The organism is Bifidobacterium angulatum DSM 20098 = JCM 7096, assembly GCF_001025155.1.
Classification (GTDB): Bacteria; Actinomycetota; Actinomycetes; order Actinomycetales; family Bifidobacteriaceae; genus Bifidobacterium; species Bifidobacterium angulatum.
The window spans coordinates 1,785,360-1,843,030 of sequence record NZ_AP012322.1 but is presented as its reverse complement, the minus strand read 5'-3'; the positions used below and the strand labels follow the sequence as shown (position 1 = coordinate 1,843,030).

The following is a 57,671-nucleotide window of genomic DNA, read 5'->3' as shown; positions in this document are numbered from 1 at the left end:
CTCGTCGGCCAGGTTCTTCAGTGTGGTTTCGTCCATTTTCGAGATTCCCGGCTGGCCGGTGTCGGGGTCGGTGACCCACTGTTGTGCGTTGGAATTCTTGGATTCAGCGGAACCGGATTCAGAGGATTCGGAGGATTCGGAGGATTTGTCGGATTCGGATGAGTCGGATGATGCGCCATCCTTGATCAGTGGGATCCTGCCGCCTGCTGTGGAGCCTACGCCCACCACGATCGCGTCGTTGATGTAGTGGCGCAGCGTGGAGAAGGTGCGCCTGGATTGCGCCGAGGTCTGCTCGCCGTCCGTGATCAGGTACAGTACGATCGCGTCGTCGGGGTGCGTGGTGCGTATGTCGTTGAGCGTGGTGATGAGCTGGTCGAGCGGCGCGTCCAGCGAGGATCCGGACGATACGCCGGTCGCTTCGGGGGCGAGCGTGGTCGCCCAATTGCGGATCGCCGCCGCGTCTGGCGTGAGCGGAACGTCGAGCGTGCCGGATGCGCCGAAGCGTACTGCGGCGAAGCTGGAATCCGCATATGCCTTCGTCACGTCGTCCACGGCCTGCTTGGCCGCATTCAGGCGCGTGGTCAGCTCGTCCGAACCGTATGTTGCGTCCTTGACGGCCATCGAACCGGTCACGTCCACGGCCATCACCACGTCCGTGTTGTTCACCGCACGGCTGGTGGTCGATACCGTCATGCTCGGCCCCAGCGCCATCGCGCCCACCGTCAGGCAGATCAGCATGCGGCGTACGCATGAGAGCATCGTCTCGTCGCCCGCGTCGCCGAACGTGTGGCGTACGACCTCCACAATCGCCAGCGCCAGCATCACCAGCGCGATGGTGCCGCCGACCGGCCAGCCCAGCAGGGGAGAGAAGGTGAATGTGCTCATCGCTTCAACCTCCAGACGAGCAGCAGCCATATGGTAACGATTACAGCCAATGCCAGCACCCACCATGCCGGATCGTCCACCATCGACGCCTTGGACGAGGCTTGGCTTTCCTTGTTGCGGCGCGTGTTGATGTCGCGCACGAGCTCGTTGACGCTGGTGCCGTTCGACTGGGTGAGGAACGTGCCGTGATGCGCTTCGATGAGCTTGCGCATATCCGTGGTGGTGCTTTCCTTCTCGCTCGCTTCAGGCCCGGAGAACAGACCATCCACGGTGATATTCGCCTTCGACGTCAGGCTGAGCGCCTGATTGAGGGTGTACACGGGCGTGCCGGAGACCACATTGTCGGTGGCGAGCACGATGGATGCCGCGCGGCTGCGTTCGGTGCTGCCTGCCGTGGAAGCCGAACCGTAGGTGAAGCCCGGCAGCATGGCCGCGCAGGAGACCACGCCGTCGCCGATCAGCGAGGTGGCGTCCTTGCGGTTCTGCGTGCCTTCAAGCCAGTCGGAGATGCGCTGGTAGTCCTCGTCGCTCATCTTGTCGATGTCGTCCTGCGACTGCACGCCGCTGAGCGCCTTGCTGGCAAGCTCCAACTGGTGGCTGACCAGCTCGTAGTCATCCGTCAGGGGGAACACGGTGCGCGACGTGGAGTTGAAGATGCTCATGCCGATGCGCTCGCCTTGGAAATGTGAGACGAGATCGCGGTACGTGTCGATGACCTCGCGGTCGTACGGCAGGGTGGAGCCGGAAACGTCGAGGCAGAGCACGATATCGCGGCTGCTGGCACGTTCCTCACCCTGATCGACGGTCGCCGGGCGGGCGATCAGCGCGAAGGTGAGAAGAAGCGCCGCTGCCATCAGCGCCGCGGCAGCACGGTTCAGCAGACGCCATTGGCGTAGCAGCTGCGAAGCGCGTTCGGTGGCCAGATCGTCGTCCATCGAGAACACGCGAACAATGTTCTCGGCACTGTGTTTGCGGGCGAACGCGATGGACAGGACGATAATCGCCAGCGCGACCATCGCCCCGACCAGCGCTGCCCAAGGGCTTTGCCAGGAAAGCTGCATCAGCGTCCCCACCTTTCCACCAGGGTTGAAGCCCAGCCGGCGGCATCGTCGACGCTCACCTCACGAGCGTGCGTGTCCACTGCGGAATCCGCGAATTCCGGCGGGTACAGCGCCGCGATGGTCATGCGCAGCGTATCCAACCCGGTGCGGGTCGAAGGATTGCGGGGCTCACGGCGAATATCGGTAAGCGTATGCGCGTGCAGGTCGCGGCCGGTGTGCGCGGATGCGATGCCACGGCAGATCGCCGCCAGTTCAATGAACGCGGTTTCGCGGTCGATCTGCTCGGCATGGTAGCGGCGTACCACGTCGTCGATGCGCCTGTGCCATGAGGTTTTGACGGTATCGTCCAGATGGGCGCCGCGCGGCTGCGGCTTGTCGCGATTGCGGCGTGGGCGCGACAACAGGACCGCGCCTGCGACAAGCGCTATGGCGAGCACTGCGGCGAGCGCCGCGGCAACAATCAGCGGCGTGGCGATGTCAAGCTGGCCGACCGGCTGCAAATCGTTGGTGTCCACGGCCAGAACGCTTATCGGGGAATGCGGTGCGAGTGCGGAGGCGATCATATGGATGCTCATCGGCTGTCGCCTCCCAGTCCTGTCGCAGGCGCAACCAGATTGCGGGTATCCTTCGCCAGCGCACGCGACACCAATCGTATGAAATCGTTGAACACGGCTTCGCTGGAACCGGCGTGAATCATATGACCCCCCATGTGCGAAAGCTCGCGTTCCAGGGCCGCGGCCATGTATTCGCGGTGCGTGTTCACCTCCGCTGCGGCACGCTTGTCCCGCAGGAAGGCCGGCAGTCGGCGCCCCGACAGCGCGTCGGTGACGGTTGCGCCTGCAGCGGCGGCGAACGGGTTCGCCGTGGCCACGTCGATCAGCGTCAGCGGGTGGGTGCGCGTAATGCGGTGGATCTCCTGAAGATGCTCCTTGGTCAGTGCATGCTCGTCGGTTGCCAGCACGATCAGCGCGTTGCGATCCTTGATGCGCCGTGCATACGTGAGCAGGGCGTCGATATTGCGCGTATGCTCCCACTTGCGTTCCAGCGCACTGTCCAGCGTGCGTTCGAACTGGCAGAAATCACCGTTGAACGGCACGCGCGTAATGCTTGCGGCGTCGCCGAACACCAGTGAGATCTCGTCGGAACGGCGTAGCGACAGCGCGGCGAACATACGCAGCGCATTCGCGGCGATCTGGTATGCCATTTCGCCCGACTCGCATGAGGCCGTCATTTCACGGCCCACGTCAAGCAGCAGCCATACGCGTGACGTGACCAGCCGTTCGCGCCGGATCACCATAGGCCGCCCTTGGCGCGCGCTCGTCTTCCATTCGATCAGTCGCGCCTCGTCGCCCGCCTCGTAGGCACGGACCTCCATCAGCTCGTCCGAGCCGCCCGGCCGCCGTGACGAATGTTCGCCTTCGATAACGCCCAATGCCTTGGCCACAGTCGGCAGATTCAGACGATTGCCCATGGCCTCGATCTTGGCTCTGATCGGGTCGTGCGAAACGGCTGGCAGCGGCTGGGCTTCAGCCATGCCGGCATTCATCGCGCGGATCACGGAACAGGAACCGCCTGCACGATGCGGTCGATCACCTGATCGGCGGTCACGCCGTCGGCCAGCGCTTCGAACGTCAGCACCAGGCGGTGGCGCAGCACGTCGGCCACCACGGACTTCACATCCTCCGGAATCACATATTCGCGGCCCTTGAGCAGCGCGTTCGCCTGGCCGATACGCACCAGCGCGATCGACGCTCTCGGCGAAGCGCCCAAACGCACCAGGGAACCCAAGCCCTGCACCGGGTGCGAGCCTGCGCCGCGTGATGTCGCCGCAATATCGACCGCATACTGCATGATCGCGTCCGACACGTACACGCGCTTGGCGGCCGCACGCAAAAACTCCACGTCACGGATCGACAGGCGGTCGCCCTGCAACTGCAGCGGGTCGAGCATGTCGGAGCCACGGCGGGTGATCAGCGCCAGCATGCGCTTCTCCTCATCGGCGGTGGGGTAGTTCATGATCGCCTTCATCATGAAACGGTCCATCTGCGCCTCGGGCAGCGCGAACGTGCCTTCCTCCTCGATGGGGTTCTGCGTGGCGACCACCATGAACGGCTTGGGCAGGGCGATGCGCTCGCCGCCGATGGTGCTGGCGCCTTCGGCCATGGCTTCAAGCATGGCGGATTGGGTTTTGGCGTTGGAACGGTTGATTTCGTCCAGCAGCACGAAGTTGGCGTGGATCGGGCCGACCTGCGTGGTGAATTTCTGCGTGGCGAAGTCGAAGACCTGCGTGCCCACGATATCGGACGGCATGAGGTCGGGCGTGCATTGGATGCGTTTGAATGTGCCGGACACCGAGGTTGCCAGGGTCTGCGCGGCGGTGGTTTTGGCCAGGCCGGGCACGGATTCGATCAGAATGTGGCCGCCGGCCACCATGGTAAGAATAAGGGATTCGCGCAGATGCTCCTGACCGATCAGGGTCTGCGAGAAGCGTGCGCGGATGCGATCCGCCAGGGCTTTCGCCTGCTTGACGTCGTCTGCGGCCAATGTTGGTGCTGCGGCAGGCGTGGGCATGGTCCGTGCCGGGGCAGGCTGTGCGGGCATCTGCGGTTTCGGAGGGAAAATAGCCATGCGCCCCATGGTAGCCAAGCGCGGTGACGCTTGGCTGTGCGGCGAAAGACGCATGCTGGCTCATGCCGGGCGGTGCATGCCCAAGGCGAGGTATGCCGACGTATGAGGCGTGTGATGGCGTATGGCGTTACGGCAGTTGCCAGTCGATCGGTTCGGCACCCATGCGGGTCAGCGCCTCGTTCGCACGCGAGAACGGCTTCGACCCGAAGAACCCGCGCGATGCGGACAGCGGCGAAGGGTGCGGCGATTTGATGATGAACGCGTTGGTCAGCAGCGGCTCCAGGCTTTGCGCGTTGCGACCCCACAGGATGGCGACCAGCGGCTTGGGATTGCCGTGTTCGTCCACGCGGGCGTTCAACGCGCGGATGGCCGCCTCGGTCACTTCCTCCCAGCCCTTGCCCTGGTGGCTGTTCGGCCGGCCCACGCCCACGGTCAGGCATCTGTTCAGCAGCAGCACGCCACGCCTGGTCCACGGGGTCAGGTCGCCGTTGCTGGGCATCGGCACGCCAAGATCGTCGGTCAGCTCCTTATAGATATTGACCAGGCTGCGCGGCAGCGGGTTCACGTCGGGCGCCACGCAGAAGCTCAGGCCGACCGGGTGGCCGGGTGTGGGGTAGGGGTCCTGGCCTACGATCAGCACGCGGATCGAATCGAAGGGGATGGTGAAGGCGCGCAGAATATTGCGGCTTGCCGGCAGCCAGGGGTGCCCTTCGCGGGTCTCTTCGCGCAGGAACTGGCCTATGCGGTGCACCTGCGGTTCCACGTCGGCCAGGGCGTTCGCCCAGCCGGCCTCCACTAAATCACGCAACGGTTTGATCTCGCTCATACCGCTTACTGTACCTGCACGTGTGCTTGCCCGCCCTCGCATGCTTGCGCCCGCCCCTGCCTGGCTTGGCGGCTCGTGGTGTTCGTCGCAATGTTTTCGTGCGCATACGTCTGCATACGTGCATATACAGTGCATGCTGTGACGCGGCCTGCATGCGTGGGTGGCGGTGCCGTTACACTCGGGGTTGAATTGTGAAACGGAAGGAAAGACGGTTATGACGAGCACAGGTGGAAACGGCATCGAGTCTTACGCGATGGACGAGTTCGACAATCCGCCGAAGGGCCCCGCCGGTGTGCATCGCGGCAGGCGTTCGGCCGCCGCACGCTATACGCCGTTCGTTGTTGTTGTGGTAGTGGCGGCGTTGTGCGGTTTCCTGGCTTGGGGCGTGCTTTCCGGCGAGTTCAACAAGGTGCATTGGCCGTGGTCGCCGGCATCCTCGCAGACCTCCAGCAAGACCTCCACCACCACCGCCAAGAAGAAGGCCGCCGAAAAGAAGGCCGCGGCGAAGAAGGCCGCCGAAAAGAAGCAGCAGGAGGAGGCGGCCAAGAAACAGCAAGAGGAGGAGGCCGCCAAGAAACAGCAGGAAGAGGAGGCCGCCAAGCAGCAGCAGGAGCAGGCCGCCCAGGTGGACCGTTCCCTGTCGGTGCGTGTGATCAACGGCACCGGTATCAGCGGCTATGCCGCCACCAAGCAGAGCGTGCTGAACCAGGCCGGGTATGCGAACGTGGCCGCGGCGAACCCGTCCGGCACGCTGCCTGACGCCACCGTCGTGTGGTATCAGAACGATGCGGACAAGGCCACGGCCGAGGATGTCGCGAACGCGTTGGGCATTTCCAACGTGCAGCAGACCTCCGGTCTTGGCGCTTCGATCGTGGTTATTCTGCTGAACTGACGGAGGCGCATATGCGCTGTGATGGGGCTCGTGGCCGGATTTTCGGCTGCGGGCCCCAATGCGTAGTCGGACTGTAGTCAGGCTGTAGTCGGATTGCAGTCGGGGGGCGGAAGCGGCCGAAGGCTGGCTGGAAGCGGGCCGTGAACATGGCGATGCGATGCCACACGCCGCAATCCCGTGTCTCGCCTAGAGCGCAATCGCGGATTCATGTTGGCACTCTCGCACCTTGAGTGCTAATCTCGCAGTTAGCACTCAAGGTGCGAGAGTGATAACAGGCAGCTGACGGCCGGGTCACGAATCGTGCCATGCAGTGGAAAACTGGAATATTGAGCCATTTGGAGGACAAACACACCATGGCAAAGATCATTGCGTATGACGAGGAAGCTCGTCAGGGAATGCTGCAGGGCCTCGATAAGCTGGCCAACACCGTTAAGGTGACGCTGGGTCCGAAGGGCCGCAACGTCGTGCTCGACAAGACCTACGGCGCTCCGACCATCACCAACGATGGTGTTTCCATCGCCAAGGAAATCGATCTGGATGATCCGTACGAGCGCATCGGCGCCGAGCTGGTCAAGGAAGTCGCCAAGAAGACCGATGACGTTGCAGGCGACGGCACCACCACCGCAACCGTGCTGGCTCAGTCCCTCGTGCACGAAGGCCTGAAGAACGTGGTCGCCGGCTCCAACCCGATTGCGCTGCGCCGCGGCATTGAAAAGGCCGCCGACGCCATCGTCAAGGAACTCGTCGCAGCCGCCAAGGACGTCGAGACCAAGGATCAGATCGCTGCCACCGCAACGATTTCCGCCGCCGATCCCGAGGTTGGCGAGAAGATCGCCGAAGCCCTGGACAAGGTTGGCCAGGACGGCGTCGTGACCGTTGAGGACAACAACCGCTTCGGCCTGGATCTGGACTTCACCGAGGGCATGCGCTTCGACAAGGGCTACATCGCCCCGTACTTCGTCACCAACGCCGAAGATCAGACCGCAGTGCTCGAAGACCCGTACATCCTGCTGACCTCCAGCAAGCTGTCCTCCCAGCAGGACGTGGTCCACATCGCCGAAATGGTGATGAAGACCGGCAAGCCGCTGCTGATCATCGCCGAAGACGTTGACGGCGAAGCGCTGCCGACCCTGATCCTGAACAACATCCGTGGCACCTTCAAGTCCTGCGCCGTCAAGGCCCCGGGCTTTGGCGACCGCCGCAAGGCCATGCTGCAGGATATGGCCATCCTGACCGGCGCTCAGGTCGTGTCCGAGGAGCTGGGCCTCAAGCTCGACTCCGTCGACATGTCCGTGCTGGGCTCCGCCAAGAAGGTCATCGTCTCCAAGGACGAGACCACCATCGTGTCCGGCGCTGGCACCTCCGAGGATGTCGCCGCCCGCGTGGCTCAGATCCGCGCCGAGATCGAGAACACCGATTCCGATTACGACCGCGAGAAGCTGCAGGAACGCCTGGCCAAGCTGGCCGGTGGCGTTGCCGTGATCAAGGTTGGCGCTGCCACCGAGGTCGAGGCCAAGGAACGCAAGCACCGCATCGAAGACGCCGTGCGCAACGCCAAGGCCGCCATTGAGGAAGGCCTGCTGCCTGGTGGCGGTGTGGCTCTGGTTCAGGCTGCCGCCAAGGCCGAGAAGGATGAGGCTGTGACCTCCCTGACCGGCGAAGAGGCAACCGGTGCCGCCATCGTGTTCCGCGCCATCGAAGCTCCGATCAAGCAGATCGCTGAGAACTCCGGTGTGTCCGGCGATGTCGTGTTCAGCAAGGTCCGTGAGCTGCCTGACGGCCAGGGCTTCAACGCCGCAACCGACGAGTACGAAGACCTGATGGCCGCTGGCGTGACCGACCCGGTGAAGGTGACCCGTTCCGCCCTGCAGAACGCCGCCTCCATTGCCGGCCTGTTCCTCACCACCGAAGCCGTTGTGGCCAACAAGCCGGAACCGCCGGCAGCCGCTCCGGCTCAGGGCGCCGACATGGGCTACTGATCCAACCGTTAGGGCATAACACCCAGCATATGGATCGAGGTCAGGCCGCCTGAAGCGGAACTGACATGCTCATAAGCTAACGATGAGCTTACGATTCGGGGCTTCTCCAGTGCATTGCGCACGGAGAAGCCCCGTTTTTTGTTGCCTGTTTTGCCCGCCGTCGCGATTACTGCGGGATTTGTGACGATCCTGCTCCGCATGAGACCCTCACCGTGTCGGACCTGGCGGCGCCTCTGATGCCAGTGCTCGCCAACGTTTGCCCGCCGTCGTGATTACTGCGGGGTTTGTTACGATCGCTGTGACTGGCGTAACGTTTTTTGTCACACCAGTCACAGCAATTGGTATTTCCGCCGCAGAATTTGTCACTAAGCCCGCAGCATTGTGCCCGTATGTCGCGGTTGTCGCAGTTATTACTGCGCGAACAGGCGCGAGGCGGCGGTTTCCGCCTCGGCATACACCGTGGAGGCCTGCGTCAGCGCTCGTTGGATCGATTCGAGCGATGCCTCCATCTGCTGTTGCGCGGTACGCCATTGCGCCGCGACCGCGCTGAATTGCGTCGCCGCCGATCCCCGCCACACGCCTTGCAGGGTGTTGAGATTGGAATACATGCCGGCCACCGCCTGCCTGATCTGGCTCACCGAGGCCTGCACGGCCGCGCTGGAGGATTGGATCTGTTCGGAATCCACTTGGTACTGAGGCATCATTGTCTCCTTATATGTCAATGATATTGGTTTTGTCTGTTCTGGCCTAATCTGGCTTGCATTGTGGAGTTATGGCCGAGTCGGTCGACGTTTAGCCGAACCGGTCGGTATGGTGGAGTGTATGACATTCGAAGCGTTGAATGACGAACAATCAGGTGCTGTGGTCGGAACCTCCCGTATCGGCGTGTCTCAGGCGGCAAAATGGCTTATCTGCTTGGTTATAGCGCTCATGTGCGCATTGTGGATAACGCCGTGCGCCTTCGCCGAGGGCGAGGGGACGCTTACGGAGAACATCACCGACCCGCAGAATCTGCTTGGTTCGAATGTTTCCGCGGTCACCGACAAGATCAAGGAGACCAAGCAGCAGTCCGGCGTCACGGTCCGTCTGCTGTATGTGGAGAGCTTCGGTACCGAGGTGAACCCTACGAAATGGGCGAGCGGCGTGCTTGAATCGTTGAGCCCGAAGCCGAACACGGTGCTGCTGGCGGTGGCTTCCGGCGACGGCAAACTGGTGGTGGTCGCCTCCGGGAATTCGGAGGATTGGCTGCGCAATTCGAAGACCATGGATGCGTTGAGCGAGGCCGCCACCGACAAGCTGGCGAAAAGCGGCGCGCAGGATTGGTCCGGTGCGGCGATTGCCATGATGGATCAGATCATGCTGTTGAAGAAAACCTCCACGTCGGGGTCGCTGTCGAAGATCGCCGTGATCGTGCTGATGTGCGTGGTGGTGGTGCTGATCGTGGGCACGATTGTGTTTGTTGTGCTGCGCAACCGTCGCAGGCGCAAGGAGGCCGAGCTGGATGCGGCGCGTGCCGCGGCGGGCAAGCGCACCAGGGCGAACCGTAGGGGGCATGCGGTGGGTCATGCCGCTGAATCGGCGAGCCGTTCCCGTGGCAGGCGTGGCGAGGAGCATGGCCGGGGCAGGCGCGGCAAGCGGAGTGATGAGAGTGTGGAATCTGCCGACGTGGCTAAGTCTGTGGCTAAGTCTGACGCCGATAAGGACGGTATCGAGGCGGCAAACGTAACGGAGGGTGCGGCGGAGCCTGCAATGGTTTCGGCTGATGCGCCTGCAGACGATTCCGCCAAATTCATGCCGGTAAGCAATCAAGTCGAACAGTCTGAGATGGCTGGGCCAACCGAGTTGACCGGGCCGGCTGAGTCGACTGAGCCGGTTGAGCCGACCGGGCAACCGGTTGCGCAGCGTATGGAATTCCCCGAGGCGACGCCTGAAGCCGGTGCCGCTGAGCGCACTGAGACTCAGCCTGTGGAGACTCCGGCAGGCGACGAGAGCGAGCCGAAGAAGCATTCCGGCTTCCACCTGTTCGGTAAGGGCGGCAAAGGTGACAAGGGCGGCGCGAAGGGCGCTTCCGCCGAGCCGCTGTTCCACGCGGGTGACTCGTTTATGCCGGGTGACGGTTCCGTCGATCAATCCGTATCCGACGACATCGAGTCCATGTTCGCCCGCCCGTTCATTCCGGGAACGCAACGGCCGAGCGACGAGAACAGCGAGAACGACGAGAATAAGGACTAGATCGAGGATTAAGCCGGGAATCAAGTAACTCACAGCAGCAGAAAGCCCTGTGCCACCGCGCAAACGCGGCCCGGCACAGGGCTTTTGATATTGGTCGAAGATCGGTATTGGCCGTGTACGGCTATTGGTTGGGATGTCACAGGTTTGTCCGCCCCGCGGATTCGCCCACGCGTCGTTGCGTGCGGGCAATTGCATCAGATACATGAAAATTCAGAAGACATTCAGGAAACCTACAGACTTGCGGGTCATGCTGGAGGCTATGAGCAAGCCTACTGAAGCATCTATTGTCGTCGTCGACGACGAACCGTCCATCCGCGAACTGCTGGTTGCGTCCCTCCATTTCGCCAATTTCGAAGTCTCTACCGCAGCCTCCGGCTCGGAAGCCATCGAAGTCATCGAAAAGGTCCAGCCCGATCTCATCGTGCTCGACGTCATGCTCCCGGACATTGACGGATTCACCGTCACCCGGCGCATCCGCCAGGAGGGTATCAACGCTCCGGTCCTGTTCCTCACCGCCCGCGACGATACGCAAGACAAGGTGATGGGCCTGACCGTCGGCGGCGATGATTACGTCACCAAGCCATTCAGCCTCGAAGAGGTCGTGGCGCGCATTCGTGCCATTCTGCGCCGCACGCGCGAACAGACCGAAGAGGATCCGATCATTCGCGTGGGCGATCTGGAGATCAACGAGGATTCGCACGACGTAACCCGTTCCGGCCAGACCATCGACCTGAGCCCCACGGAATACAAGCTGCTGCGCTACCTGATGGACAATGCCGGCCGTGTGCTGAGCAAGGCGCAGATCCTCGACCATGTGTGGCAGTACGACTGGGGCGGAGACGCCGCGATCGTGGAAAGCTACATCTCGTACTTGCGCAAGAAGGTCGACGGAATTGAGGTGACTGACGAGAACGGCGACAAGCACAAGGTGACCCCGCTGATTGAAACCAAGCGTGGCATCGGCTACATGATTCGAGAGCCGCGCTCATGACACCCCCTCGGCATGAACCGTTCGAGCGGGATCCAAACGATCCAAGCAGGCTGAACGATGCGAACGAATCGCATGGTGTGAATGAGCAGTATGGCGTGAACGAGCCGCATGATTCGCAGGCCTCCTGCGAAAGCGCGGATACCGAGAACCCGAGTGCTCCCATTGACGGTGGCGCTTCGGATGGTGACGCCACCAATGCGGCATCTACGCCAGCCCAGTCAGCCCAGTCAACTCAGCCAGCCCAGCCGGCCCAGCCGGCCCACAAAAACCGGTTCGCCTGGTTCCGCAATCGCGGTCAGGCCAAAGCCAACCAGGCCAAAGCCACGGCTGCAGCCGGCGCGGAAGCCTTCAAAACCAAGCATCGCACACTCGCCAAACTCTTCTTCTACAAATTCGACCGCTTCTCGCTGAGCACTAAACTAGTGGCCTGCACGCTGGTCGTACTCATCGTCGGCACCGTCGGCATCTCCACGGCCATCCGCCAGCTGGTCAGCAGCTACCTGCTGCAGAAAACCGACAACCAGCTCATCTCGCAACGGTCGCTGATCCTCAGCAACACCACCATGCTGCGCGGCTCGAACAGCCAATCCAGCGGCATGGGCAACAACTACTTCCTGCAAGTGCGCTACGTGGAAAACGGCGAATTCACCGGCAAGGTAAGCACACCACTCGTGCCGTCCGTCGCAGGCCTGTCCGGCAACTCCATCGTGTCCATGCCCAAACTGCCGGCCAACAGCCAGATCACCGACGACATGTTCGGCAAACCGTTCACCACCAGTGCGATGCTGCGCACAGTGACGAACGATGCGAACGGCGGATTCGACCTGAACGGCGTGGACGTCGTGCCGAACGAGGGCGGCAACGCTTCCGGCAGCGGCGATACGGGCGGTGACACGAACAATAAAGCCGAACGATTCGCGGCTGGCGGCAACGTGCTGCAGGCGGCCCGATCGCCGTGGCGCGTAGCCGCATTCAAATGGGTCGAACCTGACGGGAAAAACAACGAAACCGTCAAAGGCGTGGTGTTCATCGGCCTGTCGCTATCCGACCAGATCGACATCATCAACACCCTCACCCAATACTGCGTCACCGTAGGCATCGCCATCGTACTGCTCGGCGGCTCGCTTTCCGCACTCATCATCCGCCGCACGCTACGCCCGCTCAAACGCATCGAAAAAACCGCCGCCCAGATCGCGGTAGGCGACCTCAGCCAGCGCGTGCCCCCCGCACCCGAAAACACGGAAGTCGGTTCACTGTCCACCTCGCTCAACACCATGCTCGCGCGCATCGAACGCAGCTTCCATGAGCAGGAACAGACCACCGAGAAAATGAAACGCTTCGTCTCCGACGCGAGCCACGAGCTGCGCACACCACTCGCCGCAATCCACGGGTATGCGGAGCTATACACCATGCAACGCGATCTGCCAGGCGCCCTGGAACGCGCCGACGAATCCATCGCGCACATCGAACGCTCCAGCCAGCGCATGACCGTACTGGTCGAAGACCTGCTCTCGCTCGCCCGCCTGGACGAAGGCCGCGGCATCGACATGACACAACAGGTATCGCTCACCTCGCTCGTGGCCGACGCAACCGACGACCTGCACGCGCTCGACCCGGAACGCGAAGTCACGCGCGGCACCATAACGCTCAAACCCGCAGATGGCGAACACCCGTGCGACTTCGCAATCGAAGAAGGGCAGATGCAGCCGATCAGCCTGATCGGCGACGCCTCACGCCTACGCCAAGTGGTAACGAACATCATCGGCAACGTGCACCGCTACACGCCATCCGATTCGCCGGTACGCGTATCGATGGGCACCATGCTCGCCTCCATCGACCAGCACACATTGGCCACACTGCCACCTACCGACGCATCGCTACGGCAGTTCCTGGACGCCGCCGAAGTGGGGCAAAGCATGTCCACCGGCACCGCGTATGCCGTCATGCGCTTCGAAGACCACGGGCCGGGAGCTCCTGAGGAAACGCGCTCGCAGCTGTTTGAACGGTTCTATACAGCGGATCCTTCGCGTGCGCGAGCCAAGGGCGGAACCGGTTTGGGTCTTGCCATCGCGTTGTCGGTGGTGCGGGCGCATCAGGGGTTCATCTGTGCCACGGAGACGCCCGGCGGCGGCCTGACCTTCACCATCGTGCTGCCGTTGGCGCATATTGACGACGGTGTTGGCGGTTCGGGTTCGGCTGGCGCGGCGGCTGGCGCTGGCGTTGGTGCGGCTGGTTCTGCTGGCATTAAGTGACCCGCGTATCCAACCAATGACCTCCCTGGCGTGGCTGTTTCCGGTTCCCGTCCGTATCTGGCCACGCTGGGAGCGGCCCTGGCGTGGCCAGATCGGGGTGGGCGCTGTGAGCGGCTGTGGGCGAAGCCATCTGGTATCCATACGGGACTTGCGCTAAAATAAATCGGTTAATGTTTTTTACGACTAAGAAAGCGAGAGTGCGCAATGCCCACCGGTCGAGTTCGTTGGTTTGACGCCGCTAAGGGGTACGGCTTCATCGCCAGTGAGAAAGGCGAGGATGTGTTCCTGCCTGCGGCCGCTTTGCCCGCTGGAACCACCACGTTGCGTAAGAATGCCAAGGTGGAATATGCCGTGATCGCAGGCCGTAGGGGCCCGCAGGCCATGGATGTGAAGCTGATCGCGTCTGGGCCGTCGATGGTCAAGGCCAACCGCCCGAAGCCGGACGACATGGCCGCGATTTGCGAAGACCTTATCAAGATGTTGGATTCTGCAGGCAATACGCTGCGTCGCCACCATTACCCGGCTCCTGCCGAGAGCCGTAAGCTGGCGACGTTGCTGCGTGCAGTGGCCGACAATTTCGACGTACAGGACTGATTGAGGACTGATATATGACCGAAGCTGCAGAAGCTCTTGATCCGCAGATGCCGCATGAGCCGTTTGAGCAGGCGGAACTGCCGGGGCAGCCGGATCCGCGCGATATCGCCCGTGCGGTGGCCATGGATGTGGCCGATGAACCCGAGCAGGTGGGCGATGTTGTCAATGCCATCGAGCTTGGCGACAACGTGACGGATTTCCGCTTGGCTGCGGATGTGCGCGGATACGAGGGATGGCAGTGGTCGGTCACGTTGTATCACGATGCTGAGGTGGGCACGTGGACGGTGAATGAGTCGTCGCTGGTGCCCACGGATGATGCTTTGGTGCCGCCCGCTTGGGTGCCGTGGAAGGATAGGTTGGAGCCTACTGATTTGGCGCCGACTGATTCCATTGGTACCGATCCTGACGATCCGCGTCTTGAGGGCGGGTTCCGTAAGACCGAGCCGGTTGCCGGTGCGACTGCGGGCGAAGACGGTACGTCGGCTGAAACGGCTGAGCAGGCTGAGAAGTCGACTGAAACGGCTGAGCAGGCCGAATCAGCCGAGCCGGTTGCCGAAAAGACGCAGGATTCCGCTGAGAATGCCGAGTCTGCCGATTCCTCCGAGTCTGCCGAATCCACGGAAGCTACGGAATCTACGGAAACCGCTGAAACTCAGGAAACTGCTGTAACTGAGGCGACTGAGGAAACCGCTGAAGCCGCCAAGGCCGAAGCGCAGGCCCAGCAGACCGACGAGATCGTTGAGGAATTCGCGCTGTCCCGCCGCCACGTGCTATCCCCGAAGGGTCGTGCCCAGGTGGCGAAGCGTTGGTATGAGGGCCCGCGCGGCCCGAAGGCGCTGTCCACCAAAACCGCGGACGGCAACCTGTGCTCCACCTGCGGGTTCTTCGTGCCGTTGAAGGGTGAACTGAATCTCATGTTCGGCGTGTGCGCGAATAAGTGGAGCCCGGATGATGGCCGTGTGGTGTCGGTCGATCACGGGTGCGGCGAGCATTCCGAGATCGAGCCGCCGGAGCCGAGCCACTTGTGGGTGCAGTCGAAGCCCGCATATGACGATTTCCATATTGATGTGATTGCGCAGAAGCCGCGTGATGAGCGTGGTGCGGTCGAGGCCATCGAGCAGTTGGATGACGATTCGCAGGATTCGGATGAGGCTACGGAAGAGGATATTCTGGCCAACACCGAGCCGGACACCGGTGATGATGAGCCGAACGAGACCCAGCCTGCCGGCGTGGAGGCTTCCGCCGAGTTGGAGGCTGTGATTGCCGTTGGCGAAGGCGATGGCGATTCGGGCGAGAATGAGGGCGAGGAGTCTGCGGAGGCTGAGGAGTCCGCAGAGACCGCTGAATCTGCTGAGGGTGCTGAGGGCGAGGTATCTGCTGAGCCTACTGGGCCCGTTGAGACTGAAGAAACTGCTGAGACCGGAGAGCCGTGCGACGCCGAGGAATCGGTGAAGCCGGAAGAGCCGGAAGAGTCTGTGGCGTCTGCCGAATCGGGCGAGTCCGGGGATGCCGGCGAATCCGAGGAATCTGCTGAGGCCGCGGAGGCCGTTGACCAATCGACTGAGTCTGCTGAACCGGCTGAAGCGGCTGAAGATGCCGAACCGGCTGAAGCTGCTGAGCCCGCTGAACCAGCCGAAGCTGCTGAGCCTGACGAGCCGGGCGAATCTGACAAGCTGAATAAGTAAATACTGCGAACAAGTAATACTGCGCGTAACGGTGGTTTGTCTCTGCCTACTGGCGTGCGGGGATTGGCGTTGTTTGTGGCATGTGACGTAGTGGGTCGCACTGAATCGTGATGATTCGGTGCGACCTTTTGTATAGGCATAGGCAGGTTGCTGGGCAGGCGTTGCATGAGTGGCGGGCAGGCGTTGCATAGGTATGCGGCTATGCGGCGCGGCTGTAGAGCGTAGATGGTGTGGCCGGGTGTGGGCTGGGGGAGTGTGCTGCAACACGGGGGAGTGCGAACCTGTTGCGGGAGGTGAAGGGTGGTGTGTGACGGGGGGATTGGTGGGGGATGGAGGATAGGTGATGACAACGCTCTCATTTGGTGGTAAAAAAAGTCGCTATAAAAATAGGTGAAACGTCAATAGTTGTTGGATGTGAGTGATGAATATATAGACAAATAGGTGAAATATATCTATTATTTTTCCGGCAAACCCAAGAAAAATAACACTGCTAAACAGCTTTATAAGGCGGTAAAAACCGCGAATTTCCAACGAAAACACATTGTTATGCCGTTGTGTGGCGGGGGTGGGTGCAAGCAATAAACCAGGATGCAGGGTAAACCCGCTCAACTTGCCGGTTGGCCAATTTGCGCAATGCAAACGAACGCTATAATCTTGTATTTAGGTTTGTGAATAACTGAATTTATCGTTCCTCAATGACGTGAAAAGTTCACCGGCGAAGGGGTAAGAACGGGGGGGCGATGATATTCAGTACATAGAGCTATTTGAGGAGCATGAAACGATGAGGCATCAGGTGGAACGGCTGAAGCACGTAGCGCTGAAGCATGGGGTAAAACCGGCCCGTGTGCTCACCGCAACCCTCGTCGCCGTCGGCATGATGGCCACGGCCGCCATCTCCTTCGTCCTGCCCACCACCAGCGCCAACGCAGATGATAGCTATGGTGACGGTAAGGTCTTTGTTCCGTCTTCCATCACCATGGGTGACAGTGGTGCCAGCACGAATGATATCGATACCGGCCTCGCCACGTTCGTCGGGCGTGATTTCTATGTGGGCAAGCCGAAGAGCGGCGATACCCAGTCGTTGAACGAGAATTCCATCGATGGCTCTTGGGCTGCCGAAATGGAAGGCCAGACGTTCATTCGTGGCCGTTATATGCAGCGTGCCCAGAAGGGCTTCTTCACTATCGGTACCGTGGCGTTCGGTGCACAGTACCTTCCTTCGAACGACAGCACCATCATCGCCGTGGAAGGCACGCATTCCGCCTTCGATAGCAATGTGCAGAGCATTGTCCAGGCGTGGAACTCTACTGCCAACGGTATTACGCAGCAGCAGGGTGCCGGCGTTCAACAGACGGATCGCGGTAATAAAGGCAAGACTGATTTCGGCACCAAGCTTGCAGGCCCCATGACGAAGCTGTGGGGTACCTCGTCCTCTGATGGCACCATCAAGAAGCAGTCGATCTACAAGTACGGCTTCAATGGTGTGAAAGATTTGGCGGCATCTTGGGGCCAGGCCGATTTCTCCGACGTCAAGGATGGCCAGGGCAATGCCATCGACAAGTATGGCACCAAAGTATCCACGGATTCCGAAACTCTAAAGAGAATGCCTGCCAATGGCACCGTGACATTTGCGGATGCTCCTGCGCAGAACAATTACGAACGCCGCAAGTACGATTACGACAAGTACGATGCGTTCGCGAAGAACGAATCTGAAAAGAATGCTGGAAAGCCGATATGGAAAAATAATACGTACGGCGAAACCTCATTCTCCACCTATAAGGTGAACATGAATTTCCAGTCGGGTGATGAGCGCCTTGCCGTCTTCAATGGCGACGGAACATCCAGCATGCAGATCTTCGAGATCAATGCCAGCGCTCTCACCAGCGACAAGGGTCTTGACTTCTGGTTCCGCAATATCCCCGACAATGCTTCCGTGCTGGTGAACGTTGTGGACGATACCACCGGAGCAAAGACCCCGATTACCATGCGTACCGGTTGGCGTTTCTGGTGGGGCGGCTCAAATGCGAGCGATCCCATCTCCGCAGGTGCCACCGAAATTTCGAACGGTTATGTGACCGGCGATACGAACAGTGCGCTGTACTCCAAGGTCGCGCAGAAAATCATGTGGAACTTCGCGGACTCCTCCTCCGTTACCGTCAAGGGCGGTAAGGCTTCGAACGTGACGGTTTCACGACTGCATGCGGATAAAGCGGACTGGTGGTACGCACAAACGAAGAGCATCTCCAACTCTTCCGTGGACGATGATCCCTCCGCCGATTTGCTTGGCAGCATCATGGTACCGAACGGTAGCTTCGAATCCCATGTGACCACCAATGGCCGTGTGTACGTGGGCGAAGACTTCTGCATGTACAACCCGACTCAGGCGAAGCATAACGGTTCCTCCATCAACTCCGCATCCATCATCGATATGGATCAGGAACGCCACAACTTCCCGTGGGGCGGTCAGTTCAACGCCCAGGGCGTGCGTATCCAGTGGAATAAGGTTGACGAGAGCGGAAACGCTCTTGCTGGCACCACGTGGGCGGTATACGGCTCCAAGAGCGACGCCATGAACAATAAGAACGTGCTGCTGACCGTTACTGATAATGGTGCCGGCGACGCTGATCCGAGGGCCGGTACCATTCAGCCGATGGTCGATCTCACGGCGAATGCCACCTACTATCTGAAGGAAACCGCGTCGGTCAGCGGTTATACGCTCAACACGAACATCTACCGCATTCTGGCAGGCGATGCCGGTAAGACGTACAGCACCATCGACAAGGTATATGACGCGAATTCGGACATTACCACCGACACCGGCAAGAATTTGCTGAGCAATGGTGCGGTTGTCAACAAGGCTACCGGTTCGTCCCTTGAGTGGTCGAAGGTCGATGCCGACGATACTAATACAAGGCTTGCCGGGTCCACGTGGAACCTGACCAAGTACACCGATGAGAACCGTACGAATGCTGAATCCGGCTGGCCGAAGAGCATTCATGACACCACGGTCGCGGTGACAGGTGTCAGCATTGTCGGTTCGGATGGCACGGTATATGCCAATGGTCAGGATGTGGGCGACAAGGCGGTCAACAACGTATTCACGCTGTCCGCCACCGTCACTCCGAGTGGGGCTCCGTCCGGCGTAGTGTGGACCTCGTCGAACGATTACTACGCCACCGTTGACGCCGGTAGCGGTATTGTGACGCCGAAGTCCAATAGTGGTGATGAGTCCGTCACCATCATGGCATGCTCGACATCGAATACCCAGGTCTGCTCGTCCGTGAAGTTCAAGGTGACCGGTGCCACCGCAGCCAAGGTGACGGTTTCCCCCAGTGCGGCGACGGTGGTTGAAGGTAAGACCACGCAGCTTACTGCGACTGTCAACCCCCAGCAGGATGTGACTTGGTCGTCCAATAATGAGCTGGTCGCCAAGGTTGATCAGAGTGGTCTTGTGAAGGGCGTGGGCGCCGGTACTGCCACCATTACGGCGAGCACCGCGGATGGCGCGTCTGCTTCCGCTGAAATTACCGTGACATCGGCGCAGAAGTACCTCACCCTGTACTTTGATTCGAGTTATCAGGGGACTTGGAGCGCGAGTAATGTGCAGGTTTACTACCGCACGAAGAGCAACGCATGGGTTGCTCAGAGCATGATTCAGATGAGCGGTTCCTGCGGCCAGTATGCGTATGCGCAGATTCCTATGGATAACATCAACGTGAGCAGTCAGTTCGGCTTCCGGCATCTGGACGGTAGTGAGTGGTATGGTCCGGGCAATGCGAATGTGCCGAAGAGTGATGGCAACTTCAAGTTCACCAGTGAAGCCATACTCCCCGAGAACGTGACCATTTCCGCCGGCCCGAACTACAGCGACACCGCGCCGAACGGTTGCGCCGTGTCCGCCAGCACGCGGTCGGCCAAGTCCTCCAAGGCGGTTCGCAAGGCTGCGAAGGTTGCCACGCAGGCGAGTGGAACCAGTCGTGCGGCCAACGCCGCTCAGGATGAGCTGAAGGATGAAGACACCGATCCGGGTGCGTTCCGCATCAGCAATCTTGCGGACGGCTACTACGTTCTGAAAGAAACCGGCGAGCCGAACGGCTTTGATATCGGCGGCGAGTACACGATCACCATCAAGAACGGTCAGGCTACGTGGGATCCCGCCAAGACCGGCAACAAGCTGCCGAACAATCGCAAGACCGGCATGGTCACGTGGAACAAGGTCGATAAGACTGATGGCACCAAGCTGCTGGGCGGTTCCGAATGGAAGCTGACCCGGACGAAGAGCTTCTCCTGGGCGAACGGCAAGGCATCGTACAAGGAAAATAACCAGGAACTCGCAACCATCGAGGATTGCGTGAATGGCGAAAATGGTGTCTCTGACTGCTCCACCCAGTCCGGCCAGTACGTTGACCTGAATGGTGAGAAGGGCAAGTTCAAGCTTCAGGGCTTGGCATGGGGCGAGTATCAGCTTGTCGAAACCAAGGCTCCTGACGGATTCAACCTCGACAGCACGCCGCACACGTTCCGCATTGGCCCCGCCGAAGGCTCCGATGTGACCGGCAAATGGTACACGTCCAGCAGTTTCAAGACGGATAGCACCGGCGTATACAACGCGAATACGGCGTTCACCGTTAATGGTGGATCCATTACCAACACCCCTGGTGTCGTCCTGCCTGGCACGGGCGGCGAAGGATTGAACAAGATGTACGCTGCGGGATTCCTCGCAGTGGCGATTGCCGTGGCCGGTCTGGCCTTGAGCCTCAGGAGGCGGCAATGATGGAAACGTCTAGGAGAAGGGGGACTGGTCCGTAACGTAGCGAACTTGCTGCCCTCTAGGCAATAACTGAATATAAACAACCCAAGTTTTAACAAAACAAGAAAGAAAGGGAGAACAATGAACAAGGTTCTCAAAGGCCTCGTAGCTGTGGCAGCCACCGCAGCCATGGCCATCGCCGGAGTCGCCGGCGCATCCACTGCCATGGCGGAGGATACTACTTCTAGTGGATTTAGCATTACTATTAACAAGACTGAGACCGGCCACACCTATGAGGCTTACCAGGTGTTCACGGGCCGTCTCGACGAGACCACCCTGAGCGATATCGAATGGGGCGAGGACGTTGACGGTGTAGCACTGTCTGCCGCAAAGTATGGCAACAAGGGCGCCAAGGACATCGCCAAGGAACTGAAGAATGCTACAGATGCAGAGGCATTTGCCAACAACGTTGCCGGTGGCAATGGTGCGAAGAGCTACCTGAAGACCGCGACTCATAGCGTTAAGGGCGAAACCGGCCAGAGCAAGGCCATCACTGGTCTGTCCGCAGGCTACTACCTGCTGAAGGACACCATCGACTCCACCGCTGCACAGCCGGCTGCCTACACCAAGTTCATCCTGAAGGTCGTGGGCAACGTTGACGTTACCCCGAAAACCGACACCCCTTCCGTTGAGAAGAAGGTTCAGGAAAACTCCAACAAGTACGTTACTAACGGTGGCTATGGCGCCGGATACAACGATGTGGCCGATTACAACATTGGCGATGCCGTACCGTTCAAGCTGATCGGTACCGTGCCGAACATGGATCGCTACGACACCTACAAGTACACCTTCAACGATACTGCTTCCAACGGTCTGACCCTGCCTTCCAAGAATGGCGTCAAGGTCTACGTCGCTGATGATAAGGCTGGAACCAACAAGGCTGACATCACCTCTTCCGCTGCTATCACTGTTGAAGATCAGAATCTTACTGTTGCTTTCACTGATCTGAAGACCGTTAAGGGTGTGATTGCCGGTAAGTACATCATCGTCGAATACTCCGCAACTCTGAACGGCAACGCCGTAATCGGTCTGCCCGGTAACGAGAACGCTGTCAAGCTGATCTTCTCCAACAACCCGAACCAGTCCGGCCAGGGTGGCAGCAATCCGCAGGGCGAAACCCCCGAAGACAAGGTCATCGTCTTTACCTACCAGCTGAACGGCACCAAGGTTGACGCAACTGACAAGAACAAGACCTTGAAGGATGCCGAGTTCAAGCTGCAGCGTCAGTCTGATAACAAGTGGGCTCAGATCACGGACGGTAAGGTTACCGCTTGGGGTGATGAAGGTAATGCTACCGTTGTGAAGTCTGATGACAACGGTAACTTCTCCGTCGCCGGTCTCGATGACGGCACGTACAATGTCAAGGAAACCAAGGCTCCTGCAGGTTACGATCTGCCGGCCGATCCGTTCGTGGTCACTCTGACTGCACGGACCAAGAACAATCAAGAATGGGATGGCACTCCTGCCAATGCTCTGATTAATCCCACTAACGGCCAGTTCAACGAGACCTTCGTGAACAATGCTGGCTCCAGCCTGCCGTCCACCGGTGGCATGGGCACCACGATCCTGTATGCTGCTGGCGCTGCAATCGTTCTGGTTGCCGCCTTCGGCATCGCCTTCGCTGTCCGTCGTCGCAACGCTCGCTGAGCGTAGCCACGGCCAGCCAAGAAAATAGACGTGGGTCAAGCGCGATGCTTCAATAGTGGTCGTTCAATGGGTGAAGATTTGGGCCTGCTATTGCGGCATCCGCTTGATTCCACCCCACGGCAAAAGCCAAAATAACTTAATACGCACATGACCCGGATCCGGCTACGCACCGGATCCGGCCGTCAGTGCCCAACCGCACCCAACTACACACAACACACGTTGTACCCGCCTATCAAGGCATCACAGCGCACGTTGTGCCCAACCACGTCGCCCAACACAACATATGTTGAGCCGTGTGCCCTGAACTTGTCCTTATGTTACGAATGGCCAGCAAACGCGCCGAACACGGTTGCCAGCTGTCCGCATCCTAAGGACCCTGACCAGGAAAACTAGGGAACTTCCGACGAGGGGAAAGAAATGACAAGCCACAACGAGAGGGCAGAGATGAACAACAGAACGGCAAAGCACCGCATCATCATGGCGTTGTGCTGCATGTTCGCACTCATGCTCGCAACCATCGGCTTGAGCGCGCCCGCCGCCACCGCCGCCACCGCCGCGGAAGGCAGCCTCACCGTCACCTACCAATACCAGGAAGCCGCGCTCAACAACGCCGACATCAACCTGTACCGCCTGGCCGACTGGTCTGCCAAAGGCGGCTACACGCCCACCGACGACTTCGCCAACCACACCGCATACCCGGTGGATTGGGATATCCTCAATGCCGACCAGCAAACCCTGCGCGACTTCGCCAACACCATGGCCGGGTACATCGCAGTAAACAAGCCCGCCGCGGAAAACACGCTCAAAACCGATAGCGCCGGTGTTGCCACCTTCAACCAACTGAAGGACGGCCTCTACCTCGCGGTCGTCGCCCCCTACCAGGGCAACGTGCTCACCTGCCAGACCGCCGCCATGCTCGTCGCCCTGCCGAACGTACACAAGCCCGCCGCCGAACAGCGCACCCTCAGCATCGAACCGAAAGCGGACTGCGCGGTCCCGCCCACCACCACCATCAGCGTGAACAAGGTGTGGAAAGACAAGGATCAGTCCAAGCGCCCCGAAAGCGTGACGATGAACCTGCTGCAAGACGGCAAGATCTACGATTCCATCATGCTCAACACGGCCAACGGCTGGAAATACACGTGGAAGGGCTTGCAAGCCAAGCACGAGTACACCGTGGTCGAAGCGAACGTGCCGGGCAACTACACCGCGCTCGTCGACCGTGAAAACAACGATTACACGGTAACCAACACCACCAAGACCGGATCGGCGAAAACCGGTGCGAGCGTTGCCATCATCGCCGTGATCGTAGTCGTACTGGCCGCTGCAGGCATTGCAATCACCGTCGTGGTACGCAAGAAGAACACCACGAAAAACGCCGCAACACAAACCTCCCCGGACGATAGCGAGTGATGTTCGACTCGAATGAGAAACATACCGGCAAACGCCGTAAAGAACGCCAGATAACGGATAGCGACGCCGAAAGCGTTGCATCCGAAGGCGCCGCGAACCCCGAAACCGACGCAACAGCCCCCGAAACCGACGCGCAGCAATCGGAAACGATGACCCGCGTCGACCGTCGCAAAAAACGCAACAAAGACAACCTCGGCCTGAACCTCCTCATCGGGTTCCTGGTCGTGGTGATGATCGGCGGCCTTGGCCTCATCGCCTACCCATCCGTGGCCGACTGGTGGAATCGTATGCACCAGTCCTACGCGGTGGCCGGTTATGTGGCCAAAACCAACGACATGAGTAAAGCGGAGAAGAAAAAACTCCTCGACGCCGCACACGCCTACAACCTCAAACTCGCCGCCACCAGCGACCGCTGGCACATGACCGACGAACAGAAGCATGAATACAACGAGACGCTCGACGTGACCGGCACCGGCATCATGGGCTACGTGACCATACCGCGCATCAAAGTGAAACTGCCGATCTACCACGGCACCGATGAAGGCGTGCTGCAGGTTGCCACCGGGCACTTGGCGGGCACCTCACTGCCGGTCGGCGGGCCGACCACGCACGCGGTGATCTCCGGCCATACTGGCCTGCCGTCCGCGCGACTATTCACTGGCTTGGATGAGCTGGCAAAAGGCGACACTTTCGCGTTCCATGTGCTCGACGACACGTACACGTACCAGGTCGATCAGATCAAAGTGGTCCTGCCGGACAACCTGAGCGCATTGAACATCCGCACTTCGACGGACTTCGCCACGCTCATAACCTGCACGCCATACGGCGTGAACTCGCATCGACTGCTCGTGCGCGGGCATCGTATTCCGAACCCGACCACGCCGGACAACACGCAATACGATGATCCGACCACCATGGTGTTCACCACGATCATCGTGGCATTGCTGGTGCTCGCGGCCCTGATCGCGCTCGGCACCTGGTTCGTGCGCAGCCGCAGCGCCCGCGAATCCACCGGATCGCACAACTCCGGGCGCGCCTACCGCAAGTCGCGCCCCAAGCATCGTAGTCCTACGCATCGGGGTCCCAAGCATCGTAGTCCCACGCATCGCAGCAAACGCTAGGTGAGTGGAGCGTCCAAGGGGTCGAGGTGGCCTGTCTGAACTGTTTGGATTGTTTGGACTGTCTGGATTGTCTGAACTGTTTGGATTGTTTTGAACTGTCTGGATTGTCTGAACTGTCTGGATTGTCTGAACTGTTTGGATTGTCTGAACTGTTTGGATTGTTTGGACTGTTTGGATTGTTTGGACTGTTTGGATTGTTTGGACTGTTTGGATTGTTTGGACTGTTTGGATTGTCTGGATTGTCTGGACTGTTTGGACTGGGTGGATTGTCTGGACTGTTTGGACTGTTTGGACTGGTGGCTTAGGCGGTTTAGATGGTTTAGGCGGCTTGGAACCGGTTGATCCTGCCTGATCATCGGATTATTCGGTCTCGCTTTGGCCCCTTGCTTAGTTTTCTGCGGGGTTAGTGACAACTACTGCGGGTTGATGCCAACTTCCGTGACGAATGTGACGGAAATTGTCATTTTTATCACGGAAGTTGTCACTAACCCTGCAGTAATTCAATCCGTCCGCCGCTAACCACCCCAATCGGCTGTGAAAGTCCACATTCGTGGTTGACTGGTTTGCTGTTCTGTGATGGCTGGCTGTGAAAGTCCCCATTTGGGGTTGGCAGCTTCCGTAGGTGGTTGGCCGCTTCCGTAGGTGGTTTGGCTGTGAGAGCCCCCATTCGGAGGTGCCGGGAATGGCGGTTTTCCGGGGTTTGCCGTGACGGTTGTGCCGTGGTGCGCGGCTGGGGCAGCACTGTGACTAGTGTTGCAACAACGCGAGGTGATCGTGATAGCAACTGTGATCGGGGTGACGGATTCCGTCACTCCCGTCACAGTCATTGTCATCTAGTCACAGTTTCCGTAATCTCGTCACGGTTGTTGTGATTCCGTCACGGTGTTTGTGATCCCGTCACAGTGTTTGTAATTCCGTCACAGTTGTCGCCGCTTGGCCGCAGTCATTGTCATTCCAGTCACAGTTGCTGTCACTTGGTCACAGTTATCGCCCGCAGCTCCAAGCATCACAGCCGTTCGTTTCCGCTTATTCCGCTTATTCCGCTTATTCCGTCCCCCTATTCCGTACCCTCACCGCGTGTCGACCACAACCCCCGATTCGAGTGGATAATCGCAGCCCAATCCCTCTACGGTAAATCCATGACCATGCGCCTGCACATCAAGCAACAAGTACGCCAAGCCCACCAAGCGCGCCAGTGCTACACACCTCGCTCAAATACCGAACGCGTCACCGTACGCCGAATGGCAGAGAGCTGCGAACTTGTTACCCCTCATCGCGGCATGTATGCGGAACCCGAATATTGGAGCATGCTCAACCACATCAGCAAAGTGCAACACATCGGTAGCACGCTATGCCGCGAAAAGCCTGGAACTATCATCGCTGGCATATCGGCAGCCGCGGTCTGGGGACTCGACCATTCCGCGTATCTTCATAAGAGCGGCGTCATCACCATCGCAAAGCCATACGGCAATCCCAATCGAGCCACGCATTCGCAGCTGCACCGTATCTACCTTCCGGCACGGCACATGAACCACGTCACCATGCACAACAACACGCAGGTCACCGATCCCACGCGCACGCTTTTCGACTGCGGGCGAACGGAAGCGTTCCATGACGCATTCCCCGTATTCGAATCGGCGATTCGGCAAAATTCTGTTGACAGTACTGCGTTTCTGGAGTATTGCAGTCAAGCCTACGTTGGGCGCAACCGGCATTTGCCGGCATTCGTCATGAGCAAGGCGCGAGGATTGAGCGAAAACGGTGGCGAGTCGTTTGCGCTGGCCGTCATCTTTGAGCTTGGTTTCCCTTGGCCGGAGCAGCAAGTGGAATTCACGTGCATAGGGCCGGATGGCGCACGGAAGGTGAGACGCGTGGATTTTGCGTGGTATTTGCCGGACGGGCGGATTGTGGTCGGTGAACTGGACGGTCAGCAAAAGTACGTGGATCCCAGCATGACGGGCGGGCGTTCGATTGCCGCGATTGTTGAGGACGAACGTGAGCGATCGCAGATGTTGTATCGATGCGGTGTCAGCGCCGTTGTTCGTTTTGCTTTCGATGACGTGGTACGGCGCGCGCCGTTGGAACGGAAGCTACGCGAGGCCGGGGTTCCCTGCGGTGCGCCGCCTGTATTGCCGCAGCCACATGGACGCCGATGACAACAAGGTGGCAGGTGGCATGTGGGGCAGGCGGGGCAAGTGGGCAGATGATGTGTGGGGGGGCGGATGCAGGCGGGGCGAACAGGTGCGTATGAGCACCGACGGAAATGCACCTGGACTCGCCGTACCGCATCGTGCCGTCAATTCGCGTTTTGTTCGCGCCGATTCAGTAATCCGACGCGGTGAATCCAGCTATGGGTGCTATACGGCAACCCGGCGAATACGTGGCGAATACGTGGCGAATAAGCGATGTGGTGGTTGCGGCAACGACTGTGACTGGTGTTGCGACAACGCGAGGTGATCGTGACAGCAACTGTGACCGAGGTGACGGATCCCGTCACTCCAGTCACAGTCATTGTCATCTAGTCACAGTTGTCGCCGTTTAGCCGCAGTTTCCGTGATCCCGTCATGGTTTGTGGTGTGACGGTTTGTGGTGTGACGGTTTGTGGTGTGACGGTTGTGACCTGGTTTACCGTGACGGTTGTGACCTGGTTTACCGTGACGGTTGTGACCTGGTTTACCGTGACGGTTGTGCCGTGGTGCGCGGCTGGGGGCAACACTGTGACTGGTGTTGCAACAACGCGAGGTGATCGTGACAACAACTGTGACTGCGGTGACGGATTCCGTCACTCCAGTCACAGTCATTGTCATCTGGTCGCAGTTTCCGTAATTCTGTCACAGTTGTCGCCGCTGAGCCGCAGTTTCCGTAATCCTGTCACGGTTGCTGTAATCCCGTCACAGTTGCTGCCGGCAGCCGGCGCTCAGTGCACCACGGTGATCGGGCACTCGGCGAAATTGATGATCTGACGGCTCACCGACCCCAGGAAATGCGCGTCCATACCGGTCAGGCCACGCGACCCAACCACCACATGGCTCGCATAACGCGACGCCGCGATCAAACCCTTCGACGCCGGAATGTGGAACGCATTCGTCACCACATCCACATCGTCCGGAATATCAGCCTTCGCGATCAGCTCGTTCAACACCTGCTCCGCGAACGCCTGGCCTTCCTCAGTGCTCGGCACCGTGGTCTCATGGCCCGGAACCGCACCCAGGTCACGCAGCTGCCAGCAGAACATCACATGCAACGGCAGCTCATGAACACGCGCATGCCGCACCGCGAAATCCAGCGCCCGCAGCGACGTAGACGACCCATCCACGCCAACCACCACCGGGCGTTGCGCGGGCTTGGCGGGCGAAGCACCCTGCGTGTAATGCACCGTCACATTCGACGGGGTAAGCGAATTCGCAATCTCGTCGGCAACGGTCTCATCCTCACTGCCCGCAATACGCACCACCGTAACCGGTACTTGCGCCGTTTCCGCCAGCGATGCGGACAGCGAACCCATGAACCAGCGGGCCACACGCCCCAACGAACGCCTGCCCACCACAATCTGCTGCGCGTCCTTGCCGATCTGCAACAGTGCGGACGTGCCCGAAGCGCGCACGGAAGTCATCTTCAAGCGTTCCGGATCAAAATCGATGCCGTCGCTGGCCTGCTCGACCCAGGAGCGCAGTTCGTCCGCGATCTCATGGCGTACGTGCGCCCAGGATTCGTCGCTATCCGGCTCGTCGGAATTCGTGTCCCACGAGTGCGTCCAGCCGAACACGGCATTGATGCTCTGCCCGGTAAGCGAAGCCTCGCGCATGGCCCACTTCAATGCGGCGAACGATTCATCGGAACCATCCACGCCGACCACAATGTCGGCCAGGGGAGTGGTTGCATTGGTTGCAGTTGCAGTAGTTTCGTCCACCATGGGTTGCCTCCTTCAGCGGCATGGTTCTCAGCGCCATCACCGGCGCACCTGCTTCAAGCATACTGTGTAAACCGCGTATGGTGTTGAGCGCAACAGGTTTGTGGCAGTTTGCGACGGGAACACGGCAGGAATGCGACGGGAATGCGATAGTTGGCGGCATCATACGCCCGCAAAACCGCCCTTGAACCCCCAATCGCACGATTTCACTGAATTTCATCGAATTTCGCCTACGTTCTGAGCGGAAAGTGAGGAATATCACCGTAAACGTCACTGTGAATCGGTAAAGTGGGGCGCAGTGTAACTTGAGGAAGGACAAGCATGTTCGAACGGTTTACAGACCGTGCACGGCGCGTGATTGTGTTGGCGCAGGAAGAGGCACGGTCCCTTCAGCACAACTACATCGGCACCGAACACCTGTTGCTCGGCCTGATTCGCGAAGGTGAAGGCGTGGCCGCCAAGGCGCTCGCTTCCAAGGGCGTGGAGCTTGAGGCCACCCGCAAGCAGGTCATCGAAATGATCGGCAAGGGCAACGCCTCGTCCAACGGCCACATTCCGTTCACTTCGCACGCCAAGCAAGTGTTGGAACTCAGCCTGCGTGAAGCCCTGCAGCTCGGCCACAGCTACATCGGCACGGAGCATATTCTGCTCGGCCTGATTCGCGAAGGTGAAGGCGTCGGCACGCAGGTGCTCATCAAGATGGAAGTGAATCTGGGCGAACTGCGTTCGGCCACCATCGACATGATTCGTGGCAATGCGGGCGGCGACGAAAAGGGCGAACTGGCGAACGCCGGTGGCGTGGCAGACAAGACCAACAAGTCCGGTTCCGCCATTCTCGACCAGTTCGGTCGTAACCTTACCGCCGAAGCCGCCGCAGGCAAGCTGGACCCGGTGATCGGCCGCACGCAGGAGATCGAGCGTGTGATGGTCGTGCTGAGCCGCCGCACCAAGAACAATCCGGTGCTGATCGGCGAGCCGGGCGTGGGCAAGACCGCTGTGGTCGAAGGCCTGGCGGAGAAGATCAACGCGGGCGACGTGCCGGAAACCCTGAAAGGCAAGCAGGTGTATTCGCTTGACCTGGGTTCCATGGTGGCTGGTTCGCGTTACCGTGGCGACTTTGAGGAACGCCTGAAGAAGGTGCTCAAGGAGATCAAGACGCGCGGCGACATCGTGCTGTTCATCGACGAGATCCACACGATTGTGGGCGCGGGTTCCGCCGATGGCGCGCTGGGCGCGTCCGACATGCTTAAGCCGATGCTGGCTCGTGGCGAACTTCAGACCATTGGCGCCACCACCACCGACGAATACCGCAAGTACATCGAAAAGGATGCCGCGCTGGAACGTCGTTTCCAGCCGATCCAGGTGCACGAGCCGACCATCGCCGAAACTATTGAGATTCTGAAGGGCCTGCGCGAACGTTACGAGAACCACCATCGCGTGACCATCACTGATAGCGCCATCCAGGCTGCCGCGGAACTTTCGTCCCGCTACATTCAGGATCGCCGCCTGCCCGATAAGGCCATCGACCTGATCGACGAGGCCGGTGCACGCCTGCGTATCAAGCGTCTGACCATGCCGCCGGAGCTTAAGGAGCTTGAAGCCAAGGTGGCCAAGCTGAGCGCCGAAAAGGAACAGGCCGTTAAGGACCAGGACTTCGAGAAGGCCGCCGACATGCGCGACGACCTGGAAAAGCTGCAAACTGAGCTTAAAGACAGGCAGAAGGCTTGGCATGAGGGCGAAACCGACGCCAAGATGGTTGTGGACGAAGACGTGATCGCCGAAGTGGTGTCTTCCACCACGGGCATTCCGGTCGTCAAGCTCACGCAGGCGGAATCCAAGAAGCTGCTCAACATGGAAGCCGAACTGCACAAGCGCATCATCGGCCAGGACGAGGCGGTGTCCGCACTGGCCCGTTCGATCCGCCGTACGCGCGTCGGCCTGAAAGACCCGAAGCGCCCGGCTGGTTCGTTCATCTTCGCCGGCCCGACCGGTGTGGGTAAGACCGAGCTTGCCAAGACGCTCGCCGAATTCCTGTTCGACGATGAAGACGCGCTGATCCGCGTGGACATGTCCGAATTCTCCGAAAAGTACGCGGCATCCCGCCTGTTCGGTGCGCCCCCGGGGTACATCGGCTACGAGGAGGGCGGCGAGCTTACCGAAAAGGTGCGCCGCAAGCCGTTCTCCGTGGTGCTGTTCGACGAGATCGAAAAGGCTCACCCCGACATCTTCAACTCGCTGCTGCAGGTGCTGGACGACGGCCACCTGACCGACGGTCAGGGTCGCAAGGTGGACTTCAAGAACACCATCATCATTCTGACCACCAACCTGGGTACGCGCGACATTGCCAAGGCCGCGAACACCGGCTTCAACTTGGGTACGAACACCGAGTCGAGCTACCAGCGCATGAAGGAGCAGGTCTCCTCCGAACTCAAGCAGCAGTTCCGCCCGGAGTTCCTGAACCGTTTGGACGACATCATCGTGTTCAAGCAGCTCACCAAGCCGGAAGTGCGCCAGATCGTCGATCTTGACGTGAAGAAGCTGGACGATCGCCTGTTCGACCGCCACATGTCGCTCGACCTGACCGACGAGGCCAAGGACCTGCTGGCACAGAAGGGCTTCGACCCGCTGCTGGGCGCTCGCCCGCTGCGCCGCGTGATTCAGCGCGACATCGAGGATGCGATCTCCGAGAAGATCCTGATGGGCGAGCTGACTGACGGCGAGCATGTGAAGGTGGATGCCGAGGGCGAAGGCCCGCTGGGCGAGTTCACGTTCGAAGGCGTGCCGTTCACGGATGCGGAGAAGACCGGTACTGAGACTGGTGACGGTGCGGCTGCGGGTGACGCTGCTGATGGTGCTGCTGCGGTTGTTCCGGCTGAGCCTACTGCTCCGGCTGAGCCTGCCGAATCCGCTCATGGCGAAACCGCCGATGGCGCCGAAGGCGAGAACGCGGGGCAGTCGGAAGCCTGACCGAACTGTGCAGCCTAAGCCAGCCGTTCTGAACCGGTCTGAGTCGGATTGTTCCAGACTGGAGGTTTCGGACCGGCTTAAGCTGTTCCAAGCCGGTCCTGACTGGTCCAAACTGGTTCTGGCTGGATGTTTCGGACTCAGCTGGATTGGTCTGAACCGGTTTGAGTCGGATTGTTCCAGACTGGAGGTTTCGGACGGACGTAAGCTGTTCCAAACCGGTTCTGACTGGTCCAGACTGGTTCTGGCTGGATGTTTCGGACGCGCAATTTGCTGGCTGCGGCTGACCGCTGTTGATACAAGGGGCTGAACATCATCATGTTCGGCCCCTTGTGCTGCCCGCATGTTGCCCGGGCGGCGGGAATAGCGGCATTATGGCGATAACTGTGACTGGATGACAACAACTGTGACTGGATCACGATAACTGTGACTGGGGTGACGGATTCTGTCACCGTAGTCACAGCTGTTGTCATGATTACCTCGTGTTGTTGTTTTTCTGGTCACAGTTGTTGCTGCTTGTGCTGCTACTTGGCCGCAGCTATTGGCGCTGAAGCACAGGTGCTGCCATGTGAAGGTGTTCGGTGAGCGAAACTTGGCAGGAGACGCGACACGTAATACGGTAGAACCGGGCAGCGTGGAGCCGGCGGCATGCGGGCAGACGATACGATGCCGGTAACACGAGAAGGGTAAGACCGTAGCGTAGAAGAACACGGACGAACGGTAGGTGAATGGTAATGACGGCGTACATGGAACACAAGAATCTGGCGAATGAGACGATCGATGCGGCGCGTGCCGGCGAGATCGCAGGCAATGTGCATGCCGTGCTCGACCGTGTGGCGGCTGCGGAGCAGGCGGCGGGCCGCAAGGAAGGCTCGGTGCGTTTGCTGGCCGCGACCAAAACCCGCGATGTGGGCGAGATCATGGCCGCGATCGATGCCGGTATTCGCATGATCGGCGAGAACCGCCCGCAGGAAGTGCAGGTCAAGGCTCCCGGCTTGCTGCGCTTGGCCGCCGAACGTGGTTTCGCACTCGGTGTGGGCGGCGATGCCACTGCTGATGCATCCAACGCAGCCGCATCCAACACAGCGGCCGCCACGAACGGCATGATTCCGTTCCACCTGATCGGCCAGCTGCAATCCAACAAAATCGGCAAGATTCTGCCGTTTGTAGACACCATCGAATCGGTGGATTCCATCGAACTGGCAGAGAAGATCGCCCGCCGGGCCGTGATGCGCGGCATTACCGTGGGCGTGCTGCTGGAGGTCAACGAGTCGGGCGAAGCGTCGAAGTCCGGCTGCCCGGCCAGCCACGCCATCGATCTTGCGCAGCGCATCGGCAACATGGGCGGTCTGCAGTTGCAGGGCCTGATGACCATCGGCGCGCATGTGAGCGACGAGACCACCATTCGTGCCGGTTTCGCGCATCTGCGCAAAACCCGCGATCAGATCCTTGCATCCGGCGCTCCCGGCACCGAGCATTGCACCGAACTGTCCATGGGCATGACCGGCGACATGGAACTCGCCATCGCCGAAGGTGCGACCATTGTGCGCGTGGGTACCGGTATTTTTGGCGAGAGAGCGTTCATCTGAGCTTGGCCGGTGGCGCATATCACGCCTTCCGTCTTAAATCGCAAACCGCAATACGCAAGACGAATGCAGTCGGTGCAGGCAAGGAGATGAAGCATGAGCGACGGCGCTGGGCATGACGCTGCGGTCCGTGTGCACGTTACGGTAAGCGGCATGGTGCAAGGCGTCGGGTACCGATATTTCACCGTGACCGAGGCGCGCAAGCTCGGCCTTGCTGGCTGGGTGCGCAACCTGATGAACGGTGATGTGGAGTTGGAGGCGCAAGGGGCGCGAAGTGACGTGGCCATGCTGATCTCACGGCTGAAGCTCGGGCCGGCATGGAGCGATGTGCATCGGGTCGCGGTTGACGAGACGCCGTTGCGCGGCGACGACAACGGTTTCCGTGTGCGCGGCTATTAGGCTGACCTGCGCCAATGCCGCACAGCGCGTCAGCGCCATACAACCGCTATACGATGCAAGCGAATATACGATTTGCCAAGATTCCGCGGTTCTGCCGCCATGCATGGCGTTAGACTAGTGCGTATGAGAATCGCACGTTTTTCCCGGAATAATACGCCCGGATACGCTTTCGTACAGAAGGACGACAAGGATGGCGAAGACTACCTGGTAGTGCTCAACGGCCACCCGATCCTGGGCAATCAAGTCACCCCGACCGGTGAACGGTTCAAAATCGAATCCGAAGGCGTCCGCCTGCTGTCCCCGGTCATCCCATCCAAGATCTACGGCCTTGCCAAAAACTATGAGGCTCACGCCGAATTCATGCACGAGGCCGGCCATTCCGACATCAAGCACGCGCCCGAAGACATGATCATCTTCACCAAGCCGTCCACGTCGGTGATCGGCCCGGACGACCCGATCATCATCCCCGCCTGCTCCAACGACATGAACTACGAGCCTGAACTGGCCGTGGTGATGGGCCGCGTGGCCAAGAACGTTTCCGTGGAAGACGCCATGGACTACGTGCTCGGCTTCACCTGCGTGAACGACGTGACGTTGCGCGACGTGCAGGGCACCGACCCCACGTGGACGCGAGCCAAGGGCTTCGACACCTCCTGCCCGCTCGGCCCGTGGCTGGTGACGCGCGACGACATCGACTGGACTAATGCGAAGATCTCGTTCAAGCTCAATGGTCGCACCGTGCGTGCCGCAGGCGGTACCACCGCGAACCTGATCCATAGCATTCCGGAGCAGATTGCCGCGATCTCGTCGTTCTCCACACTGCTGCCGGGCGACGTGATCATGACCGGCACGCCGAACGCGTCCGGCACGCTGAAGCCGAGCGATGAGGCGATGGTGATTGTGGAAGGCATCGGCGCATTGCGCAATGTGGTGCTGAAAGCCCGCTGAACGGCGATACGCTGTGAAGAGCCGTGATCGAAGCGTGTTGTGCCGCTTCGGTCACGGCTTTTGCTCTATGCGGTGATATTGGGTGCTGTGGATGGTTTCGCTGTGGCGGTTTCACTGTGGCGACGGCACGACGAAACGCCAAAACGAAAGTTGAGTCAATATCACTCAAGTTTTGGGAATAGAATAGACGATAGCTCTGTTGAACGTGTCAGAACATGACACGTGAGCCTTCCGTGCGGCGGCATTCAAGAAGCCGGCGTACGGAAGGCCAAGAGACTTGGAGGTTACCGCAATGGACCAGAACAAACTCACCAATATGTCGCGCGAAGCCATCACCGACGCCGTGCAGAGCGCATCCGCCGCAGGCAACGCGCAAATCGACGTGCTGCACCTACTCAACGCCCTGCTCACCCAGGAACAAGGCGTGGTTCGTGGACTCATCGAAGCCGCAGGCGGCGACGCCAAAGCCATCGGCACCGCCGTACGCAACGCGCTGACCAACCTGCCCTCCGCCAGCGGATCCACCACCGCACAGCCGCAGCCCAGCCGCCAGTTCGAAGCCGCATTGGTGCAGTCCGAAAAGGAAATGCAGCAGATGGGCGACGAATACATCTCCACCGAACACCTGCTCATCGGCATCGCCGCAGCCGCACCGAACCAGGCCGCCGACATTCTGCAAGCCAACAACGTCACCGCGCAGGCGCTGCGTGCTGCCGTGCCGACCGTGCGCGGAGGCGACCGGAAGGTCACCAGCCCGGACGCCGAAGGCAGCTACAAGGCGCTGGAAAAGTACTCCACCGACCTGACCGCCGCGGCCAAGGAAGGCAAACTTGACCCGGTGATCGGACGCGATCAGGAGATCCGCCGCGTCATCCAGATCCTCTCCCGCCGCACCAAGAACAACCCGGTGCTGATCGGCGAGCCCGGCGTGGGCAAAACCGCCGTCGTAGAAGGACTGGCCCAGCGCATCGTCGCCGGCGATGTGCCCACCACCCTGCAGAACAAGAAGCTCATCTCGCTCGACCTGGGCTCCATGGTGGCCGGCTCCAAATACCGTGGCGAATTCGAGGAACGCTTGAAGAGCGTGCTGGAAGAGATCAAGAACGCCAACGGGCAGATCATCACGTTCATCGACGAGATCCACACCATCGTGGGCGCAGGCGCAGCCGAAGGCTCCATGGACGCGGGCAACATGCTCAAGCCCATGCTGGCCCGCGGCGAACTACGCCTGATCGGCGCCACCACACTGGACGAATACCGCGAGAACATCGAAAAGGACCCGGCGCTCGAACGCCGCTTCCAGCAGGTGTTCGTCGGCGAGCCAAGCGTGGAGGACACCATCGCCATCCTGCGCGGCATCGCCCCCAAATACGAGGCGCACCACAAGGTCACCATCGGCGACGACGCGCTGGTCGCAGCCGCAACACTGTCGAACCGCTACATCTCCGGCCGCCAGCTGCCCGACAAGGCCATCGACCTGGTCGACGAAGCCGCAGCACACCTGCGCATGGAACTCGACTCCTCGCCTGAGGAAATCGACGAACTCACCCGCCAGGTGGAACGCCTGAAGATGGAAAAGTCGTATCTGCTGGGCAACCCGAAGAATGACAAAGCCGCCGACAAGGCCGAAGCCGAACTCGACGACAGCGCCAAAGACCGCCTGGCCGACCTGAACAAGGAAATCGCCAATAAAAGCGAGAAGCTCAACGGGCTCAAAGCGCGCTGGGACGCCGAAAAAAGCGGGCACAACCGCATCGGCGACCTGCGCAAGAAGCTCGACGAACTACGCACCCAGGCCGAACGCTACGAGCGCGAAGGCGACCTGGCGAAATCCTCCGCCATCAACTACGGTGAAATCCCCAACATCCAAAAGGAGATCGCACAAGCCGAAAAGAACGAACAGAACGTCAAGAACGGTTCGAACGCCGCCAACACCGCCGCCGACGTGCCCATGGTCCCCGACCGCGTGGACGCCGACTCCGTAGCCGAAATCGTCTCCGACTGGACCGGCATCCCCGTCGGCCGCCTCATGCAAGGCGAAAACGAGAAGCTCCTGACCATGGAAGACTACCTCGGCAAGCGCGTGATCGGCCAGAAAGAAGCCATCAAAGCCGTGTCCGACGCCGTGCGCCGCTCGCGTGCCGGCATCTCCGACCCGAACCGCCCCACCGGCTCGTTCCTGTTCCTCGGTCCCACCGGCGTGGGCAAAACCGAACTTGCCAAGGCGCTCGCCGACTTCCTGTTCGACGACGAGAAGGCCATGGTACGCATCGACATGAGCGAATACATGGAAAAGGCATCCGTGTCCCGTCTGATCGGCGCCGCGCCAGGCTACGTCGGCTACGAGCAGGGCGGCCAGCTGACCGAAGCCGTGCGTCGTCGCCCATACTCGGTGGTGCTGTTCGACGAGGTGGAAAAGGCGAACCCGGAGATCTTCGACGTGCTGCTGCAGGTGCTCGATGACGGCCGCCTGACCGACGGGCAGGGCAGGACCGTGGACTTCAAGAACACGATCCTGATCATGACCTCGAACCTCGGCTCGCAGTTCCTCGTCAACGAGGACATGGACGACGAGGCCAAGCGCAAGGCCGTGATGGATACCGTGCACATGAACTTCAAGCCGGAGTTCCTGAACCGTTTGGACGACACCGTGATGTTCCACCCGCTCACCCGGGAGGAGCTGGGCGGCATCGTGGACATTCAGGTGGCCAACGTGTCCGCACGCCTGACCGATCGCCGCATCACGCTCGACGTGACCGACTCGGCCCGTGAATGGCTGGCAAACGTGGGCTACGACCCGGCATACGGTGCCCGCCCGCTGCGCCGTCTGGTGCAGACCGAAGTGGGCGACCAGCTGGCGCGCATGCTGCTGGCCGGCAAGGTTCACGACGGCGACACCGTGCTGGTGGACCAGACCGGTGGCGAACACCTGGAGCTCACCGCATGGGCGAGCGACAAGCTCATGGACGACGGTGCGGCTGAAGCTGACGGTGCGGGTGAAGCTGACGGTGCCGACGTGCGCTGACGAACTGTGACTCAGTGACAACAACTGTGACTGGGGTGACGGATTCTGCCACTCCAGTCACAGTTGCTGTCACCATCACCTCGTGTTGTTGTCACTCCAGTCACAGGTATTGCCCGCTCGCCGCAGCCGCGCTGTGTCGGCGAGTCGTCGACGATCGCCATGCTTCGCATCTCTCCTCCTTGGCCATTACGCGGGTGCTTGCGTGCCGGTTGCGCGTGCCGGTTTGCGAACAACAGATTACTTGGTGGTGTTCCGGGAAGGGGTAAAACGGGGGGTACTGTGTTGAGCGCGAATGGAGCGCAATGTGGTTGCGGGCGGTTACTGCCACGTACGCCGTCCGATATGCAATGAAGGGGGTATTAGGGGGGTATGTGATGCGTGCAGTGGGATTGCGCATGATGGTGCGTTTGCGGCGTAGCGTCGGATTGCCGGCTGTACTTGCCGGCTGTATCTGCCGACCGGCTGCCGTCATGATGCAGATTGGCGTGTAGGCTCGGAAACCATGACAGGTCGTTTCGCTCCCACGCCCTCGGGGCGTATGCATATTGGCAATATGGTCGCCATGCTGGCCGCGTGGCTGGATGCACGGTCGCGCGGGCAGCGCATGGTGCTGCGCATCGAAGACATCGATACGCCGCGCGTACTGCCGGATGCCGACCGTTGGATCATGGACGATCTGACATGGCTCGGCATGGACTGGGATGGCGAACCGGTGTACCAGTCACAGCGTCTTGACCTGTATGAGCAGGCGATGAAACTGATACCGTGCGGGGCGCCCGCTGCCGGCGCTTCGCCCGATTCCGGCACCGCATCGCACACCCCCTTCAATACCCCTCTTATACCCCCTTCCGGTACAACGGGAACCGGCTGGCAGTACCCGTGCTTCTGTTCTCGCGCCGACATCCGCGCCGCATCCGCCCCGCAGGAAGGCGACGGATTCCAGATCTACCCGGGCACCTGCCACGCGCTCGCAGTAAACGAACCGCAGGTATCCGCACGCCGCGTCGACCAACACCAACGCCACTCATGGCGTCTCGCCATGCCCAGCCCAGGCATCCCCGCCAACACCGTCACCTTTATCGACCGCGTATTCGGCATGCAGACCTATGATCTGGCGCACAGCATCGGCGATTCCATCATCCGCCGGTCGGACGGCCTGTTCTCCTACCAGTTCGTCGTCACCGTGGATGATCTTGCCATGGGCGTCGACTCCATTGTGCGCGGGCGCGATCTGTTGCGTTCCACCGCGCTGCAATCATGGATTCGCACCACGCTGCTGGCCAACGGATTCGCAGCCAATGGACTTGCTGCCGTATCGGCCGTATCAGTCAGTTCAGCCACTGCAGCCACTCCGACCCACCCCGAATACGCACACATTCCGCTCATAGAGAACGCAGCAGGCCGCCGCTTGGCCAAACGCGAACGCTCCCTCGACATGGGCGCCCTACGCAAACGTGGCGTCACCGCCGAACAAGTCACCGGCTACTGCGCCTACCTGCTCGGGCTCACCGCCACCCCGGAACCCCGCACGCCGGCCAGCCTGCTCAACGATTTCAGCTGGGAACCGCTCCAACGCAACCACGCCGATCGCATACTCGACACAGCCTCGCCACAATGCCCCGACTGGCTCGCACACGCGGTAGTCTGAAATCACATAGCCGAACTCACCAAACGGCTCAGGCTCGTAGAAAGGAGCATTCAATGTCGAAAGTCTTCAGGAACGTGCTGATTGGCGGTGCCGCGCTCGCCGGTGCCGCTGGTGCCGCAGTATGGGCCGTGGCGCCGCGAGGATTCAAAAACAAGCAGAAGCATTACGTGCCCACCGTGCCGGACGTGTGGTATGCGCATCGTGGTCTGCACGACGCCGGTTCCGGCCTGACCGCCGACTATGCCGAGCAGAGCGGCGAATACGTGGCATTGGCACGCCGTATGGCGGTCAAAGCCGGGTATGGCAGCGAAACCAAGCCGGGGCCGATCGCGCCGGAAAACTCGATGGCCGCATTCGCCGCCGCCTGCGAAGCCGGGTATGGCATCGAACTCGATATTCAGCTCAGCCGTGACGGCGAAGTCGTGGTGGTTCACGACGCAGATCTGGGGCGTGTGGCCGGCGATCCGCGCAACATCAAGGATCTGAGCTACAGCGAACTGACACGCATCCCGCTGTACCCCACCGCCGAACCGGGTGACGCCAGGGCCGCGCTGCTGCCGGGCGGCGAAGAGAACCCTCCGCTGGTGGTCACGCCGTCACAAGCGCCGGAAGGCTACTACCAGCATGTGCCACTGTTCTCGGACGTACTGAAACTGGTCGCCGGGCGCGTGCCGCTGATTGTGGAATACAAGTTCGAAAACAACGCCACATGGGATGACCGTGACGTGGAACTGATGGAGAAGGGCCACGCGCTGCTCGAAGCGTATGACGGGCCGTTCGTGGTCGAATCGTTCCACCCGGGTGCCGTGAACTGGTATAAGGAGAACCACCCGGACGTGTGCCGTGGTCAGCTGGCATTCTGGCCGGCTTCGGGCGGTGCGCGGAACGGTTCGCCGGTGGATCAGGTGCGCAGGTATGCCGCCGGATCGTTGGCGTTCGACTGGCTGTCCCGCCCGGATTTCGTGGCCTATGACTGGCATGGCGGCGCACTGCCACAGGTGCGGTTGACCCGTGCGATGGGTGCGATGCCGGTTGCCTGGACCGTGCGCAGCCAGGAGGAGCTCGAAGCGTGCGGCGAACGGTTCGAGCGCTTTATCTTCGAAGCGTTCGTGCCGCAGGGCGAGTGATGCGGTTGCGGTTGCGATACCGATCGCAGTATCGGTTGCGATGACAGCCGCGACAGGAAAATAACTGTGACTGGGTGACAACAACACGAGGTAATCGTGACAACAACTGTGACTGGAGTGACAGAATGTGTCACCCTGGTCACAGTTGTTGTCATTTAGTCACAGTTATCCGCACTGTGACGCGATACGGCAGACGCCTTACTTGTGGTACGGCTCGTGCGCGTTGATCTTATACGCGCGATACACTTGCTCCAGCAGGATCACGCGCATCAGCTGGTGCGGGAACGTCATCTTGGAGAAGCTGAGCTTGTAGTTCGCCTGGCGCAGGATCGCGTCGTCCATGCCGATCGACCCGCCGATCACGAACTGGATATGACTCACGCCCTGAATGCCCAGCTGGTCGATCTTACGCGCGAACCCTTCGGACGTGACCTGCTGGCCGTCGATCGCCAGCGCGATCACGTAGGCGCCGGGCTTGATGTGCTTGGCGATGCGCTCGCCCTCTTTGGCTTTGATCTGCCGTTCCACGCCTTCAGAGGCATGTTCGGGTGTTTTCTCGTCGGCCACTTCAAGAATGTTGAGCTTGCAGTAGCGACCGAGTCGTTTGGAATATTCGGCGATGGCGTCGCGAAGGTACTGTTCCTTCACCTTGCCTACGCAGATGATGTCGATTTGCATGGGTCACCTTCGATTGCGGTCGGTATGGATTCGGGTATGGGGTCTGCTGTGGTCAGGTTTGCGGTCAGGCTTGCGGAACGGCCCGTGGAATCGGTTACGGGATTGGCGGAATCGCTTACGGAACAATCCGTGAAACAAGTTGTGGAACAACCGCAACTGTGTGTGCGCAGCATAAAGGGCCATGCACGTATTACGGGTGCACGGCCCTTTGCGGCAGTCGTTGTGCGATGGTCGCACAACCGGCAGCTAGTCGGTCAGTTGGTCAGTCGATCAGTCGATCAGTCGATTACGCCGTACAGACGGTCGCCGGCATCGCCCAAACCAGGAACGATATAGCACTTGTCGTTCAGCTTCTCGTCGACCGCGCACAGCACCAGCTTGAACTTGACGGACGGATCGAGGTTCTCCTCAACGAACTTCAGGCCTTCCGGAGCGCCCAGAATGCACACGGCGGTCACATCCTTGGCGCCACGCTCGGTCAGATAGTGCGTTGCGGCGACCAGCGTGCCACCGGTGGCAAGCATCGGGTCGATCAGGAAGCACTGGCGGCCGGTCAGATCCTCAGGCAGGCGGTTCGCGTACGTGATCTGCTGGGTGGGGTGCTCCTCGTCGCGCTTCATACCAAGGAAGCCGACCTCGGCGGAGGGGATCATCTTGGTCATGCCGTCAAGCATGCCCAGGCCCGCGCGCAGCACAGGCACGATGATCGGGGCGGGGGAGGCGATGTGCTTGCCGATCATGGGAGCGACCGGGGTTTCGATGGGCTTGTCCACCACATCGATGTCACGCGTGGCTTCGTAAGCCTCAAGCATGACGAGCTCGGTGACGAGCTCGCGGAAGGTGGAGGAGGCGGTGTTCTTGTCGCGCAGCACAGTCAGTTTGTGCTCGACGAGCGGGTGATTCAAAACATGCAATTCCATAGTTACCAAGACTACCGCCGTTCCAGTGATTGTGCGAACGGCGTGATTCCTCGCATCGCATTGCGCGTGAGACGACGTGCGGATTACGCGAGAAACAAAGTGGCGGGAAAATTCCGCGAGGCATGCAGCATGCCATCCGCGTCGATGAACGCACACTCGAAACGGAATCGTGCGCGCAAGCGATCCGGCGGCGTAACGAACAGCGCAGTGGCAAGCCCATCAGCCGTAGCACAAGGGAAAGCGGCCTGTTGCGGCACATACGCCCATGCGGCGGCAACACTATCAGCCGGCATACCGTCGATCGCATTGAGCAGATGATGCAGACGCATACCGGACTGCTCGCCCCAATGCCGGCGGCTCGGAGCGCTCGCGCACAGCGCGCCGTCCATAATCTCAGCCACACCCACCGCCTGCGTAGAGTCGGACGGGTGCTCCAACGCGACGCGCAGCGGAACCGGCTGATCGGGAGACTGGCCTAGATGCACCAGCAGATCGCCACCCGCATCGATCACCAATGCTCGATCGGCGGCACGATTGGCATTCGGGCCGGCATGGTGATCGGCGTTGCGCTCGGTATTGCGCTCGTCATTGCAGCCGCCATCATGCAGCAATGCGGCGATCAGATCCACCGCATACCCTTTGCCGCATGCGCCGAAATCCAACGAAACCGGCCCTCGGGTGATCAGCGTGCACCCATGCCGTTCCACGCTGCCATGCCACGTGGCCCGCCCGTGAACCGCTCCCGCATACGCCCGGGCGTTGGGCTGCGCGGCAAACGTGTAGGCCGGCCCATACCCCAAACGAGTCAGATCCTCGCCCACGCACGGGTCGATCGCGCCATCGCTCGCCTCATGCAGCGCATCGTACAAGTCGAACAGACCGCCCGCCCAATCCGGAAAATCAAAAGAACCACCATGGGTGGCCCGGCGCATGGCCGCAACCAGCGAATCCTCACGAAAGCGCGACAGCGTGTGCTCATACGTGCGCAGCAATGCCGCGACAGCCTCCCGCATGTCCGATTCTGCCGAATCGGTCATCTGAGAGGTGAGATTGGCATGCTGGTTGTCCGATTCTGCCGAATCGGTCATTCGAAGTTGGACTTGCACCACGATGCCGGTGCCTAATGCCTGAGGGAATGCCAGAGTGCACATGTCGGTCGTTCTGCTGCGTTCCATCCCATCTCCAATCAACCCGAGCATCCAGCACCCGCGATTTGCCTGCGGGTAAACGGTAACGTGAACGTTTCCAGCCGCCGAGTAAACTAAGCCCCATTATGACAGCTCAGAACAGCGATAACGGCTCATCGGCCGATTTGAAATCCCTTGAACACCTCGACGAGGGCAATGAAATGTCTCGTGGCCTGACGAACCGCCATGTACAGTTCATCGCCATCGGCGGCACTATCGGCACCGGTCTGTTTCTCGGTTCCGGCAAATCCATCGCCCTGACCGGCCCCAGCATCATCTTCGTATACATCGGCGTCGGGCTCATCATGTTCCTGCTCATGCGCGCCATCGGCGAAATGATGTACCGCGACCCCAGCCAGCATACCTTCATCAACTTCATCGGGCGCTATCTCGGCCGCGCGTGGGGCAAGTTCGCCGGTTGGACGTACTGGATCGTGCTCATCCTGACCGGCATGACGGAAATCACCGCGGTCAGTACGTATTTCGTCACGTTCTTCCGCATGTTCGGCATAGAGCTCCACGGTTGGAAATGGCTGATCGAACTATGCTTCCTGGTGGTGTTGACCGCCATCAACCTCATCGCCGTAAAAGTGTTCGGCGAGGCGGAATTCTGGTTCTCCATGATCAAGATCACGTTGATCGTGGGCCTTATCGCCACCGCAGTGGTCATGCTGATCGTCGGCTTCCACTACCCGGCTACCAGCATCGACGGCGTGGACGGTGCCATTCCCGGCGCCTCGGTCTCATTGAAGAATCTGATCGACGGATTCGCCATCGCGCCGAACGGTTGGATGAACTTCTTCATGAGCTTCCAGATGGTGTTCTTCGCCTACCTGCTTATCGAATTCGTGGGCGTGACCGTCTCCGAAACGCAGAATCCGCGCAAGGTGCTGCCCAAGGCCATCAACGAGATCATCATGCGTATTCTGATCTTCTATGTGGGTGCGCTGGTCGCCATCATGGCGATCGTGCCGTGGCGTAACTTCAAGCCGAATTCCGACGGCTCCTACCCGTCCCCGTTCATCATGGTGTTCAAATACGCGGGTCTTGACTGGGCCGCCGCGCTGGTGTTCTTCGTGGTGATCACCGCCGCCGCCTCGTCGCTCAACTCGCTGCTGTATTCGGCAGGCCGACACCTGTACCAGTTGGCGCAGGATTCCGATGCGCCGGCCATGCGCGGTCTTGCCGAGGTCTCCGACCGCAAGGTGCCGGCCAAGGCGATCGTGGTGTCCGGCTGCATGATTCTGCTGTCGCCGATCATCAATATGATTCCGAGCATTTCCAGCGCGTTCGTGCTGTTCTCGTCCGCCGCCAGCGCCGTGGTGATCTTCATCTACGTGCTCACGATGTTCGCGCATCGCGGCTACTGCAAGAGTGCCGACTTCATTGCGGACGGCTTCCTGATGCCGGCATGGAAGGTGACGGATTGGATTGCGATCGTATTCTTCGTGCTCGTGTACGTCACGCTGTTCCTCTCGGCCGATACGCGCGGTTCTGCGATCGCCGGCGTGGTCTGGCTGGTGGTGTTCGGCGGGTACTGTCTGCTGCACGAGCGTTTTGAGAATCGTGACCTGAAAGAGGCGTTGCGCAAGACCAAATGACGGTAACTGTGACGAAATGACAACAACTGTGATTGGAGCGACGGATTCTGTCGCTCCAGTCACAGTTGTTGTCATTTTTACCTCGGGTTGTTGTCGCTAAACGCACAGTTATCTCGGCCGGCTACGTGTGACTCGGCTTAAGCACCCCGCATGCGCGACTCAGCCGATATAGTCGGCCTCGTTCGTCGGGCTGGACGGCACGGCATGATCCTCCGTCACCTTGCCCAGGCCGGACAGGTACGCCTCGCGGCCTGCCTCGATCGCGTTCTTGAACGCGCGTGCCATCAGCGGAATATTGCCGGCGGAAGCGATGGCCGTGTACGCCATCACCGCGTCCGCGCCCATTTCCATGGCTTCCGCGGCCTGGCTCGGACGGCCGATACCCGCATCGATGATCACCGGAACATTGGAGTTCTTGATGATCACTTCGATAAAATCGCGTGCACGCAGGCCTTTGTTCGAGCCGATCATCGCGCCGAGCGGCATCACGCACGCCGCGCCCGCATCCTCCAGGCGCTTTGCGGCGATCGGGTCGGGGAACATGTACGGCATGACCACGAACCCCTCCTTGGCCAGCTGCTTCGTGGCCTTGATGGTCTCCTCGTTGTCGGGCAGCAGATACTTCGCCTCATGCTCGATCTCCACCTTCACGAAGTCCGTTTGGCACACCTCGCGGGCCAGACGCGCGATGCGCACCGCTTCTTCCGCGTTACGTGCACCCGACGTGTTCGGCAGCATGGTGATGCCCTTGGGAATGTAGTCGAGCAGATTGTTTTCGGTGGTGCGGCAGCGGCGCAGCGCCATGGTGACGATCTGCGTGCCGGCGTTCTCGATGGTCGCCTTGATGAGGTTCAGATCGTAGCGGCCGGAACCGAGGATGAAACGGCTGGTGAACTTATGCCCGCCGAGGATGAGAGGATCGGCGCTGCCGGTGGCGATCTCGTCGTAGGCGTGCGCGTCCGGCTCGGGCAGGATGGCCGTGTTCGTAGTGGTGCCGACCAGCTCGTCAAGCGTGGCGTTCGGCGCGGCGGCGACGTCCTTCTCCGCGGTGGTGATGGTGTGTTCGGTGCTCATAGTGTGTCCTTTCGTTGGTGTCTTGCGTGTGTTATGCGTCCTCTTCGCCGAGGATCAGGCGGGTGATCATATTCGCCTCATGGCAGGCGACCACGCCCACGCGCGGGGCCATCAGGCCGGCACCCGGCACGGGGGCGGTTTCGCCGTCGCCGCAGAAGTAGAAGTTCTTCGACACGCGGCGCGTGCTCACCAGGTTGGAGCTGCGGAATCCGGCCATGCCCGAAGCGCTGACGAGCTTCTTATCCGGCAGGTTCTCCAGCACCGCGTTGACGAGCATCGTCTTGTTTTCCGGCACATCGAACGCCTCGCAGATGATGCTTTCGTTCTCGAACAGCGTCGGCACGTTCTCGTCGGTCACTTTCACGGTGTCGATGGTGATGTCGGTGAACGGGTTGATCTGGCGCAGGTTGGAACGCAGCGCCTCGGTCTTGTACTGGCCGAGATCCTTGAGGAAATACTGCTGACGGTTCAGGTTGGTCATGTCCACGCGGTCGAAGTCGATGAGGTGCAGGTGGCCGACGCCGATGCGGGTCAGAGCCACCGCGATGGTGGAGCCGAGGCCGCCGCAACCGCAGATGGCCACATGTGCGGCATCGAGTTTGTCTTGTGTGGCGGCGGTGTGACGGTCGAGCAGGGCGGCGCGGATCTCCTCGCGGCTGACGAGCGTGGCGGGGTCGGGCTGGTTGTCGAACGCCTGCTGGCGGGCGCTGATCTGCTCCGGGGTTGCCGATGGTTCAAGGGTCATGATTGGCGTGGTCTTCCGTTCGTTGTCTATGGTTCGTTCGTCGTGATGTGCGTGGTGCGTGTGATACGTGTGGCTGCGTGATGCGCTCCGCTCAGCCGCCCTGCACGAACGTGACGATCTCCAGGGTGTCGGTGCCTTTGAGCTGCGTCTGCGCACGCTGGGCGCGTGGCACGATCTCGCCGTTGAGTTCCACGGCCACGCGGTCGGCGCGCAGGCCCTTGCTTTCGATCAGCTCGGCCACGGTGATGGGCGTGGCGATCTGCTCTTCCTTGCCGTTGATGATCATTGGACTATCCCTTCTTATGTGTTGGGAGCCATGGGTTTGCATGGCATCCGGTACGAAAAAGGGTCGCGAAGAGAAGCCGTACCCTATGAGGTGGTGCGCCCCTCCGTGACCCTGATCACGCGATATTCGGTTATCGCGAACGGAAGATTGAGATGCGCCCTGGCGGCGCGAACAACCCGTCTCCTTACGGCGGCATTACCCGCATCAAGTCCTCGGTCGAAGCTCGTCGCTCCCTCTCAGCCTTTCGGCTCCCGTTCGGTTGTGCCCTCATCTTCCCGCGCCCGCCCGACAAGCCGGGTGCCGCGCGTGTGCAAGAATGGGTGGCGGATGTGCCGACGATGGAAAGGGACGATGATGGTGATTGCGCGGAACATGGGCGAATTGGCGGGGTTTGCGATTCCCAGGCTCGGCATGGGCACGATGGCGTTGGCGATTGAGGGGCGCCCGGATCGGGAGACGGCGATCGAGACGATTCACGCCGGTCTCGATGCGGGCGTGCGGTATCTCGACACCGCATGGTCGTATTATCTGCCGAGCCGGCCCGGCACTGGAACCCCGGAGGACTTGGGGTATGGCGAGCAGCTGGTGCGTGACGCGTTGCGCACGTGGGATGGTCCGCGCGATGAGGTGCTGGTCGCCACGAAAACCGGGTACCGTCGCACGATGGAGGAGCCTGTTTCCGTTGCGCAGGTGTCCGATTTGGCCGAATCGGACGCGCAGGGTGCTCAAGGCGCACAGGGGGAGAGCGCTCAGGAGCGTCAGCATTTGCAGGCTGCCGGCAGCAGGTATGGCTGGATGGCCGATTCGCGTCCGGAGACCATGATCCGTGATGCGAAGGAGTCGGCGTTGCATCTTGGTGTGGATGCGCTTGATCTGCTGTACTCGCATGGCCCGGACCCGGCGGTGCCGTATGCGGATCAGGTCGGCGCGTTGAAGCAGCTGCTGGACGAGGGCGTGATCCGATACGCCGGCATCTCCCGCGTGAACAACGAGCAGATCGATACGGCTCGCGCCATGCTCGGCGACAAGCTGATCGCTGTGCAGAACCAGTTCTCGCCGTCGCACCCCGACCCCGAACATACGATGGGTCACTGCAGGGAGCTGGGTCTGGCGTTCGTCTGCTGGAGTCCGCTCGGCGGGTTCCTTGATGCGTTCGACCAGCGTGCGTACGATCCGTTCCGCGCGGTCGCAGGCGAGCATGGCTGCTCCTATCAGCGTGTGGTGCTGGCGTGGGAGCTGGCGCAATACGAGCGTCTGTGCACCATTCCCAGCGCCCGTAATCCGCATGAGATCAACGATTCTTTCGCCGCCACCGGTCTGGAGCTTACGCGCGACGAGCTTGCCAGGCTGAATCGTGCCGTGTTCGGTGGTTCCCGGTTGCGCTGATGACGCAATAGTCCGATTCCCCCACAAATTGGTTTACACCGTAAGATATTATGACGGTTGTCTATGGTGTAAAGGAGGAAGCCCATTGGGGTTCGAGCAGGAAGCGTTCGATCGGTTGGTGCAGACCACATGGGGCAAGCGTTCCCAGATGCAGCGGGAGATGTCCCGTGGCATCAAAGGTGAGCCGTTCGTGGTGCAGGAGCTGTATATCAAGGGCGCGATGACGCCATCGCAGATCGCACAGGCCATGCGGGCCACGACGGGGCGCGTCTCCACATTGCTGGCCGGATTGGAGAAAAAAGGCCAGATCGTGCGCGAACCAGACCCTGAAGACCGCCGTAGCGTGCACGTGAAGCTCACCAAAACCGGTGAGGAACGTGCACACAAGCAGCGTGAGGACATGCGTGAGGCGATCTGCTGGATCTTCTCGCAGATGGGGGAGCGCCGGACGCGCGAATTCATCGATCTTACCGACGAATTCACTACATATATGACGTTGTGCATGCCCGGCAAGTCTCGCCCCACTCCGGAGCAGGTGAAGCAGGCGTTCGACAAGGCGAGCGAGCCCGGTTCCGGTTCCCGTGAACAATAGCGGTTCTGGTTCCGGTTCCCGTGAGCAATAGCGGGCATATGGCGGGTGGGCGAGTCCGGTTCCGATTCCTGCGCCATACGTGCCCACCATCCTCCTCAAACTGTTGACGCTGAGCCGTTCCTCACCGTCGGTAGTTTGGGTGTTTCTCAGCTGTTGACGGTGAGAGGGTGCTGGGCGTCGGTAGTTTGAGGGAAGAGAAAGAAGCGGGAGCAAACGTTGCGCATGCCGCAAATCGCTGTCAGAAAATAGTCGGCTATGGATGTAGTATCTTACGGTGTAAGTTACTTACGGTGTAAGTAATCGAAGTCGTAAGAACAGCTCTAGAGAAGGAACCAAACATATGCTTCGCATCATGCGATACCTCTCCAAAGCGGAGATAGGCCAGATGCTCATAGCACTGGTCAGCATCGTAGGGCAGATCTGGCTCGATCTGACCCTGCCGGACTACATGTCCGACATCACCACACTCGTGGAAACCCCCGGCAGCACAATGCATGACATCTGGGTGGCCGGCGGCAAAATGCTGCTCGTCTCGCTCGGCTCCGTCGCCTGCGCCATCGTCACCGGCTATATCGCCGCACGCGTGGGCGCCTCATTCAGCCAGCGGCTGCGCTCGCTCGAATTCAACAAGGTGGAAAGCTTCGGCCCGGCCGAAATGAGCAGATTCTCCACCGCATCGCTCATCACCCGTTCCACCAACGACATCACGCAGATCCAGATGTTCATCACCATGGGCCTCATGATGATCGTCAAATCGCCGATCATGGCCGTATGGGCCATCTGCAAGATCGCCGGCAAAGGCTTCGAATGGACGGTCGCCACCGGCATCGCCGTCGTGGTATTGATGGCCGCCATCTGCGTGATCATGTTCTTCGTCATGCCGAAGTTCAAAGCCATGCAGCGCCTGACCGACAACATCAACCTGGTGGCACGCGAAAACCTGACCGGTCTGCGCGTGGTACGCGCCTACAACGCCGAAGACTACCAGGAAGCCAAATTCACCAAGGCCAACAAGGAACTCACCGACACCCAGCTGTTCACCAACCGTGCCATGGCCATCATGATGCCGCTGATGAACACCATCATGAACGGACTTATGCTGGCCGTCTACTGGATCGGCGCCTGCCTCATCGACGCGGCCGACCTGACCGACAAGCTCACCACCTTCGCCAACATGGTCGTGTTCTCCAGCTACTCCGTGCAGGTCATCATGAGCTTCCTGCTTATGAGCATGGTATTCGTGCTCTGGCCGCGCGCCGACGTGTCCGCACAGCGCGTGCTGGAAGTAATCGACACCAAACCGCTCATCACCGATGGCACACACACCGAAGGCGAACCCGGCAAGCAGGGTGAAATCGAATTCCGCAACGTAAGCTTCACCTACCCGGATTCGCGCAAGGCCATGCTCGAAGGCATCAGCTTCACCGCCAAGAAAGGCCAGACCGTGGCATTCATCGGCTCCACCGGTTCCGGCAAATCCTCACTCATCAACCTGGTGCCGCGCTTCTACGATGCCACACAAGGCCAGGTGCTGGTCGACGGCGTGGACGTGCGCGACTACACGCTCAAAGCCCTGCGCGACAAGATCGGCTACGTACCGCAGCAGTCGTTCCTGTTCAAAGGCACCATCGCCTCCAACGTGAGCTACGGCGACAAGTCGGGCAGCAAGTCGGGCAGCGAGGAAGCCGGCACGGATGCCGATATGGCCAACGTGCGCAAGGCATGCGAAGTGGCCCAGGCCACCGAATTCGTAGAAAAGAAAGACAACACCTACGAATCCTCCATCGCACAAGGCGGCTCCAACGTATCCGGCGGGCAGAAGCAGCGCCTGTCGATCGCCCGCGCCGTCTACCGCCACCCGGAGATCCTGATCTTCGACGACTCCTTCTCCGCGCTCGACTTCAAAACCGACCGTGCGGTACGCGACGCGCTCGCCAAGGAAGCGAAGGACTCCACCAAACTCATCGTCGCCCAGCGCATCGGTACCATCATGAACGCCGACCGCATCGTCGTACTCGACCAAGGCAAGGTGGTCGGTCAAGGCACGCATGAGGAACTGCTCGACAACTGCGACGTATACCGCCAGATCGCGCAATCGCAGCTCAGCGAAGACGAATTGAAGCACTGAAAGGAGGACCGATATGCCAAGAGGAATGGGACGTGGGCGTGGCCCCGTTGAAAAACCGCTGAATTTCGGCGGTGCGATGAAGAAGCTGGTACGCTTCTGCCGCCGATATATTCCGGTGATCGTTGTTTCGCTGATTCTGGGCGCGGCCGGCACCATCTGCCAGATCATCGGCCCGGACAAGCTTAAAGACATGACCAACGAGATCACCAAGGGCCTGCCGGCCATCGTGCACGGCAAGCCGGTGATGAACTCGATCGATATGGACGCCGTCTCACGCATCGGCTGGACGCTCGTCGCACTATACGTGGGCTATGCGGTGCTGTGCTACGTGCAAAGCTGGCTGATGGCGAACGTGACACAGCGCACCGCACAGCAGCTGCGCGAAGCGATCAGCGTGAAAATCAACAAGCTGCCGCTCAAATACTTCGACAACACCAGCTACGGCGACGTGCTCAGCCGCATCACCAACGATGTGGACGCCATCGGCCAGACGCTCGGCCAGTCGCTCGGCTCGCTCATCACCTCCATCACGCTGTTCTTCGGCGCGCTGATCATGATGTTCTACAACAACGTGATCATGACGCTGTGCGCCATCGGCTCCGCGCTGTTCGGCCTGATCATCATGGGCCTGATCATGAAGGTCTCGCAGAAATACTTCGCCCAGCAGCAGATCGCCCTGGGCGACGTGAACGGCCACGTGGAGGAGATGTACTCCGGCCACACCGTGGTCAAGGCCTACTGCGGCGAAGAGGACTCCATCGCACGCTTCGAAAAATACAACAACGACCTGTACGTCTCCGGCTGGAAGAGCCAGTTCCTCTCCGGCCTGATGATGCCGCTCATGAACTTCATCGGCAACTTCGGCTACGTGGTCGTGTGCGTGGTGGGCGCGGCGCTCGCCATGGACGGCAAGATCGAATTCGGCGTGATCGTGGCGTTCATGATGTACATCCGCCTGTTCACCCAGCCGCTGTCGCAGTTCGCGCAGGCCTTCCAGAACCTGCAGCGTTGCGCGGCCGCCTCCGAGCGCGTGTTCGGCTTCCTCGACGAGCCGGAACTGGCCGACGAATCCGACAAGCAGGCGCTGCTCGGTGTCGGTGTGGACGGCAAGCCGCAGCAGGTGCGCGGCGACGTGGAATTCAGCCACGTGCGTTTCGGCTACGATCCGGGCAAGACCATCATCAACGACTTCTCCGCCTCCGTGAAATCCGGCCAGAAGATCGCCATCGTCGGCCCGACCGGTGCCGGCAAGACCACCATGGTGAACCTGCTCATGCGTTTCTACGAGATCTCCGGCGGCTCGATCTCGATCGATGGCGTGGACACCAAGTCCGTGCCGCGCTGGAACGTGCACGACCAGTTCTCCATGGTGCTGCAGGACACATGGGTGTTCCATGGAACAGTACGTGAAAACATCGCGTACTCGAAGCCCGGCGTGACCGACGAACAGATCATCAACGCCTGCAAGGCCGTGGGCCTGCACCATTACATCATGTCGCTGCCGAACGGCTACGACACCGTGCTGGACGACAGGACCTCGCTATCGCAAGGCCAGAAGCAGCTGCTCACCATCGCCCGCGCCATGGTGGAGGACGCGCCGATCCTGATCCTCGACGAGGCGACCTCGTCGGTCGACACGCGTACCGAGGAGCTGATCCAGAAGGCCATGGACGCGCTGACCGTGGGCCGCACGAGCTTCGTGATCGCGCACCGCCTGTCCACCATCCGCGACGCCGACATGATTCTGGTGATGAACGGCGGCGACATCGTGGAACGCGGCACCCATGAGGAGCTGCTCGCCAAGTCCGGCTTCTACGCCGACATCTACAACAGCCAGTTCACGCTGGCGCAGTAGTTTATGCTGGCGCAGTGGCGGCTCCCGCTGGCTCGAAGGATCGCCTATGAGAGGTGGGGTTTCCGTGATGCGTGAGACCGTAGGCTTGGCTGCTGAGCCGTGAAGCGAAGAGCCCAGTGGGCTCTTTGTAGGCGAGGTGAGCGGCTGTGCTGCGAAGACCGCGTAGCGGTGCCTTGAGCGTGTCGAATGCATCACGCGGAAGCCCCGTCCTGTCAGCTGTGCCGCGAAACCATATATGCGGCTGGATTCGGGCGGCTCCGTAAACGGCTACGCTGGAGTGCATAAGCGTAGCCCAATATGGGCGATGCCTAGGGGTGGCTACGTTGGGGAACACGCAAGTGTGGCCCATTGCGGATGATGCCGGAACATCGCTCCGCGCACAGGGATAAGAAACGCAAAACGCCCGCAACCGAATCAACCGGTTGCGGGCGTTTTGCACAGATCGTAAAAGATGAAACCGAAAAATCAGGCGTAGATATTGCGTGGGCGCATATCGTCCGGCAGGCCCTCCAGCAGCGTGGCCACGGAACCCTCTTCGAACACGGAACGGATGCCAGCGGCCAGCAGCGGCGCCACGGACAGCACGGTCATATTCGGCAGTCGCTTCTCTTCGGGAACCGGAACGGTGTCCATCAGCACGATCTCACGTGCGCCGCAATCACGCAGGCGTTCAATGGCAGGGCCTGACAGCAGACCGTGCGTGGCCACCAGCGTCACGCTCTTGGCGCCGGCGTCCTTCAGCGTGCGCACGGCTTCGCAGATCGTGCCAGCGGTGTCGATCATATCGTCCACCACCACGCAGTCGCGGCCTTCAACCTCGCCGATGATGCCATGCGCCACGGCATGGTTCGGGCGCGTGGTGTCGCGGGTCTTGTGGATGAATGCGAGCGGCAGTCCACCAAGCTTGGCGGCCCACTGTTCGGAAACCTTGATGCGACCCGCGTCGGGGGAGACGATGGTGGTGTTCGGCAGCGGCAGATGATTGCGCACATAGTCGATGAGCACTGGGGTGGCGGTCAGATGGTCGACCGGAGCGTCGAAGAAGCCCTGCTCCTGGGCGGCATGCAGGTCGACGGTCATGATGCGGTTGGCGCCGGCGGTGCGGAACAGGTCGTACACCAGGCGGGCGGTGATGGGCTCGCGGCCCTGATGCTTCTTGTCTTGGCGCGAATAGCCCATGAACGGCGCAACCACGGTGATGGTGCGTGCCGAGGCGCGCTTGAGCGCATCCACCATAATGAGCTGTTCCATGATCCACTTGTTGATATCGCCGTAATGGCATTGCAGCACGAACACGTCGGCGCCGCGAACCGGTTCGGTATAACGTACGTACATCTCGCCGTTTGCGAAGTCGTATGCCGTGGTTTCCAACACCTGGGTGCCCAGGCAGTCTGCGACTTCCTTGGCCAGTTCGGGGTATGCGCGGCCCGTGACCAGCGCCATACGTTTATCCGGAGTGCCCTCAAGAATCGTTGACATTATTGTGCTGCCGTCCTTTGTGTTCCATGAGCAAGAAATAGCCTTCACCAGTGTACCCGTAGCCCTGTCATGCAGTCGGCGGCCGGGTTGTCATGCGTACAGGTGCGTGATTGACGGACGGTGGATGCTGCTGAGCGGCGGTGGATCACGTCAACGGATCATGGTTCCACCAGCTCGATCGCGCCAATCAGCCGATCGGTACCGTGCGGCCGGGCAAGTCCGACCTGTACCATGCCACGCAGTCCATGATGTTCCGCTGCGCGACTGGTTGCAGCCAGCCCATGCGACATCTGCGCGCCATGCGCCGCATGTCACGCCGCCTGATGCGAGAACCGCTTCTGCAGCTCGTAGGCCGCGAACAGCACGATCAGCCAGATCACACCGGCGACCACGGCGATACGGTAGCTGGCGGAGAAGCACATCAGCGCCACGACCAGCGCCATGAACGCGATCACGATATATGGCATCACACGTGCGAACGGCAGCTTGAACGCGATCTTGTCGAGCGCCTCCTTGCCCTTGAGCCCCTTGAGCTCGGCGGGGCCGTCGCCCGCGGCCACCACGCGGCGGAAGTGGATTTCGGTGATCATGATCATCGTCCAGTTGATTGCGGCGGCGATGGTGGCGATCGACATCAGATAGTTGAAGGCGAAGTCGGGCCAAACGAACACCACCACCACGGCGATGGCGATGATGATGGCGGAGGTGATCACGCCGGCGGCCGGCACGCCGCGCTTGGTCAGCTTGCCCAGGTATGCCGGGGCGTTGCCCTGCTTGGCCAGCGAATACAACATGCGGGAGTTGGCGTACAGGCCGGAATTGTAGACGCTCATCACGGCGGTCAGGCACACGAAGTTGAGGATGCCGGCGGCCGCATGCACGCCCACGGAATCGAAGATCTGCACGAACGGGCTGGAATTGCCGTCGATCTTGCTCCACGGCACCACGGCCATGATCACGCCGAGCGCGAAGATGTAGAACACGAGAATACGCCAGATGATGCCATTGGTGGCCTTGGGGATCGTGACACGCGGATTCTCCGTCTCGCCTGCGGTGATGCCGATGAGTTCGGTACCGCCGAAGCTGAACATCACCACGACCAACGCCATCATGAGGCCCGTCCACGTGCCGTCCGCATTGCGGGTCATCAGGCCGTGCGGCAGGAATCCGCCGTCCACGGTGAACCAGTTCGCGAAGCTTGCGCGAATGCCCGAAGCGGTGGGCACGTTGGCGACGATCACGTACAGGCCGCCCAGAATCATGGCGATCACCGCCACGATCTTGATGATGGCGAACCAGAATTCGAATTCGCCGAACTTGCTGACGCCCATCAGGTTCAATGCGGCGATCACCACCAGGAACACGGCCGCCGAAACCCATTTGGGGATGTTCGGGAACCAGTAGTTCACAAAGGAGCCGACCACGGCGAGTTCCACCATGGCCACCAGCACGTAGTTGAACCAGTAGTTCCATCCGGAGATGAAGCCGGCGCGTTTCGACCAGTAGCGTGTGGCGTAGTAGCTGAATGCGCCCGCCTTCGGGTCTTCTACGGCCATTTCGCTCAATGCGCGCACGATCAGGAAAATGATCAGGCCGCCGATCAGGTAGGCCAGCAGAATGGACGGTCCGGCCAGTGCGATCGATTCGCTGGAACCGTAGAACAGGCCGGTGCCTATGGCTCCGCCCAATGCGATCAACTGGATGTGGCGGTTCTTCAAGGATTTACGTAGTGTTGCGGGCACTGGCACGTCGTCGGTTTCGCGCGGCTTCTTTGCGGCGGTGACGTCGCTCATGAGTCTTCCTCTTCTCTGTTGTTGACTGGTATGTTGCTCGGTGCGTTTGTTCGGTGGTTTGTGTGGCGTTTCCGCGACTGGTTGCGCTGGCTTGTGTTTGCCTCACTTGCGGCACCTGCGATTGGCCTTGTTGCGGGCCGCCGCTCCCGATTGTAGCCGGAAGTGGCTGGAAACGTCTTACGTTGGCCGCGGAACGACTGAGCGGGCGACCTGACGAACGGCGACCGTAGCGAAAGCGTGCAGCTGGTGACCGCATCGATCCGATCAGCTCGCTCAAGTCCGTGGAATAATCTGGCGTGGTCTGGAGTCCGGTGGCTTGGGAATGACGAATGTCCGTTTCCGGCGATTCGGACGCCGGGCGTCCATAGACTTAGTGCCCTCAGTTCTTCGGATACCGGTAGTCGTGCGGCAGTTGCGTGGTGCGTTGCGGATCCAGTCCGAGCTCCTCCAGCTGTCGGTCGATTTCGTGCTGCGCGCGTTCGACGAGCTCGGACCGAGACTTGCCAAGGGCATCCCGCTTCTCCAGCATTCCCAGTGTTTCCGCCATCCGCTTGAGCCGGTCCTGATGATGCAGCAGCATGCGCACCTGCGCATGCTCGCGTACGATCGTTCGCCAATCGGAGGGCGTGTGCGCGATCTCGCGTGCCGCGGTTACCGGATGCACGTCGGCTACCTGGTAGGTGACGGAACCGAGCAGCGGCATCAGGAACACCGTAATCGCGCCGGCCGCGACCAACGTCGACGCGGTGTCGCTTTGCATGGTGCCGACCTTCACCGCCAGCGATGTGACGGCGACGATGATCGGCAGCGCCGTCGTGCAATACAGGGCTACCGTGACGCGGTGATGCGACGACATCGGATTGTTGCGTTTGTCGATCGACATGGCGATGTATACCGGCACCGCACGAATCAGCATGAGCATGACGATGAATGCTACGAGCAGGGTGGGTCGGCCGGCTACGGCATTCGCGTTGATTGCGGCGCCTGATACCACGAAGAACACGGGGATGAGGAATCCGTAGCCGACGCCTTCCAGTTTCATTTCCAGCGACTTGCTGCCGTCGGGGATGATGTAGCGCAGAATGAAGCCCGCTGCGAACGCGCCGAGCACCGCGTCGAGATCGAACAGTGCGGAAATGGTGACGAGGAAAATGAGCAGGAGCGTGGTCAGCCGCATCAGCGTCTGCGATGACGTGTTTGCGTTTTCCGTAAGGAAACGGTACATCCGGTAGCCGGTTTTGCGCGCTTTTGCCGGCAAGGTCGCGCAGATAAGGCAAATGGCGAGGAACGCGCCGAGCACCAGCATGGTCTGCCAGCCGGTGCG

Annotated in this window: 42 protein-coding genes and 1 pseudogene (2 of these 43 cut by a window edge); 26 read left to right on the top strand and 17 right to left on the bottom strand. The window is 60.5% G+C overall.

The features are described from left to right. The 6 genes from BBAG_RS07415 to BBAG_RS07390 form a co-directional block, all read right to left on the bottom strand. Positions 1-885 carry the 5' portion of a vWA domain-containing protein gene (locus tag BBAG_RS07415; protein WP_033508956.1) on the bottom strand. Its footprint begins 207 nt before the window's first position, so 885 of the gene's 1,092 nt are visible here — the first part of the coding sequence; it begins with the start codon at positions 883-885; the stop codon falls past the left edge of the window. Next, positions 882-1,946, bottom strand: coding sequence for a VWA domain-containing protein (locus BBAG_RS07410; protein WP_003825079.1), 1,065 nt, complete (start codon positions 1,944-1,946; stop codon positions 882-884). Before BBAG_RS07410 ends, BBAG_RS07415 begins: the two co-directional genes overlap by 4 nt. Beyond that, positions 1,946-2,521 carry a hypothetical protein gene (locus tag BBAG_RS07405; RefSeq protein WP_003825077.1) on the bottom strand — a complete coding sequence of 192 codons (576 nt, stop codon included), beginning with the start codon at positions 2,519-2,521 and terminating at the stop codon, positions 1,946-1,948. Before BBAG_RS07405 ends, BBAG_RS07410 begins: the two co-directional genes overlap by 1 nt. Further along, on the bottom strand, positions 2,518-3,480 hold the full coding sequence (locus tag BBAG_RS07400) for a DUF58 domain-containing protein (RefSeq protein ID WP_033508987.1): 963 nt from the start codon (positions 3,478-3,480) through the stop codon (positions 2,518-2,520). Before BBAG_RS07400 ends, BBAG_RS07405 begins: the two co-directional genes overlap by 4 nt. A 20-nt stretch (positions 3,481-3,500) precedes the next feature. Continuing rightward, complete coding sequence (locus tag BBAG_RS07395) at positions 3,501-4,574, bottom strand: AAA family ATPase (RefSeq protein WP_033508954.1); 1,074 nt, start codon at positions 4,572-4,574, stop codon at positions 3,501-3,503. Positions 4,575-4,701: 127 nt separating this feature from the next. Next, positions 4,702-5,400: a uracil-DNA glycosylase gene (locus tag BBAG_RS07390; protein ID WP_003825074.1), complete on the bottom strand. Its 699-nt coding sequence runs from the start codon at positions 5,398-5,400 to the stop codon at positions 4,702-4,704. Between the two features lie 214 nt (positions 5,401-5,614). Between BBAG_RS07390 and BBAG_RS07385 the strand changes: the two genes are divergently transcribed. Both BBAG_RS07385 and groL read left to right on the top strand, forming a co-directional pair. Beyond that, positions 5,615-6,292 (top strand): LytR C-terminal domain-containing protein, encoded by a 678-nt coding sequence (locus BBAG_RS07385; protein ID WP_003825073.1) that lies wholly within the window; start codon positions 5,615-5,617, stop codon positions 6,290-6,292. 353 nt (positions 6,293-6,645) lie between these two features. Further along, positions 6,646-8,271: a chaperonin GroEL gene (groL, locus tag BBAG_RS07380; RefSeq protein WP_033508952.1), complete on the top strand. Its 1,626-nt coding sequence runs from the start codon at positions 6,646-6,648 to the stop codon at positions 8,269-8,271. A gap of 410 nt (positions 8,272-8,681) precedes the next feature. Here the strand turns inward: groL and BBAG_RS07375 are convergent, their stop codons facing one another. Then, entirely contained in the window at positions 8,682-8,972 is a 291-nt protein-coding gene (locus BBAG_RS07375) for a WXG100 family type VII secretion target (protein ID WP_033508985.1), read from the bottom strand. A gap of 121 nt (positions 8,973-9,093) precedes the next feature. Between BBAG_RS07375 and BBAG_RS08545 the strand changes: the two genes are divergently transcribed. From BBAG_RS08545 to BBAG_RS07320, 11 genes are all read left to right on the top strand, one after another. Continuing rightward, entirely contained in the window at positions 9,094-10,503 is a 1,410-nt protein-coding gene (locus BBAG_RS08545; RefSeq protein ID WP_050754762.1) for a TPM domain-containing protein, read from the top strand. A 259-nt stretch (positions 10,504-10,762) separates the two neighbouring features. Next, complete coding sequence (locus BBAG_RS07365) at positions 10,763-11,494, top strand: response regulator transcription factor (protein ID WP_033508981.1); 732 nt, start codon at positions 10,763-10,765, stop codon at positions 11,492-11,494. Beyond that, a complete protein-coding gene (locus tag BBAG_RS07360) occupies positions 11,491-13,746 on the top strand; it encodes a sensor histidine kinase (RefSeq protein WP_003825067.1) in 2,256 nt (751 codons plus the stop codon). The genes BBAG_RS07365 and BBAG_RS07360 overlap by 4 nt, the downstream gene beginning before the upstream one ends. A 204-nt stretch (positions 13,747-13,950) precedes the next feature. Continuing rightward, positions 13,951-14,340 carry a cold-shock protein gene (locus tag BBAG_RS07355; RefSeq protein WP_003825066.1) on the top strand — a complete coding sequence of 130 codons (390 nt, stop codon included), beginning with the start codon at positions 13,951-13,953 and terminating at the stop codon, positions 14,338-14,340. Between the two features lie 47 nt (positions 14,341-14,387). After that, positions 14,388-16,025, top strand: a complete 1,638-nt coding sequence (locus tag BBAG_RS08900; RefSeq protein WP_035137061.1) for a DUF3027 domain-containing protein — start codon at positions 14,388-14,390, stop codon at positions 16,023-16,025. 781 nt (positions 16,026-16,806) lie between these two features. Continuing rightward, entirely contained in the window at positions 16,807-20,799 is a 3,993-nt protein-coding gene (locus tag BBAG_RS07345; RefSeq protein WP_003825064.1) for a SpaA isopeptide-forming pilin-related protein, read from the top strand. Between the two features lie 117 nt (positions 20,800-20,916). Then, on the top strand, positions 20,917-22,482 hold the full coding sequence (locus BBAG_RS07340) for a SpaH/EbpB family LPXTG-anchored major pilin (protein ID WP_003825063.1): 1,566 nt from the start codon (positions 20,917-20,919) through the stop codon (positions 22,480-22,482). Positions 22,483-22,926: 444 nt separating this feature from the next. After that, complete coding sequence (locus BBAG_RS07335; protein ID WP_033508950.1) at positions 22,927-23,895, top strand: Cna B-type domain-containing protein; 969 nt, start codon at positions 22,927-22,929, stop codon at positions 23,893-23,895. Next, complete coding sequence (locus BBAG_RS08160; protein WP_003825061.1) at positions 23,895-25,016, top strand: class C sortase; 1,122 nt, start codon at positions 23,895-23,897, stop codon at positions 25,014-25,016. Before BBAG_RS07335 ends, BBAG_RS08160 begins: the two co-directional genes overlap by 1 nt. A gap of 26 nt (positions 25,017-25,042) precedes the next feature. Next, positions 25,043-25,321, top strand: coding sequence for a hypothetical protein (locus BBAG_RS08540; RefSeq protein ID WP_152595348.1), 279 nt, complete (start codon positions 25,043-25,045; stop codon positions 25,319-25,321). Positions 25,322-26,155: 834 nt separating this feature from the next. Next, a complete protein-coding gene (locus tag BBAG_RS07320; RefSeq protein ID WP_033508948.1) occupies positions 26,156-27,172 on the top strand; it encodes a hypothetical protein in 1,017 nt (338 codons plus the stop codon). 761 nt (positions 27,173-27,933) lie between these two features. Here the strand turns inward: BBAG_RS07320 and BBAG_RS07315 are convergent. Continuing rightward, positions 27,934-28,929 carry a universal stress protein gene (locus BBAG_RS07315; protein WP_003825055.1) on the bottom strand — a complete coding sequence of 332 codons (996 nt, stop codon included), beginning with the start codon at positions 28,927-28,929 and terminating at the stop codon, positions 27,934-27,936. 318 nt (positions 28,930-29,247) lie between these two features. On the opposite strand from BBAG_RS07315, the gene BBAG_RS07310 reads away from it, so the two are divergent. The 7 genes from BBAG_RS07310 (at position 29,248) to BBAG_RS07275 (ending at position 40,623) form a co-directional block, all read left to right on the top strand. Then, positions 29,248-31,893, top strand: a complete 2,646-nt coding sequence (locus tag BBAG_RS07310) for an ATP-dependent Clp protease ATP-binding subunit (protein WP_003825054.1) — start codon at positions 29,248-29,250, stop codon at positions 31,891-31,893. 731 nt (positions 31,894-32,624) lie between these two features. Next, positions 32,625-33,479, top strand: coding sequence for a YggS family pyridoxal phosphate-dependent enzyme (locus BBAG_RS07305; RefSeq protein WP_033508946.1), 855 nt, complete (start codon positions 32,625-32,627; stop codon positions 33,477-33,479). 93 nt (positions 33,480-33,572) lie between these two features. Next, positions 33,573-33,875 (top strand): acylphosphatase, encoded by a 303-nt coding sequence (locus tag BBAG_RS07300; RefSeq protein ID WP_003825051.1) that lies wholly within the window; start codon positions 33,573-33,575, stop codon positions 33,873-33,875. A 123-nt stretch (positions 33,876-33,998) separates the two neighbouring features. Continuing rightward, positions 33,999-34,823 carry a fumarylacetoacetate hydrolase family protein gene (locus tag BBAG_RS07295; RefSeq protein WP_003825049.1) on the top strand — a complete coding sequence of 275 codons (825 nt, stop codon included), beginning with the start codon at positions 33,999-34,001 and terminating at the stop codon, positions 34,821-34,823. Between the two features lie 292 nt (positions 34,824-35,115). Further along, positions 35,116-37,848: an ATP-dependent chaperone ClpB gene (gene clpB / locus BBAG_RS07290; RefSeq protein WP_003825048.1), complete on the top strand. Its 2,733-nt coding sequence runs from the start codon at positions 35,116-35,118 to the stop codon at positions 37,846-37,848. 502 nt (positions 37,849-38,350) lie between these two features. Further along, on the top strand, positions 38,351-39,496 hold the full coding sequence (locus BBAG_RS07280) for a glutamate--tRNA ligase family protein (protein WP_070099559.1): 1,146 nt from the start codon (positions 38,351-38,353) through the stop codon (positions 39,494-39,496). A 53-nt stretch (positions 39,497-39,549) separates the two neighbouring features. After that, a complete protein-coding gene (locus tag BBAG_RS07275; RefSeq protein ID WP_003825046.1) occupies positions 39,550-40,623 on the top strand; it encodes a glycerophosphodiester phosphodiesterase family protein in 1,074 nt (357 codons plus the stop codon). Between the two features lie 198 nt (positions 40,624-40,821). Here BBAG_RS07275 and rlmH read toward each other — a convergent pair whose 3' ends face one another. From rlmH to BBAG_RS07260, 3 genes are all read right to left on the bottom strand, one after another. After that, the gene (gene rlmH, locus BBAG_RS07270; RefSeq protein WP_003825045.1) at positions 40,822-41,301 is read right to left on the bottom strand and encodes a 23S rRNA (pseudouridine(1915)-N(3))-methyltransferase RlmH; all 480 of its coding nucleotides are present in this window, start codon (positions 41,299-41,301) and stop codon (positions 40,822-40,824) included. Positions 41,302-41,579: 278 nt separating this feature from the next. Next, complete coding sequence (gene upp / locus BBAG_RS07265) at positions 41,580-42,221, bottom strand: uracil phosphoribosyltransferase (RefSeq protein WP_003825044.1); 642 nt, start codon at positions 42,219-42,221, stop codon at positions 41,580-41,582. An 83-nt stretch (positions 42,222-42,304) separates the two neighbouring features. Continuing rightward, on the bottom strand, positions 42,305-43,420 hold the full coding sequence (locus tag BBAG_RS07260; protein WP_003825043.1) for an FAD:protein FMN transferase: 1,116 nt from the start codon (positions 43,418-43,420) through the stop codon (positions 42,305-42,307). Between the two features lie 74 nt (positions 43,421-43,494). Here BBAG_RS07260 and BBAG_RS07255 point away from each other — a divergent pair, with 74 nt between their 5' ends. Beyond that, positions 43,495-45,009 (top strand): amino acid permease, encoded by a 1,515-nt coding sequence (locus BBAG_RS07255; RefSeq protein WP_003825042.1) that lies wholly within the window; start codon positions 43,495-43,497, stop codon positions 45,007-45,009. 159 nt (positions 45,010-45,168) lie between these two features. Here BBAG_RS07255 and BBAG_RS07250 read toward each other — a convergent pair whose 3' ends face one another. The 3 genes from BBAG_RS07250 to thiS all read right to left on the bottom strand — a co-directional run bounded on the left by BBAG_RS07250 (position 45,169) and on the right by thiS (position 47,114). Beyond that, a complete protein-coding gene (locus tag BBAG_RS07250) occupies positions 45,169-46,083 on the bottom strand; it encodes a thiazole synthase (protein WP_003825041.1) in 915 nt (304 codons plus the stop codon). Positions 46,084-46,114: 31 nt separating this feature from the next. Then, the gene (thiF, locus tag BBAG_RS07245; RefSeq protein ID WP_003825040.1) at positions 46,115-46,828 is read right to left on the bottom strand and encodes a sulfur carrier protein ThiS adenylyltransferase ThiF; all 714 of its coding nucleotides are present in this window, start codon (positions 46,826-46,828) and stop codon (positions 46,115-46,117) included. Positions 46,829-46,919: 91 nt separating this feature from the next. After that, the gene (thiS, locus tag BBAG_RS07240; protein WP_003825038.1) at positions 46,920-47,114 is read right to left on the bottom strand and encodes a sulfur carrier protein ThiS; all 195 of its coding nucleotides are present in this window, start codon (positions 47,112-47,114) and stop codon (positions 46,920-46,922) included. Positions 47,115-47,465: 351 nt separating this feature from the next. Here thiS and BBAG_RS07235 point away from each other — a divergent pair, with 351 nt between their 5' ends. From BBAG_RS07235 to BBAG_RS07220, 4 genes are all read left to right on the top strand, one after another. Beyond that, entirely contained in the window at positions 47,466-48,500 is a 1,035-nt protein-coding gene (locus tag BBAG_RS07235; protein ID WP_003825037.1) for an aldo/keto reductase, read from the top strand. A gap of 85 nt (positions 48,501-48,585) precedes the next feature. Then, positions 48,586-49,092 (top strand): MarR family winged helix-turn-helix transcriptional regulator, encoded by a 507-nt coding sequence (locus BBAG_RS07230; protein WP_003825035.1) that lies wholly within the window; start codon positions 48,586-48,588, stop codon positions 49,090-49,092. A gap of 340 nt (positions 49,093-49,432) precedes the next feature. Continuing rightward, on the top strand, positions 49,433-51,220 hold the full coding sequence (locus tag BBAG_RS07225) for an ABC transporter ATP-binding protein (protein ID WP_003825034.1): 1,788 nt from the start codon (positions 49,433-49,435) through the stop codon (positions 51,218-51,220). A 13-nt stretch (positions 51,221-51,233) separates the two neighbouring features. Beyond that, positions 51,234-53,075, top strand: coding sequence for an ABC transporter ATP-binding protein (locus BBAG_RS07220; RefSeq protein ID WP_033508939.1), 1,842 nt, complete (start codon positions 51,234-51,236; stop codon positions 53,073-53,075). A gap of 465 nt (positions 53,076-53,540) precedes the next feature. Here BBAG_RS07220 and BBAG_RS07215 read toward each other — a convergent pair whose 3' ends face one another. After that, positions 53,541-54,554: a ribose-phosphate diphosphokinase gene (locus tag BBAG_RS07215; RefSeq protein WP_003825030.1), complete on the bottom strand. Its 1,014-nt coding sequence runs from the start codon at positions 54,552-54,554 to the stop codon at positions 53,541-53,543. A gap of 140 nt (positions 54,555-54,694) precedes the next feature. Here BBAG_RS07215 and BBAG_RS08535 point away from each other — a divergent pair. Then, positions 54,695-54,805, top strand: a pseudogene (locus tag BBAG_RS08535) (AGE family epimerase/isomerase); the annotation flags it as partial. A gap of 60 nt (positions 54,806-54,865) precedes the next feature. On the opposite strand, the gene BBAG_RS07210 reads toward BBAG_RS08535, so the two are convergent. Both BBAG_RS07210 and BBAG_RS07205 read right to left on the bottom strand, forming a co-directional pair. Continuing rightward, positions 54,866-56,347 carry an amino acid permease gene (locus tag BBAG_RS07210; RefSeq protein WP_003825028.1) on the bottom strand — a complete coding sequence of 494 codons (1,482 nt, stop codon included), beginning with the start codon at positions 56,345-56,347 and terminating at the stop codon, positions 54,866-54,868. A 379-nt stretch (positions 56,348-56,726) separates the two neighbouring features. Next, a protein-coding gene (locus tag BBAG_RS07205; RefSeq protein WP_033508968.1) for a cation:proton antiporter crosses the window boundary here: on the bottom strand, positions 56,727-57,671 show its 3' portion. The gene runs 513 nt beyond the window's last position; 945 of the gene's 1,458 nt are visible here — the last part of the coding sequence; its start codon lies beyond the right edge, outside the window; its stop codon occupies positions 56,727-56,729.

Bases quoted from the DNA above. Each gene is read 5' to 3' on its own strand.
- BBAG_RS07255 (WP_003825042.1), top strand. From the start codon at position 43,495: ATGACAGCTCAGAACAGCGATAACGGCTCATCGGCCGATTTGAAATCC.
- BBAG_RS07340 (WP_003825063.1), top strand. From the start codon at position 20,917: ATGAACAAGGTTCTCAAAGGCCTCGTAGCTGTGGCAGCCACCGCAGCC.
- BBAG_RS07400 (WP_033508987.1), bottom strand. From the start codon at position 3,480: ATGGCTGAAGCCCAGCCGCTGCCAGCCGTTTCGCACGACCCGATCAGA.
- BBAG_RS07305 (WP_033508946.1), top strand. From the start codon at position 32,625: ATGACGGCGTACATGGAACACAAGAATCTGGCGAATGAGACGATCGAT.
- BBAG_RS07405 (WP_003825077.1), bottom strand. From the start codon at position 2,521: ATGAGCATCCATATGATCGCCTCCGCACTCGCACCGCATTCCCCGATA.
- BBAG_RS07315 (WP_003825055.1), bottom strand. From the start codon at position 28,929: ATGGTGGACGAAACTACTGCAACTGCAACCAATGCAACCACTCCCCTG.
- groL (WP_033508952.1), top strand. From the start codon at position 6,646: ATGGCAAAGATCATTGCGTATGACGAGGAAGCTCGTCAGGGAATGCTG.
- BBAG_RS07320 (WP_033508948.1), top strand. From the start codon at position 26,156: ATGACCATGCGCCTGCACATCAAGCAACAAGTACGCCAAGCCCACCAA.
- BBAG_RS07260 (WP_003825043.1), bottom strand. From the start codon at position 43,420: ATGCTCGGGTTGATTGGAGATGGGATGGAACGCAGCAGAACGACCGAC.
- BBAG_RS08545 (WP_050754762.1), top strand. From the start codon at position 9,094: ATGACATTCGAAGCGTTGAATGACGAACAATCAGGTGCTGTGGTCGGA.
- BBAG_RS07295 (WP_003825049.1), top strand. From the start codon at position 33,999: ATGAGAATCGCACGTTTTTCCCGGAATAATACGCCCGGATACGCTTTC.
- BBAG_RS07220 (WP_033508939.1), top strand. From the start codon at position 51,234: ATGCCAAGAGGAATGGGACGTGGGCGTGGCCCCGTTGAAAAACCGCTG.
- BBAG_RS07360 (WP_003825067.1), top strand. From the start codon at position 11,491: ATGACACCCCCTCGGCATGAACCGTTCGAGCGGGATCCAAACGATCCA.
- BBAG_RS07250 (WP_003825041.1), bottom strand. From the start codon at position 46,083: ATGAGCACCGAACACACCATCACCACCGCGGAGAAGGACGTCGCCGCC.
- BBAG_RS07310 (WP_003825054.1), top strand. From the start codon at position 29,248: ATGTTCGAACGGTTTACAGACCGTGCACGGCGCGTGATTGTGTTGGCG.
- BBAG_RS07365 (WP_033508981.1), top strand. From the start codon at position 10,763: ATGAGCAAGCCTACTGAAGCATCTATTGTCGTCGTCGACGACGAACCG.
- clpB (WP_003825048.1), top strand. From the start codon at position 35,116: ATGGACCAGAACAAACTCACCAATATGTCGCGCGAAGCCATCACCGAC.
- BBAG_RS07210 (WP_003825028.1), bottom strand. From the start codon at position 56,347: ATGAGCGACGTCACCGCCGCAAAGAAGCCGCGCGAAACCGACGACGTG.
- BBAG_RS07275 (WP_003825046.1), top strand. From the start codon at position 39,550: ATGTCGAAAGTCTTCAGGAACGTGCTGATTGGCGGTGCCGCGCTCGCC.
- thiF (WP_003825040.1), bottom strand. From the start codon at position 46,828: ATGACCCTTGAACCATCGGCAACCCCGGAGCAGATCAGCGCCCGCCAG.
- BBAG_RS07345 (WP_003825064.1), top strand. From the start codon at position 16,807: ATGAGGCATCAGGTGGAACGGCTGAAGCACGTAGCGCTGAAGCATGGG.
- BBAG_RS08900 (WP_035137061.1), top strand. From the start codon at position 14,388: ATGCCGCATGAGCCGTTTGAGCAGGCGGAACTGCCGGGGCAGCCGGAT.
- BBAG_RS07335 (WP_033508950.1), top strand. From the start codon at position 22,927: ATGAACAACAGAACGGCAAAGCACCGCATCATCATGGCGTTGTGCTGC.
- BBAG_RS07235 (WP_003825037.1), top strand. From the start codon at position 47,466: ATGATGGTGATTGCGCGGAACATGGGCGAATTGGCGGGGTTTGCGATT.
- upp (WP_003825044.1), bottom strand. From the start codon at position 42,221: ATGGAATTGCATGTTTTGAATCACCCGCTCGTCGAGCACAAACTGACT.
- thiS (WP_003825038.1), bottom strand. From the start codon at position 47,114: ATGATCATCAACGGCAAGGAAGAGCAGATCGCCACGCCCATCACCGTG.
- BBAG_RS07375 (WP_033508985.1), bottom strand. From the start codon at position 8,972: ATGCCTCAGTACCAAGTGGATTCCGAACAGATCCAATCCTCCAGCGCG.
- BBAG_RS07395 (WP_033508954.1), bottom strand. From the start codon at position 4,574: ATGGCTATTTTCCCTCCGAAACCGCAGATGCCCGCACAGCCTGCCCCG.
- rlmH (WP_003825045.1), bottom strand. From the start codon at position 41,301: ATGCAAATCGACATCATCTGCGTAGGCAAGGTGAAGGAACAGTACCTT.
- BBAG_RS07215 (WP_003825030.1), bottom strand. From the start codon at position 54,554: ATGTCAACGATTCTTGAGGGCACTCCGGATAAACGTATGGCGCTGGTC.
- BBAG_RS07410 (WP_003825079.1), bottom strand. From the start codon at position 1,946: ATGCAGCTTTCCTGGCAAAGCCCTTGGGCAGCGCTGGTCGGGGCGATG.
- BBAG_RS07300 (WP_003825051.1), top strand. From the start codon at position 33,573: ATGAGCGACGGCGCTGGGCATGACGCTGCGGTCCGTGTGCACGTTACG.
- BBAG_RS07390 (WP_003825074.1), bottom strand. From the start codon at position 5,400: ATGAGCGAGATCAAACCGTTGCGTGATTTAGTGGAGGCCGGCTGGGCG.
- BBAG_RS07225 (WP_003825034.1), top strand. From the start codon at position 49,433: ATGCTTCGCATCATGCGATACCTCTCCAAAGCGGAGATAGGCCAGATG.
- BBAG_RS07355 (WP_003825066.1), top strand. From the start codon at position 13,951: ATGCCCACCGGTCGAGTTCGTTGGTTTGACGCCGCTAAGGGGTACGGC.
- BBAG_RS07385 (WP_003825073.1), top strand. From the start codon at position 5,615: ATGACGAGCACAGGTGGAAACGGCATCGAGTCTTACGCGATGGACGAG.
- BBAG_RS07280 (WP_070099559.1), top strand. From the start codon at position 38,351: ATGACAGGTCGTTTCGCTCCCACGCCCTCGGGGCGTATGCATATTGGC.
- BBAG_RS08160 (WP_003825061.1), top strand. From the start codon at position 23,895: ATGTTCGACTCGAATGAGAAACATACCGGCAAACGCCGTAAAGAACGC.